The following is a 55,553-nucleotide window of genomic DNA, read 5'->3' as shown; positions in this document are numbered from 1 at the left end:
ATAAAAAGACCCCCCGCCCGACATCCGGGCGAGGGGCCAAAAGATCAAGGTAACCCGAGTTTAGAACGCTTCGGCGGCCAGCGCCATCACCGGATCGGCACCAGATTCGATGCGTTTCAACAGCGTGCCGGTCATCGGCAACGAACGGGCCATGTAATAGCGCGCGGTGATCAGTTTGTTCTTGTGGAACTCGGGATCATCGGTGCCATTCGCCAGCGCGGTGAGCGAGGTTTTCGCCATCCGACCCCACATCAGGCCAAGGCAGACATAGCCAAACAGATGCATGAAGTCATAAGAGCCAGACAGTGCCGCGTTCGGGTTTTTCATGCCGTTTTGCATGAAATACATGCCCGCGCTTTGCAGGTCTTTCGAGGCGGCTTTCAGCGGATCAACAAATTCCGCCATATCGCCGTCGCCGTTTTCCTTGCAAAAGGTTTTGACCATGTCAAAGAAGGCCATGACATGTTTGCCACCGTCCTGCGCCAATTTGCGGCCGACAAGATCAAGCGCCTGAACGCCGTTCGCACCCTCATAGATCATCGCAATCCGGGCATCGCGGGTGAATTGGGACATGCCCCATTCTTCGATATAGCCATGGCCGCCATAGACCTGTTGCGCGTTCACGGTCGCCTCATAGCCCTTGTCGGTGAGGAACCCTTTGAGCACCGGCGTCATCAGGGACACGAGGCCCTCAGCGGCTGTGTCGCCGCCCTTGTGGCCCGCATCAATCAATTGCGCGCCCCAAAGCATAAAGGCCCGCGCGCCCTCGATAAAGCTCTTTTGATCCATCAGGTTGCGGCGGATGTCGGGGTGCACGATCAGCGGATCGGCGGGGCCATCGGGGTTTTCAGCGCCAGTGACAGCACGCCCCTGAAGCCGGTCCTTGGCGTAGATCACGGCGTTTTGGTAGGCGGCTTCGGCTTGGGCGAGGCCCTGCATGCCGACGCCCAAACGCGCCTCGTTCATCATGGTGAACATCGCGCGCATGCCTTTGTGCATGTCGCCCAAAAGGTAGCCTGTCGCTTCGTCATAGTTCATCACACAGGTCGAGTTGCCGTGGATGCCCATTTTCTCTTCGATGGAGCCAACGGACACGCCATTGCGTGCGCCAACAGAGCCGTCTTCGTTGACCAGAAATTTTGGCACGATGAACAGGGACACGCCTTTGATCCCCTCAGGCCCGCCCACAATCTTGCCCAGCACGAGGTGGATGACGTTGTCGGACATGTCGTGATCGCCCGCCGAGATGAAAATCTTTTGGCCGCTGATCTTGTAGGAGCCGTCGTCTTGTGGCTCGGCCTTGGTGCGCATCAGGCCCAGATCGGTGCCACAATGCGGCTCCGTCAGGTTCATCGTCCCGGTCCATTCGCAAGACGTCATTTTCGGCAGGTAGGTGGCTTTTTGATCCTCGGTGCCATGCACCAAGATCGCCGAAGCCGCACCATGGGTCAGGCCCTGATACATGGTGAAGGCCTGGTTCGCACCGGAAAACAATTCGCCCACGGCAGTGCTGATCAGATAGGGCAATCCTTGGCCGCCGTATTCTTCGGGCAGATCAAGCCCCGGCCAGCCGCCTTCTTTGACTTGCTCAAAGGCTGCTTTGAACCCGGTCGGCGTGGTGATCACGCCATTCTCAAAGGTACAGCCTTCTGTGTCGCCAACCGTGTTCAATGGCGCAATCACTTCGGAGGCCAATTGGCCTGCGGCGTCCAAAATGGCTTCGGTAAATTCGCGGTCGAGGTCGGCATAGCCCGGCACCTCTGAGTTCGAGATGTTCAACACATCGTGCAGAACATATTGAATGTCTTTCGTCGGCGCCGTGTAACTCGGCATGGCTGATCTCCCTTTGCGTGTCTCGCGAGGTCAGCTTTTTGTGCCCTCGCGTGTCTGTTTCTCAAGTTCGGTTTCGGCGAACTCAATCTCATGCTCCAAATCGGCCATGACACTGAGGAGCAGTTGTTTTTGCTCCTCCATCTCCGCAAGCTTAACGCGATACGATTTTAACGTCTCGCGCAGCTGCGCCACCCCTCCGTCTTTCTCTGAGAACAGATCCAGCAATTGCCGGATCTCTTCTAAAGAAAAGCCAAATTTTTTGCCCCGCATGATCAGTTTCAAACGAGCCCGATCGCGTTTGGTGAACAGACGTTTCTGTCCCTCACGGATCGGAAAGATCAGTTCTTTGGCCTCATAGAAGCGCAACGTGCGCGGCGTTACCTCGAACGCTTCACACATTTCGCGGATGGTCATTACCTCTTTCGTCATCGGGCGGTTTACTCCGTTTCCCGTCGACTGTGGATATGATCCACACACCGACTGTGGGGCGTAAGCTCTGCCTTCGCCCCATCTTATTCGCTTCTTGCCCATCTCTTTAATCGAAACGTGGCGTCACTTCCGATCAGGCAAGTTTTGCGCGTCGGATCGTCTCAGTCAAAAGATATTCATTCGTTAGATTGATTGCAAACGGTTTGGGGAATTGATCTGAAGAACAAGGGAATGTCAGGAAAAACAGGATTAAAAGCGCTTTGGTTTTTATGTGTATTCTGCGCCGGGCGGCTTTGAGGGGACGCGGCCTAGGGCGCGGTTAAAGAGCAATCGACGAGCTTTGATCGTCAAAGACGTTGCGTCGTAGGCATTCGTGACATTGAGTGGGAGGTCAAACCTGAATGGAAGGCCAAACCACAGAAGCGGCCACGCCTTAGGGTCATTTTGGATGTGAGGCGGCGGCGGCCCTCAGGCGGGCTTGCCGCCCGCCAGAGTGTCTGCGCGCAGTTTCTTGAGTTCTTCAATCGCCTTGTCGAGGTCTTGGCGTTGTTCTGTGAGCGCTTGAAGTTGACGATCTGCCAAGTCGATAAAGGCCGCCGATTGTGCGTCGGTGCCTTGTTCTTCGTAGATCGACAGCCATTGGCGAATCTCTTCGAGCGAGAACCCATAGCGCCGCCCCCGCAGGATCAGTTTCATCCGCGCCAGTTCGCGCGGGGTGTAAAACCGTGACCGGCCTTCCTTTTCGGGGGCCAGCAATTCGATATACTCGTAATATCGCAGGGTACGCGGCGTCACATCGAACTGCGCGCACATTTCCTTAAACGTGAGACGTTGATCAGACATGGCTTCACTCTCCTCACGTCGCATCTAAACTGGTGGGTTTAGTTTCGCAACTTAATTCAGAACGTTTGGGAAACCATAGTAAACGATATAGCTCAGGATCAAGGCCGGGATTGCGGTATAAGCGGTGGCCAGCACGGCCGCACGCGGTTCCAACGCGATGGCGGGGAACAAAGCGTCGCCATCATTGGAAATCGCATTGCCCAAAAGGGCCGCAAAGGGGATCAGCCCGTTGATATAGAGCGTGGTGACCAACACTTGCGGGCCGCAACCGGGGATGAATCCGATCAGAATGGCGATCAGCGGCAACAGTGGCGCGATCGAGGAAAACAATGCGGCAAGGTCCAGACCCAAAAACTGCGCCGCATATTCATAGGTCAGATAGGCCCCGATCACCCAGACAGAGATAAACGAGGTTTCCTCCGCCATGCGCGTCACCGGTGCATCGTCCGGGTGGGTCATCGCCTGAACCGGCGAGAGGACCCAAATCACCAGACCCATGCCGGTGCCAATCAGCGCGAAGACAGTGATCGGGATGCCGAACAGGGTTGTAAGTTCGATCTGTGCCAGTTGTGCGACACCAACGGCAAGCGCCGGGAAGAGCGGCACGAGATAGGCGATGTCGCGCGGGCGGATGCGGCCAATCCGGGGTGCCAACTCACAGGCGGAGCCTGCGCTGCGCGTCACGCCGTTGGGGTGGACCACATCCACAAACCAGCCAAACAGAATGCCCGTGGCGAAAGACAATGGCAGAACCACAAGCGCCGCATCAGGCCGGGTGGCGATCAACAAAAACGCCGCGTCGCCCATGGTCGCCGTGAGTGTCGCCACCACCGCGCCAAAGCCGACATTGCCGCTGGAATAGGCCGCGATCACAATCACCGCGCCGCCACATCCGGGGGTGGCACCCAACAAGGAGGCCAGTGGCACTTGCATCCATCTCGCCCCCTTGAGCGTCTCGCCCATACTAAACCGAAACACCCGTTCTGCGCCGTAAAACAACAACAATGTGGCGGCGACAAAGGCGGAGACTTGGGTGAAGGCGTCGGTCATTTGTTCTCGGGTGAGCGCGCCAAGTGGAGCTGGGGCCAGCGCCAGAGCGACAAAAGCGAGGGCGATGATGGCACGTTTGAAACGCAGTGGCCGCTGGATCGCCAGTTTTGCCAGGGGCACTGTATCGGGCACCGCGACGCGGGCTTCGACGCGGGCTTCATTGGGGCGGGCAATGTTGGTCATGCGGGAAACTTCCGTGGGGTTAGTTGCAAGTCATTCTTAATTGCAGAAGATAAACCTTGCAGCCCGTGTTGCAAGCCACATTATGCAAAGCCATGCCCAAAGGGTCGAATTTTGCCCGCCACCGCCCAAAAGCACCGCTGTGCACAGCCATTAAGCCGTCTCCAATGAGCCTTTCATGACCGAAGAACGTACAAAAATTGCCCGCCAATTCATCGAAGCCCTGCCGCATTGCCGGGCGCTTGGCATGAAACTTGATTCGATCGGTCAGGGGGAGGCAGAGATTTTTATGCCCTACTCTGAAGCGCTGATCGGCGACCCGGACACGGGCGTGATCCACGGTGGCGCGGTCTCCGCCTTGATGGACACATGCGCCGGGGCCTCCGTTATGAGTCATCCGAAATCAGGGCCGGCGACTGCCACGATTGATCTGAGAATAGATTACATGCGCGCCGCAAAACCCGGCGCGACCATCACCGCCCATGCGATTTGTTACCATATGACCCGCTCTGTCGCTTTCGTGCGGGTGTCGGCCAATGATGGCACCTCCGATGTGCCCGTTGCCGCCGCCACAGGGGCCTTTACCGTGGAGCGCGCGTGATGGTGCGAGCCAAACCCGAACCCGTCCAGGTCGTCAAAGAACGGCGCGATGCGGCGCTCGCGGCCTTGGTGGCGCGTGTGCCCTATATCGCCTTTATGGGATTTGAATTTGAACGGCGCGGCGATGAATTGACCGCGATCATGCCATATCGTCCTGATTTGATTGGAAATCCAACCCTGCCTGCGCTGCATGGCGGGGCTTTGGCGGCGTTTTTGGAGGTCACGGCGATCATTTCGCTGGGCTGGTCTTTGATTTGGCCACGGATGGAGGCGGGGGAGAGCGTGGAGGTGATGCCCGCCTTACCGAAAACCATTGATATAACTGTGGATTATCTGCGCTCTGGCCTGCCGCGCGATGCCTATGCGCGCGCCGAGATCACCCGCGCGGGGCGGCGTTATGCCTCTGTGCGGGTGGAGGCGTGGCAGGACAACCGGGCGCGACCGACCGTACAAGCCATGGGGCATTTCTTGATGCCCGAGCTTGAGGTGCAGCCCTGAAATGACCGACGCATCGGTGGCATTGACCCACAAACGGGTCCTTAAAATCGCCATTCCCATCGTACTGTCCAACGCCACCGTGCCGATCCTTGGCGCGGTGGATACGGGCGTGGTGGGGCAAATGGGACTGGCCGCACCGATTGGGGCCGTGGGCGTTGGCGCGATCATTTTGGCGTCAATTTACTGGCTCTTCGGCTTTTTGCGCATGGGCACCACCGGGTTGGTGTCACAGGCGCGCGGGGCCGCGGATACGGGCGAAGTGGCCGCCCTTTTGACCCGCGCTTTGATGATCGGTGTGGTCGGCGGTGTCGCGTTGATTGCATTTCAAATGCCGATTCTTTGGGCCGCCTTTCGCCTGTCTCCGGCCTCGCCCGAGGTCGAAAGCCTTGCCCGCAGTTATATTTCCATCCGCATCTGGTCCGCGCCTTTTGCCATCGCGCTATACGGCATCACCGGCTGGTTGATCGCCCAGGAGCGCACCCGCGGCGTCTTGGTGCTGCAATTGTGGATGAACGGGTTGAACATCGGTTTGGACCTCTGGTTCGTGCTGGGGTTGGGCTGGGGTGTTCAGGGCGTGGCGACGGCAACGGTTTTGGCCGAGGTCAGCGGCGCGTTGATGGGGCTTTGGCTCTGTCGCGATGCGTTCAACGTGCCAAGTTGGCGCGATTGGGCACGGGTGTTTGACCGGGCGCGGCTGATCTATATGGCCAAGGTCAACACCGATATTATGATCCGCTCCGTGTTGCTGTTGGCCGTCATGGTCAGCTTTACCTTTCTCGGTGCCGGGTTTGGCGACCGCACTTTGGCGGCCAACCAAATCTTGATGCAGTTTATCGAGATCACCGCCTACGCGCTCGATGGCTTTGCCTTTTCTGCCGAAGCCATTGTCGGTCATGCGCTTGGCGCACGTTCGCGCGCGGCGTTGCGGCGCGGCGCTTTGCTGGCCTCGTTTTGGGGGCTGATCGCCTCTGGGCTTTTGGCGCTGGGTTTTGCCGTCTTTGGCGGTGCGATCATCGACACCATGACCACCGCTTCTGATGTGCGCATTGCGGCGCGGGCGTTTTTACCGTGGATGGTTTTGGCCCCGCTTTTGGGCTTGGCGGCCTGGATGTTGGACGGGATTTTCATCGGCGCAACCCGCACCCGCGATATGCGCAACATGATGATCCTGTCGCTTTTGGCCTATGTCATCGCCGTCGCGGTCATGATCCCGCTCTTTGGCAATCACGGGCTTTGGGCCGCGCTGATGGTCAGCTATATCGCGCGGGGTGCGACGCTTTTGTGGAAATATCCGGGGCTTGAGGCACAGGCCACGCGCGTGGGTTAAAGATGGGTTAAAGCCAATCACCGCGCTTGGTGCCGACCGCTTCCGCCACCGTGTCAAACCCGTCTTGTTTGAGCAGATCGTCCAAACCACGCGCGATGCGCGGGGCCAGAGAGAGACCCTGATAGACCATGGCTGAATAGAGCTGAACGACCGAGGCCCCGGCGCGGATTTTGGTGTAGGCATCTAAGGCGGAGGCGATGCCCCCGACCCCGATCAAAGGGAGATCATCGCCCAAGTTGCGGGACAATTGCGCCAGTACCCGCGTGGACTTTTCGAACAATGGACGACCTGACAGACCGCCCATCTCGCCTTTATGTGCAGATTTCAAACCTTCACGCGATAAAGTGGTGTTGGTGGCGATCACCGCGTCAATGCCGGATTTGCGCGCCACCTCGGCCAGTTCGGACAACTCGGAGGCCTCCAAATCCGGGGCGATTTTCAAAAACACCGGTACTTTATGATCCAAACCTGTGCGCGCCTCCAACACGCCACGCAACAGCGCCTCAAGCGCCTCAGGCCCCTGCAAATCGCGCAGGCGCTCGGTGTTGGGCGAGGAGACATTGACCGTGGCGAAATCAATCGCATTGCCGCAATGGGCCAGCACTTTGGCGAAATCACCGGCACGATCTTCGCTGTCTTTGTTGGCACCAAGGTTCAGGCCAACGGGGATTTTGGCGCGGTGGGTCGACTGGCGACAGCGCGCCAAACGATTTCCGATCGCCTCCATCCCGTCATTGTTAAACCCAAAACGGTTGATCACCGCATGATCTTCGCTCAGGCGAAACAGACGCGGTTTTGGGTTGCCCGGCTGGGGACGCGGAGTGGCAGCGCCCAATTCGATAAAGCCAAAGCCCGCGCGCGCCAGTTGCGGGATGGCTTCGGCATTTTTGTCAAACCCGGCGGCCAGACCCACGGGATTGGGCATCTCAAGGCCTGCGATTTTGGTTTTCAGCCGCGTCGATGTGATCGGACCGGGCAGGGGGGCCAAGCCCGCGCGCAGGGCGGACAGGGCGAAGTGATGGGATTTCTCCGGGTCGAGGCTGCGCAAAAGCGCCATGCCAACCTGTTCAAAGAGAGTCATTTATAGATCCTCTGGAAAGAGATGCCCATCGGGACCAAGCGGCAGGGATTTGACCCAAAGGATGTCATCCATGCGCAGGGCACGATAGAGATGTGGGAACAAGGCACCGCCACGCGACGGTTCCCATTTGATATGCGGGGCCATCGCGTCGCTGTCGCAGGCGAGAATATGCAGACCCTCTTCGCCCGCAAACCATTTGGTCACGGTCTCTTTGACCTGATCTTTGGTGGAGAAATGGACATAGCCATCGGCCAGATCAACAGGCGCACCAAGGGTCTCGCCGCCGGCCTGCATGGCCGCCCATTCGGGGGCCCGGAAGATTTTGTAAATATGCATGTCTCTCAGATGCCAGTGCTGCAGCACTTGGTCAATGGGACTTTGTGTCCCTGCGGGGGGCGCAGGGTCACAGCCAGCGACCAAAATGTCTGTGAATGCGTGGGATGATGAAAAACACCATGGACAGAACGATGATCGGCACCATGACGAGGTTGCGTTGCCAGATTGGCCAGTCGTTTGTGACAGGGGCGAGGGCATAGATTACGGCGGTTACCAAAGGGTAGACGCCAAGAAAAACAAAGGCGCTGAACCGCAGGCGATTGGGTTTGCGCGGGGTTGCGGGGCTGGTGGCGACTGTGGGGCTGGTGGCGACAGTGGGCATGTGATACTCCAAACGGAACGATGCGTTTCGTTTCATATGAACGGTGCGTTCTGATATGTAAAGGAGGTCGTCTGTGCCAGAGTCCACAGGGGAGTGTGCAAAGCCGCAAAGGCGGTCGATTGGCGCGCGGCGCAACCCGGCAACGGAGGCGGCGATTCTGGATGCTGCTGGTGATTTGTTGCGCGAAAAGGGCGTGCATGGCCTGACGATGGAGGCGGTAGCACGGCGCGCGCGGGCGGGCAAAGCAACGCTTTACAAATGGTGGCCGAGCTGCGGCGCGCTTTTGATCGCCGTTTATGAGCGTTCCAAAGGTGCGCATCAGCACCGCGACAAGGGCAATCTGGTTGATACCATCGCGGAGTTTTACCGCTTTGTGTTTGCATTCTGGCAAACACCCGAAGGGCAGGTGTTTCGCTTGATCATTGCTGAGGCGCAGTCGGATAAGGATGTGGCGGAGGCATTGGAGGGCTATCGTTTGGAGCGTTTGGCGGCATTGAGTGAGGCGGTCGGTTGGGCGCAGGCACGGGGTGAATTGCGCGAGGGTGTCGAACCGGACGCCTTGGCGGATACGATCATGGCGGCGGCTTGGCTGAGATTGCTCACAGATCGCCTTACGACAGATCCGCATCGGTTGGCCCGTGATGTGGTGTCTGGCTGGATTGTCGAAAAACAATGACCTGCCTGTCATTCGTGCGTTACAAAACTGTTACATGTGAAATGTAGCTGATGAAGAGGTTAGAGCTTTGACTCTTCGGTCAACTCTCGTCAGGGTTTATGGTATCAATTCAACAGGGGTGCAGAAATGCTCAAAAAAATCCTTCTGACTTCGGCGGCTATGATGGTCTCCGCTGGTGCGGCCTATGCTGATTATTCGCTCACCATCCTCCACACCAATGATTTCCACGCGCGCTTTGAGCCGATTTCGAAATACGATGCCGGCTGTTCTTCCGAGGACAACACCGAAGGCAAGTGTTTCGGGGGCTCGGCCCGTCTTGTGACCGCCGTGGAAGAGGCGCGCAAGCGGTCGAACAACGCCATCCTCGTCGATGGCGGTGACCAATTCCAAGGCACGCTGTTCTATACTTATTACAAAGGCAAACTGGCCGCCGAGATGATGAACAAACTCGGCTATGACGCGATGACGGTGGGCAACCACGAATTCGACGACGGCCCCGAAGTGCTGCGCGGCTTTATGGATGCGGTCACCTTTCCGGTCCTGATGTCGAACGCCGATTTCTCCGGCGAGCCTTTGTTGGCGGACAAGCTGCTCAAATCCACCATCATCGAACGCGGCGGCGAAAAGATCGGCCTGATCGGCCTGACGCCCCATGACACGGACGAATTGGCCTCTCCCGGCCCGAACGTGATTTTCACCGATCCCTCGGACGCGGTTCAGGGCGAAGTCGACAAACTCACCGCCGAGGGCGTGAACAAAATCATCGTTCTGTCCCATTCCGGCTATAACGTCGACAAAGCCGTTGCCGCCAACACCACCGGCGTGGATGTGATCGTCGGCGGTCACTCCAACACGCTTTTGGGCGACATGGAGGGGGCCGAAGGGCCGTATCCGACCATGGTTGGGAACACCGCTATCCTCTCCGCCTATGCATATGGCAAATTCTTGGGTGAATTGAACGTCACCTTTGACGACGATGGTGAGATCACCGAAGCCGTTGGCGCGCCGATCATCATGGATGCTGCCGTGTCCGAGGACGAGGTCACCGTCGCACGCATCGCCGAAGCGGCTGTTCCGCTTGAGGAAATCCGCAACAAGGTCGTCGCCGAAACCTCCGCAGCGATTGATGGCGACAAAAACGCCTGTCGCACGATGGAATGCGAGATGGGCACGCTTTTGGCAGATGCCATGTTGGCCCGCGTGAAAGATCAAGGCATCGAAATCGCGTTGCAAAACGGTGGCGGTGTGCGGTCCTCTATTGATGCGGGGCCGGTGACGATGGGCGAAGTGCTGACCGTTCTGCCGTTCCAAAACACCCTCTCCACCTTCTATGTGCCCGGCTCAACCATCGTCGAAGCGCTTGAAAATGGCGTGAGCCAGTTGACCGATGTGGCGGGTCGTTTCCTGCAAGTTGCGGGTCTGACCTATGCCTATGACGGCTCTGCCGAAGTCGGTTCGCGTGTGTCTGACGTGATGGTGGGCGGTGCGCCGATTGATCTGGATAAGGTCTACGGCGTTGTGTCCAACAACTACGTCCGCAACGGTGGCGATGGGTTCAAAATGTTCATTTCGGCAGAGAATGCCTATGATTTCGGTCCCGATGTGGCCGATGTTGTGGCCGAATATCTGATCCAGAATGGCCCCTACACGCCCTACACAGACGGTCGCATCACCGTCAAATAAGGGGGCGCAAACCCCTCTTTGACGCTGGAAAATTTGGAAAGCCCTCGCTACCGTTGCGGGGGCTTTTCTGATGACTGGGACCCTAAGACATGAGCGTGGAGAAAGAGATGCGCGGGCGCTGCACCTGTGGTGAGATCGAATATGCGCTGGGCGACAGCTTCATGTGCGTTCACTCCTGTCATTGCACATGGTGTCAGCGCGAAACCGGGTCGGCCTTTGCCCTGAACGGCATGATTGAGACCACCCATCTGAGCGTGACCAAAGGGATGCCGGAGATGGTGCTCACCCCTTCCAATTCCGGCAAAGGCCAAACCATCACCCGCTGCCCCTCCTGCCATGTGGCGCTGTGGTCGCATTATGCCGGCGCTGGGCGTGCCGTGGCTTTTGTGCGGGTCGGGACGCTGGATCAGGCCCGCGAAATCACCCCGGATGTGTTCATTTTCACCTCCACCGCCGTGCCTTGGATGCGCTTCCCTGAAGGGGCTAAAGTCTATCCCGACTACTATCCAACCAAAGAGGTCTGGACGGCCGATGCGATCGCGCGGCGCAATATGGCCTTGGGGCGGGCGTGATGGACCATCCGCTGCTTGATCTGATCAACGCCAAAATTGCCGAGGCCGAAGCGCGGGGCGAGTTCGACAACCTGCCGGGCGCGGGCAAGCCTTTGCCGGATTGCGATGACCCGGAGAACGCGCTTTTGAATCGTGTGGTTCAGGAAAACGGCGGCGTGCCGGAGTTTGTTTTGCTTGCGCGCGAGTTGGAAAAGCTGCGCGCCGAGTTGCGCGAAACGTCGGATCGCACAAGGCGCACCGAGATTATGAAAGACATGTCGATGATGGAGGTCAAAATCGACATCGCCCGCAAAACGCATCGTTAGAGAGTTGTGCGAAATATCGGAAAATCCATTTTGTTGGGGGTTTGTTAAGGCGTTTCGGGGTTTATGGGGGCAGTGTGTTTAACTGCGGGAATCCTCATGTTTCGGTCTGGCCTTTGCTCTTTTTTGCTGTTCATCGGAACGCTGTTTCCGCTCTACGCGCAAGCTCAGGCAAGCTATGTCGATCTGGGTCTGTCCACGCTACATTCCGATGGCGGAACCTCCGGTGTTGACTGGACCGAATATGAGGCCTCTGCCGTGGCCGAATGGGCGCAAGACGCGGTGTTCTTTGGTGGCTCCCTTCGGTATGTGCGGTCTGAATTTCCGGGGATCGCCACCTTTAACGTCCAGTCTCAAACGCTCTGGGCCGGGTATGGTTTGACCGAGTCCCTGCGACTGGTGGCGGAATATGACCACACAGATCGCGACTATGCCGGTCTCTATCTCGACCATGAGGCGGAGGATTTTGGTGCCGTTTTTGGCCTTCGGCATGAGCTTGCACAGAATGGCGATGATCTCCTGTCTCTTGAGGTGAGTTATCGCCCGTTGGATGAATTGGCGCTTTATAGCAGTCTGGATCACAGCCTCGACGCCGGGGTCTCGACTGCGCGAGTTTGGGGCGAATATGAGGCGGGCGATCTCTATCTTCTTGGCGGGGTCAAAGAGGCCAGTGATGCATCGCCTCAATTTGGCTTTGGCGGCGGTACGCTTTTGGGGGGCAAATGGGCTGCTTACGCTGGGGCAGAACTCAGCGATCAGTTTGATTTTTACAGCCTCTCCATGCTGTACAGTTTGAATGATCACTCGACTCTCCATATGCGCGCGATCCGATCAGACAGCCATGCCAGCTCCACGTCGCAGATGACCTATTCCATCGCTTATCGGTTTGAGACCGGACAGCGCGTGGGAACGCGCGGCACATTGCAGGCCCGGCGGCTTTGGATGGACGACCGATTGGGCTTTAGTTTCTAGGCGCTTAGTTTCCAGGCACGAACAGGCTTTCCGTTCGTAGGAGTGGCGCGTATATCCATCTCATGTGTGGACGCTTCGCCAATACTCTTGCCTCTGATGCGATGGTGCAGCTGTTTGAAGCGGCCCCCGCGAACACCCTGCCCTGTGTGCCCAATTACAATGTCTGTCCGACGACCGACATTCATGTGATCTATCGCGGGGATGATCACCGTCGCCTTGTGCCAATGCGTTGGGGGTTTATCCCCAAATGGTACAAAGCGCCCAATGATGGCCCGTTGTTGATCAATGCCCGTGCCGAAACCCTTGCCGAAAAGCCTGCCTTTCACGAGGCCTGCCGTCTGCGCCGTTGCCTCATCCCAGCAGATGGGTTTTATGAATGGCACCGCCCCGAAGGGGGCGACAAACAACCGTGGTTCATTCAGCCTGCGGGCGAAGGGCCGATGGTCTTTGCCGGGATTTGGCAGGACTGGGAGCGGGATGGCCGCCGCCTGTCGACCTGCGCCATGGTGACCACGGAGGCAGAGGGGCGCATGGCGGATATTCATCACCGCATTCCGGTGCTGTTGCGTCCCGAAGATTGGGCGAAATGGCTTGGCGAAGAGGGTCATGGGGCCGCAACATTGATGCGGGCCGCCCCCGACGATGCGCTGCGGTTTCACCGCGTCTCTCGCGCGATAAATTCCAATCGGGCCACGGGCCCTGAGCTGATTGAGGAGATCAATGAATGACTGAGCAAAAGTCCTTTCTGGAAGCCCCGTCTGCGGCTTTGGCGCATTTGGGCATCGCGATGACGGATTGGAACACTGATTTCGCTCGGTTTGAGGCCGAGATAGCGCCGTTTATGACCAATCGCTCCGGCATTCCACATGGTGGGATTTACGCCATGATACTCGATACGGCCATGGGGTATTCTGGTGCTTTTACCGGCGATATGCAGGATGTGAGGATGACATTGACGCTCTCGCTGACGGTCAATTACCTGTCGCGCCCCAAAGGCGCGCGCCTCATTGCCGAAGGACGGCGGGTTGGCGGCGGGGCCAAAACGTTTTTCACCGAAGGGCGTCTTTTGGATGAGACGGGCGAATTGATCGCGACGGCAGTCGGCACCTTTAAGGTGCGATCCTAGGACGCAGTTTCATTCAAAATATTGAATTTGTTTGCGGGGGATGTTACCTGAGTGTCAAAGACCTCATACATCATTGGAGTTATCCCTATGTCCATCGACCGTGCTATGTTTCGTTTCGCCGGAATTATGGTCCTGATCAGCGTGTTGCTGACCCAGTTCGTGCATCCCGGCTTTGTCTGGTTCACCGTCTTTATCGGCGCGAATCTGTTGCAATCTTCTTTCACCGGCTGGTGCCCGGCGGCAAAAATCTTTGCCAAAATGGGCCTCCCGGTTGGCTGCGCCTTCGAAAAATAAGGCAACCCAAATGTGATGCAGACGGGGTCCTTCGGGGCCCCGTTTTCGATTTTGGACCAAAGTCCCAAAGCCTCGGGGCGCGACATGGACAATTTGGGGGATTGGAGCGGGCGGCGGGAATCGAACCCGCGTCATTAGCTTGGAAGGCTAAGGTCTTACCACTACACAACGCCCGCGCAGTGCGCCCTTAGGTATGACATGACTGCGAGAGGGTCAAGCCGGAATGCGCGTGGCGGATTTGCCCCGTTTCATTGTCAATTCGGTTTCTGTACGCCGCAAAGGCTTTCCCTCACCCATATGACTGTGCATCTTTGCAACAAAGACAAACAGCGCCACGCACAATCCTCGGCTTTCGTCAGGTTGCGTGTGACAGAGCGGTTGAATGAGGTGAGATAGTATGAGCAATGCTCCAACAACGGGCACGGTGAAAGCCGATATGGTTTTGGCCGTGGATTTGGATGGAACGCTGTTAAAATCCGACATGCTCTATGAGAGCTTTTGGAGTGCGGCCTCCAAAGATTGGCGCTCGGCGCTTGCGGCAGTAAAGGCGCTCTCAAAGGGCAAGGCGGCGCTCAAACGCGCACTGGCCGGTGCCTCAGACGTTGTGGTCGAAACGTTGCCCTATGATGATGAGGTGATCGAGCACATCCGCGCGTGGCGCACAGCAGGCGGCAAAACCGCGCTTGTCACCGCCTCGGACCAAGGGCTGGCCAATCGGGTTGCCGCGCATCTTGGTCTGTTTGACGACGTGCATGGATCTGACGGCACCAACAACCTCAAGGGCAACACTAAAGCCGCGTTTTTGACCGATCATTATGGCGCAAAAGCCTATGCTTACATGGGCGATCACGAGGCGGACCTGTCGGTCTGGGCCGGGGCCGGGCGCGCGGTCACGGTCAATGCGTCGGCGGAGTTGCGGGCGAAAGCTGAGGCCTTGGGCGTCGAGGTCGAGCATTTGGGCACGGCTGAGACCGATTACAAACCCTATCTCAAGGCGCTGCGCCCGCATCAGTGGCTCAAAAACATCTTGGTGTTTTTGCCGATGCTCTTGGGTCACCAGTTGAATTTTGCCGCGCTTTTCACCAGCTTTCTGGCCTTTTGCGCCTTCTCTCTGGTCGCCTCCTCGGTCTATGTGCTCAACGACCTGTTGGATTTGGCCGCCGACCGGGCGCATCCACGCAAATGTAAACGGCCCTTTGCCTCGGGCACCTTGCCTATCGCACATGGAACCGGATTGGCCGCGGGATTGTTCGGCGCGGGCTTTGTCTTGTCAGTGTTGATCAGCCCTTTGTTCCTCTTCGTCATGCTTTGTTATTACGCCATGACCACGGGCTATTCGCTTTATTTCAAACGCCGCATGGTGATTGATATCTGCGTTTTGGCCGGGCTTTACACGATGCGGATCATCGCCGGCGGTGTGGCCTCATCGGTGCCTTTGTCGGTCTGGCTCTTGGCCTTTTCGGTGTTTTTGTTCTTTTCCCTCGCGGCCGTCAAACGCCAGGCCGAACTGGTCGATATGGCCAAAGCGGGCAAGCTTTCGACCTCTGGGCGGGGCTATCATGTCGATGATTTGAGCATCATTTCACAAATGGCGCTGGCGTCAGGCTATGTTTCCGTGCTGGTTTTGGCGCTCTATATGACCTCACCGCAAGTCAGCCTGTTGTACTCAAACCCTTCGGTGCTTTGGGGGATTTGTCTTGTGTTGTTGTTCTGGGTGAGTTGGATCGTGATGACGACCCATCGCGGCGAAATGCATGACGATCCGATCGTCTTTGCCGTCAAAGACCGTATTTCACGTATCTGCGGCTTGTTGGCGGTGGGCTTTGCCATGGGTGGGGCGTTGAGTTGATGTTTCTGCCGGGGGTGATCACATTTTTACGCGGCTCTTGACCTCGATCAAATTTCCGAGTGAAAAGGTCAACTAATAGAGGTGTCATATCTGCCCCTCGTTGAGCCATTGGAAAGCCGTTCGCATGACACATGTCCCCCCTCTCTGCGCCGCCCTTGTTTCGCTGTCGCTGTTGACGGCGGCTCCCGCCGCGTCCGAAACACTGGAGAGTTTGGGTGAATCTTTGTTTTTCGATGTGAACCTGTCGCAAAATCGCAGCGAATCCTGCGCCTCTTGTCACGATCCCGAACATGGCTTTGCCGATCCGCGCGGCATGGCGTCTCCGGGCGATGACGGTGTGTCCATCGGTGACCGCAACGCACCCACCGCCGCCTACGCCCATTTCGCCCCGGTGTTTTTCGAGAAGGCCGAAGGCGTTTGGGCCGGGGGGCAATTTTTGGACGGTCGGGCCGCAACTTTGGAGGACCAAGCGGGCGGTCCGCCGTTGAACCCAATCGAGATGGGGATGACCGATGCAAGCGCCGTGGTAGACCGGCTCACTGAGAACCCGGCCTATGTCGCGGCGTTCAAAACTCTGTTTGGTGATGAGATTTTCAGTGACCCAGATGAGGCCTATGCGGCGATGACCAAAGCCATTGCCGCCTTTGAGCGCACCGATCTGTTTTCGCCATTTGACAGCAAATATGACCGTTACATCCGGGGTGAGGCGGAGTTGACGCGCGAGGAGCTTTTGGGTGAAACCCTGTTTTTTTCCCAGCAATTCACCAATTGCAACGTCTGTCATCAGCTCAAACCGCAGCCGGGGACCGAGGGCGAGACCTTCACCAATTACGAGTATCATAACATCGGCGTGCCCGAAAATCTTGAGCTGCGCGCGCTTAATGGTGTGGCCCCGGGCACATTGGATCAGGGCTTGGCCTCAAACCCGCAAGTGGGCGACGCGCCACAGACCGTGGGCCGCTACAAAGTCCCGACCCTGCGCAATGTCGCCGTGACCGGACCCTATATGCACAACGGCGTGTTTGCTGACCTGCGTACGGTTGTTTTGTTTTACAACACCTACAACACCAAATCCGAGGCGCGTAAAATCAACCCGGAAACGGGCGACCCTTTCCGTGCGCCGGAGGTGTCAGAGACGGTGTCGATGGAGGAACTGACCACAGGTCCGGCCTTGGAAGATCGCGAAATTGACGCGTTGGTTGCGTTCATGAAAACCCTCACCGACAAACGCTATGAACCGTTGTTAGAGGCCGCCAACTGAGCGCCCAAACAAAAACGCCCCCGCAGATCGCGGGGGCGTTTCTTTCGTCAAAATGTAAGAGATCAGACGATTTTGATCCCGGCGTCTTTGGCGTCTTTGACGAATTGCTCAAGGCCCTTGTCGGTCAAAACATGGTTGGCCATGGCTTTGATCACATTCGCGGGGGCGGTGATCACGTCGGCACCGATTTTGGCGCAATCGGAGATATGGTTCACCGTGCGGATCGACGCCGCAAGGATTTCGGTCTCAAAGCCATAGTTGTCATAGATCGTGCGGATGTCTTCGATCAGCTCCAAACCGTCGATGTTGATGTCATCGAGACGCCCGATGAAGGGCGAAATATAGGTCGCACCCGCTTTGGCGGCGAGCAAGGCCTGGTTGGCGGAGAAACACAGGGTCACGTTGATTTTGTGGCCCTCACCAGAGAGCAATTTACAGGCTTTCAGCCCGTCGAGCGTCAACGGCAGTTTGATCACGACATTGTCGGCAATCGTCGCCAGTTTGCGGCCTTCGGCGACCATGCTGTCGAAATCAAGCGCCACCACTTCGGCGGACACCGGACCATCGACCAAGTCGCAAATCTCTTTGGTCACTTCCAAAATGTCACGACCGGATTTCTTGATCAGCGACGGGTTGGTGGTGACTCCGTCCACAAAGCCAAGGTCGTTGAGTTCGCGGATTGCATCCACATCTGCAGTATCGACAAAGAATTTCATGGGGCGGCTCCTCTTCATGCGCCTGAATTTACGGGGGAGTCATAGTGCATGTTAGCGCTCTAAGAAAGGGGGTCTGGCGAGGATCGGTCAAAAGCCGTATCACTCTCTCATGGATGAGGCAGAGCAGTATCTTGGCGGCGCGTTGGTCGCGGTGTTGACGACCGAACCGATTGACCGGCTCCTTGATTACAAGGCGCCCGAGGGCGGCGTGGAGCGCGGTGCCTTTGTCGAAGTGCCGCTTGGCCCGCGCAAAGTGTTGGGCTGTGTCTGGGGGCCTGGGGCCGGTGGGTTTGACCTGAAAAAGGCCCGTTCCGTGTCGCATGTGTTGGATGTTGCGCCGATGCGCGATGAGATGCGGCAGTTTTTGGAAAAGACCGCCGCCTATACGCTCACACCAATGACCGCGATGCTGCGGCTTGCGACCCGCGCGCCGGGACTGATGAACCCGCCGTCGATGCGCAAGGTTTACCTGCGTGGGACGGGCCGCCCGCCGCGCGAAACCGAAGCCCGCACCCGGGTGATTGAGACATTAGAAGAATACGGCGGGCTGTCTTTCACCTTGAAAGAATTGGCAGAAACGGCGGGGGTCACGCCTTCGGTGATCAAAGGCATGGTGCCCTCAGGGGCGGTACGCGAAGAGGATTGCCCGCGCGATCTGCCCTATCCGCGATTGGATGCGAGTGCCCCCGGCAAAGACTTGACCGACGCCCAAACCTCGGCCGCCATGGCACTGCGCAAAGCCGTGTCCGCCGAGGCCTATTCCACCACGCTTTTGAAGGGCGTCACCGGGTCGGGCAAGACCGAGGTCTATTTGGAAGCCGTCGCCGCCTGTCTCGCCAAGGGCCGTCAGGCTTTGGTGCTTTTGCCCGAGATCGCCCTGACGGCGGAATTTCTCACCCGCTTCGAGGACCGTTTTGGCGCGCGCCCCGCCGAATGGCATTCCGGTGTGACCATGACCGAACGCCGCCGGGTGTGGAAAATGGTCGGGATTGGCGGCGCACAAGTGGTGATCGGCGCACGGTCTGCGTTGTTTTTGCCGTTCCAAAACCTCGGTTTGATCGTGGTCGATGAGGAACATGACGGGTCGTATAAACAAGAGGACGGCGTGCTTTACAACGCCCGCGACATGGCGGTGCTGCGCGCGTCCTTGTGTTCCGCTGCCGTGGTTTTGGCCTCGGCCACACCCTCGCTTGAAACCTGGGCCAATGTTGAGGCGGGGAAATACCAACGCCTTGATCTTGAAAGCCGATTTGGCCCGGCGGTGATGCCCGATATGCACGCTTTGGACATGCGGGGCGAGAAACTTCCATCGACACAATTCATCTCCGAAGCTTTGGCGCGCTCTGTGCGCAAACGGATGGACTTGGGCGAGCAAAGCCTGTTGTTCCTCAATCGGCGTGGCTTTGCCCCGGTGACGATCTGCCGGGCCTGTGGCCACCAAATTGCCTGTGATCACTGCGATGCGCGGATGGTTGAACATCGGTTTTTGGGCCGCCTGATGTGCCACCAATGCGGCGAAACCAAACCGATGCCCACGGCCTGTCCGTCCTGCAAGGTCGAGGGGCGATTGGCCCCGGTTGGCCCCGGCGTCGAACGGTTGGCCGAAGAGGTGGCGGAGCGGTTCCCGGAGGCCAAATGCGCGGTGCTGTCCTCCGATCTCTTCGCCTCGGCGCGCGCGCTCAAGGATCAGATCCGCCAAATCGCGCAGGGCGACACCGACATCATCATTGGCACGCAACTCGTTGCCAAAGGTCATAACTTTCCGAACCTCACCTTGGTCGGTGTGATTGATGCCGATCTGGGGCTGCAAGGGTCGGACCTGCGCGCTGCCGAACATACGTTTCAATTGATGCGGCAAGTGGCGGGCCGCGCCGGGCGGGCGGCGAAAAAAGGCGTGGCTTTGTTGCAAACCTATCAGCCTGAACACCCGGTGATCCGGGCGATCATTGCCGGCGATGAGGAAGGGTTTTGGCGGGCCGAGGCGGCCGAGCGCAAAATGGCCGGGGTGCCGCCCTATGGTCGGATGGCGGGTATTATCCTGTCGGGGCCGGATGTGGCGCAGGTGATGGATGTGGCCAATCATCTTGCGCGGATGGCCGCGCCGCTGAGTCGCGCGGGCGCGCAACTCTATGGCCCCGCGCCCGCACCGATTGCGCGGGTGCGCGGCAAACATCGGGTGCGGTTGTTGATCAAGGCGGAGAAAACCGTGCCGTTGCAAGCGGCGATCAGCGCGTGGGTCGGGCAGGTGAAATGGCCAAGCACGATCCGGCTTCAGATCGACATTGACCCGCAGTCGTTTTGGTGAGGCGGGCTTTGCCCCCCATGTTGATCACGCAAGGGGGCTTTGCCCCTCTTGTGCCTGCGGCACAATTCACCCCAGGATATTGACGGACAAAAGAAGGGGCGGCGTTTAGCAGGCCAGCGCCGGATTCGCTTGGCGGTCAAACACGAGCGTCGTGGCGATCGCGCCAGCCCACATGCTCACGAGCGCCAGCCATGCCGTTGCGGCAAAGACCGATCCGCCCGTGACGCCATTGCCGATGGCGCAGCCGCCGGCAAGCATGGCGCCAAAGCCCATCAGCGCCGCGCCCATCATCGACTTGCGCATGACGGGGACGGACTCAAAGCTCTGCCAACGGAATTCGCCCGAGATCATCGAGGCCAAAAACGCCCCAAGCACCACGCCAGGGACGAGGCCGACGTCAAATTCCAACACCGCGCCTCGGTCCAGGAAAAACATCAGCGTGTTGGCGGAGGGCCCGGAAAATGTGGCCGAGGTGACGGGCACCGGATCAAAGGCGATTTGTGCCAGGGACCATGTGAGCACCCAGCCGACCGCGACAGAAAAGCCGACACCGGAGGCGAAAATCCACGTCTTTGGCCCGATCTGATGGCGGGCGGCGAGGTATAACGCGAGGGCGGCGAAGGCCAGGCCAAGCACCAGTCCTGTGCCTGAAGGCAGGTGCAATGCGTTCAAAAGGTTGATGTTTTCTCCGCCGGGCGTGATCGACAGGCTGGCCAATCTGTCACGGTATGGCGCGAGGATGCCGTGGAGGCTCATTTGGGCGGTGACGGCAAAGATCAGGCCGGAGACGACAGAGCGCAGGTTGCCGGTGGAGGCCAGGACCAAAAGCCTGCCCGAACAGCCGCGCGACAACACCATGCCTGCGCCAAACATCAACCCGCCGATGACGGCCCCGGACCATGATCCGGGCACGGCCATGATGCGCGCATCAGAGGCGCGAAACAGGCCCAGCATTTGCGCGCCCTGCACCCAAACGATGGCGGTCGAGAGGGTCAAAAGCCAAACGGCCACCTTTGACCCAAGCTTGCCGTCGATGCCTTTGCCATGGGCGAATTCGACCGTCGCGGCACGCAGGCAAAACTGCGATCTCTGCGCTGAGACGCCAAAAATGAGGCCAGTGATCAGGCCAAATAGTGCTGCGGTTGGGCTTTCGCCGATCCGTTCGACAAGGGCCAGAATGTCCATGGTGTTGCTCTCCTCGCGCGCGAAATTTGACTGAGTTTAGAGGCAGGGCAGGGGCGTGCCTTGATCTAAATCACATGGTTTCGCATGTTTGAATGCATCTGAACCTCTTTGGCTTTGCTAAGGGAGCCTGTGGGCGCGTAGGGGGGTGTGCAAGAATTCTAGCTATCCAAAACCCAAACCGCGCCGTAAGAGAATGGGATGAAAAAAATGCCGATCCCCCTCTCTGAAACCGGGTCGCTGCCGCTCTGGCGCAGGCCCGAATCGCTGTTGTTCCTTATGGCTTTCGCCATGCCGGTGGCTTTTGCCACATGGAATGCGCTGCTCAATAACTTTGTCATCGAGGCGGCCGGGTTCACCGGGGTGGAAATCGGATGGTTGCATTCGGTGCGCGAAATTCCCGGATTTTTGGCCATCGGCGTGATCGCCTTGATCATGTTCATCCGCGAACAGGTGTTGGGGATTGCGGCACTTTTGCTTTTGGGCGTGGCCACGGCTGTGACGGCGTTTTTCCCCTCCTTGGGCGGGATTTTGACCATCACCATGTTGTCATCCATCGGCTTTCACTATTTTGAGACCGTGAACCAATCGTTGCAACTGCAATGGCTCTCGAAAGAGCGCGCGCCGATCGTGATCGGGCGGCTTGTGGCGGCGGGGTCTGCGGCCTCATTGGTGGCCTACGGGCTTTTGGTGGTGACATGGAAGAGCTTCGATCTGTCCTATGGCTTTGTCTACATGGTGTCGGGCGGGTTCACGGCGGTGGTCGCAGTGTTCGCCTTTCTTGCCTATCCGCAATTTCAAGCACCGCATCCGCAAACCAAAAGTTTCGTGCTCAAACGCCGTTACGGCCTCTATTACGCGCTGCAATTCATGGCGGGCGCGCGGCGGCAGATTTTTGTCGTCTTCGCCGCTTTCATGATGGTCGAGAAATTCGGCTTTGAAGTCCATCAGGTCACGGCGCTGTTTTTGATCAACTTTGTTGCCAATATGCTGGTCGCGCCGTTCATGGGCCAAATCGTTGCTCGCAAAGGCGAACGCTTCGTGTTGATGTTTGAATATATCGGCCTGACTTTGGTGTTTCTGGCCTATGGCGGCATCTATTGGCTGGGCTGGGGCGTGGTGGTCGCGGCGACGCTTTATGTCATTGATCATATGCTGTTTGGCTTGGCCTTCGCGCTCAAAACCTATTTCCAAAAAATCGCAGACCCGCAAGATATCGCGCCCACTGCCGCCGTGGCCTTTACGATCAACCACATTGCCGCGGTGTTTTTGCCTGCGCTTTTGGGCTATCTTTGGGTGGTTTCGCCGGACGCGGTGTTCATCTTGGCGGCTGCGATGGCGATGGTGTCTTTGGGCTTGGCATCGCTCATTCCGCGCCATCCCGAAAAGGGCAATGAATGGCGGTTTTTGCCAGTGGTGCGCGCAACAACACCGGCTGAGTGATCTGGCAGAGTGATCGGCCAAATGATTGGGCAGAGTGACTCTCGCTCTGGTTTGATCCGTGGTTTGGCCTATATTCCGGGATGAAACGGTAAAAATGGAGATGTGCGATGTTCGGTGCCCTGACCAAGAAATTGTCCATGCCTAGGCCTGATGAGGCGCTCGCCGGGCGTTCGACGCCGATCCCGACAGCGACAGAGCATTTCGTTTTTCACCGTCCTTTGATCGAACCTCTCGCTGCGGGGCAGGAAGAGGCGGTGTTTGGCATGGGCTGTTTTTGGGGCGTTGAGCGCATTTTTTGGCAGGTGCCGGGGGTGATCAACACCGCCGTGGGCTACAGTGCGGGCTATACGCCCAACCCGACATATGAAGAGGTCTGTTCCGGCAAAACCGGTCATAACGAGGTGGTGCGTGTGGTCTATGATCCCACCAAGATCAGCTTTGAGGCGCTGCTTTCGGTGTTTTGGGAAAATCACGATCCGACTCAGGGGATGCGCCAAGGCAATGATCGGGGTACGCAATATCGGTCTGGCATTTATTACACCACGCCTGACCAATATCACGCCGCCGAGACGAGCCTTGCGGGCTACAATGTGTTGTTGCAGGACAAGGGGTTTGGCGCGATCACGACGGAAGTGTCGCCTGCGGGGGCGTTTTATTATGCCGAAGCCTATCATCAACAGTATCTCGCCAAAAATCCGCAAGGCTATTGCGGGATCGGCGGAACAGGCGTGAGCTGTCCTATCGGTGTCGGGGTGGATGCGGGTCTGTCGTAACCCACGGCCTCCTGCGTTTATGGCCCCCTGCGCCTACCGCCCGCCGCTTACAGATCCAGACGGTGCAGCGGGATATACAGGGCGTCCAAAGGCGGGGTGTCTGTCAGGTTCATGACAATCCCGAAAACGGAAAGGCAAATCCCGCCGATGAAAAAAACCAAGCTGAGTTTCATCTGTTGTTTTTTGCGCTGCAGGCTGAAATCAAGCCGGGTGGAGAGTGTCCAAACCACAGCGCTCAACAGCGCCGTTGCCGCGAGCGCATAGACCAGACATCCCCAGATCAACGTTTGGGCGAAAAGTCTTAAAAGCACGATCGGATCATCTCTAAGCGAGAGGCCAAGTTTGACGCAAATTTGCCAAGCAAGGAAGCCGATCAAAAATGCGAACGTGAAATAGGGAACGGCGACGTAGCGCCGGGAATATGGAACATGGGAGAGCATGGCTTTAGCCTGATTTAAATGTGGACAGCCGAAACACGTGTCTTGAATACAGGTACGCGAGGATCACTATGAAACAGGTAGGAAGCTGTGATGACGATCTGCTTCCCTTTGGTCTTGGTCAAGGCAGAGCTGCAATTTTGGCGACGAAAACTGTAAATAAGGGGCTGTTTTGTTGTGGAAATGCCAAAGAATAAGGTGGGTGCGTAAAGCTATAGCAAAGGTGTGTCTTTTGTTGCGCGCAGTTATCGCTCTCCCAACCCTTGAGTCGTCAGAAACTTCGACCTAAAGCGGTCAGAACGCCGGGCACGGCGCTCACTTTTGCCGTCCCCTGCCACGGGAACGGATGTTCAGAAAAACAATCAACACGGGCTGTCCCAAACGCGTTACACCGGGATCAAGCCAACCGGAGAGCCATGATGACCACTTACACCGCCTTTACCAAAACCGACGCCAAAGCCAAAGCCGATGCCTTGGGCGAGGCGCTTGAGACCATTATGCCGGAGCCGACCGGCGTGGGCGTGTTTGAAATGGAAGACGGCTCAGGGCTTTGGGAGGTCGCGGCCTATTTCACCGACGCCCCCGATGACATCGAACTGGCGCTTTTGGCCAAAATGCACGGCGCACGGGATTTTATCATCTCTGAGGTGCCGGACACAGATTGGGTCGCGAAAGTGCGCCGGGATCTGTCGCCGGTCGAGGCGGGACGGTTTTTCGTCTATGGCGGCCATGACGCCGATAAATTGCCCGAGGGCAAGATCGGCCTTTTGATCGAGGCGGCGATGGCCTTTGGCACTGGACATCACGGCACCACTCTGGGCTGTCTGCGTGCACTCGATGCCTTGCTGGACGCGGGTAAGCGTTTTGACAACGTCGCCGACATTGGCTGTGGCACCGCCGTGTTGGGGATGGCTGCGGCCAAAGTGTCGGACAAGGTGGTCTTGGCCTCTGACATTGACGAAGTGGCCGTCGATGTGGCGCAAAGTAATGTCGATGCCAATGATCTGACGGGGCGTGTTCTGTGTCTTGAGGCGGCGGGCTTTAACCATAAAGACCTGGCCGAGGCCGCGCCCTTTGATTTGGTCTTTGCCAATATCCTCAAAGGTCCGCTTGTGGCCCTCGCGCCCGATATGGCGGCCCATGTTCAGCCCGGTGGCTATGTGATTCTCTCGGGGATTCTCAATCCGCAGGCCGATGACGTGATTTCGGTTTATACACGCTCTGGATTTAATCTTGTGGATCGCACAGAGATTGTTGACTGGACGACACTGACTATGGCGCGCGTTTCCTAAAAATAGCGGGAAAAGCCATGGTTTTGCCTGTTTTGGGACATCCTGCCCCATTTTCGCCACATTTCGCCGCAATCTTGTCATTGTCGGTGGGGGCCGATGTATGAGGAGGCTGCCATGGCTTACGCCGGTTCGCAGCAATTAGAGAAAAGAGTCACCAAAATCGAGGCGCGCCGTCGTGCCCTCAGCCATGGTGTCGTGTATTCCGTTAACCAAGATGGCCTGATCATCGCACGTCCGCGTCGCCGCGGCATGCGCCGTCCTTTGCACCTTGCTTTTTTTGCCCTTGGCGGTGTGATCGCTTTCAAGGCGGTGCTTTATGCAACGCTTGGCGGGGCCACCTACACCAACCGCGTCAACGATCTTGCCTCTGGCACGGTGATCGAACAAGCGGGCGCATGGGTCATGGCCGCAGATCCGATCACGGTCTGGCTCGCGCTGCAGGGCAAGATGTTGCTGCGCTAAAGCAAAGATATTCCGGGGCCTAAATGCGGCTGTTTCCCCAATGCGCCGCCTTATGTCCCATCCACGTCAAAACCCGCACCCCCCTCCGGTGCGGGTTTTCACATGTTTGATCTCACGCTTTGATCCCACACAGAGCGGTTGTGCCATCTCCCCAACGCGCGGACCAATCAGCCCTCACAGACAGCTTTGCCTTGGCAAATGTTCTTGTTTCGTGCTAACCCTCCTTTAACCAAAAACAAAAGAGCAGGATGAAGCAATGCGAGTGATGGGCATCGACCCGGGGCTGCGCAATATGGGCTGGGGCATCATTGATGTTCAAGGCTCGCGCATCAGCCATGTGGCCAATGGCATTTGTCATTCCTTGGCCACCGACGATCTCGCGACCCGGCTTTTGTCGCTGTTTGATCAACTCACCGATGTGGTCGCTACCTACGCGCCCGATTGCGCCGCTGTGGAGCAGACATTCGTGAACAAAGACGCTGTTGCCACGCTCAAACTCGGCCAAGCCCGCGCCGTGGCGCTTTTGGCCCCGGCGCGCGCAGGTCTTCCGATCGGGGAATATGCCCCGAATGCGGTGAAAAAGGCGGTGGTTGGCGTCGGCCACGCCGCCAAGCAACAGGTCGAGCATATGATCAAGCTGCAATTGCCCGGTGCAAAGCTGGCGGGGGCCGATGCGGTGGATGCGCTGGCTATTGCAATCTGTCATTCTTTCCATGCACGTTCAAATTCCCGCCTTGCGGATGCGGTCAAAAGGGCCTCAGCATGATTGGTAAATTAACAGGCGTCATCGACTATATCGGCACGGATCACGTGATGATCGACGTGCGCGGTGTCGGTTATATCGTCCATATCAACGAACGCACCCGGATGAGCCTGCCGGGGCGGGGCGCGCCCGTGTCGCTCTATACCGACATGTTGGTGCGCGAAGATCTGATGCAACTGTTCGGCTTTTCCTCACTGTTGGAAAAGGAATGGTATCGGTTGTTGATCTCGGTTCAGGGCATCGGGTCAAAGGCCGCGATGGCGGTGTTGGGCACGCTTGGTCCCGAGGCGACGGGGCGCGCGATTGCCTTGGGCGATTGGAACGCGGTCAAGGCCGCGCCCGGCGTCGGGCCGAAGATCGCGCAGCGTGTGGTCAATGAATTGAAAGACAAAGCCCCCGCCGTCATGGCGATGGGCGGTACATTGGCCAAGAGTTTGGCCGAGGCGCCCCAAGTGGACGAGGTGATCGAGACCGACGCACCCGCGCCGAAACCCCGCGTTGCCAACGCCCCAGTGCCAAAACCCAATGCCTCCTCTGAGGCCGAGGCGATGTCGGCGCTGCAAAACCTCGGGTATTCGCCCTCAGATGCGGTTCAAGCCGTGGCGCAATCCGCCCAAGATGCGCCGGACGCCGACACCTCCACGCTGATCCGTGCGGCGCTCAAATTGCTTGCGCCGAAAGGGTAACCGATGGACCAGCCCGACCCAACTCTGCGTCCAGATCGCCGCCCCGAAGACAAGCTTGGGGACGCCGATCGCGCCCTGCGCCCTCAGGTGTTGAGCGAATTCATCGGCCAACAAGAGGCGCGCGCCAACTTGGCAGTGTTTATCGAGAGCGCGCGGATGCGCGAAGAGGCGATGGACCATGTGTTGTTCCACGGCCCGCCGGGATTGGGCAAAACCACGCTGGCACAAATCATGGCGCGCGAGTTGGGCGTGAATTTCAAAATGACCTCCGGGCCGGTTTTGGCGCGCGCCGGCGATTTGGCGGCGATCCTGACCAATCTGGATGCGCGCGACGTGTTGTTCATCGACGAAATTCACCGGATGAACCCGGTGGTCGAGGAGATTCTCTATCCGGCGATGGAGGATTTCGAACTTGATCTGGTGATCGGCGAAGGCCCCGCCGCACGCACGGTGCGCATCGAATTGCAGCCCTTCACACTGGTTGGCGCGACCACGCGGCTTGGGCTTTTGACCACGCCGTTGCGCGACCGTTTTGGCATTCCAACGCGGCTGCAATTTTACACCACGCAGGAGCTGCATGAAATCGTCACCCGTGGCGCGCGCCTGTTGGATATTCCGACCGAAGATTCCGGCGCGCTTGAAATCGCCAAACGCGCCCGTGGCACGCCGCGCATCGCCGGGCGGTTGTTGCGCCGGGTGGTGGATTTTGCCGTGGTCGAAGGCGGCGGGCGGATTTCAAAAGAGCTGGCCGACAGCTCGCTGACGCGGCTGGGGGTGGACCTTTTGGGCCTTGATGGCGCGGATCGGCGGTATCTCAGGCTGATCGCGGAGAATTACCAAGGTGGGCCGGTGGGCGTCGAAACCCTTGCCGCCGCCTTGTCGGAGAGCCGTGACGCGATTGAGGATGTGATCGAACCCTATTTGTTGCAGCAAGGTCTGATCCAACGCACGCCGCGTGGCCGGATGTTGACGCAAAAATCATGGCATCATCTGGGGATGCAGGCCCCCAAAGGCCCGGATCAGTCGGAGCTGTTTGGCGGGTGACAGGCGGATGAGGGGCGAATGACGGGCGAATGAGGGGCGTTACCCCAAAATCTTGCCCATATGGGCCACGGCCAAGACATAGCCATGGACGCCAAACCCGGCCATCACCGCATCGGCGCGCATCGAGACATAGGAATGGTGGCGGAAGGCTTCGCGTTTGTGGACCTGCGAGATATGCACCTCGATGACAGGCCCCTCGAAGGTGTTCAAAGCGTCCAGAATGGCCACTGAGGTGTGGGTATAGGCCGCGGGGTTGATCACAATGCCAAGGGCCGCGTCGCGTGCCTCATGGATCAGATCAATGATCTCGCCCTCATGGTTCGACTGCGCAAACACGATGTCGAGTCCCTGTGTGACCGCCTCGCGCGCGCAGAGCGTTTCGACATCGGCCAAAGTGTCCGCGCCGTAAATTTCGGGCTGGCGTTTGCCCAAAAGATTGAGGTTGGGCCCATTCAGGATATAGATTTTCTTGCTCATGGGGCCCTCGCTGATGCCGAAATGCGGTGTTGAGCTTGAGTTATGCAGAGCCCCGCGCCCAGTGCAAGGGCTGAGGCGGTTTTGGTCTGTGGTGCTTGTCAAAATATGAGGATTGGACAAAGCCGCAAGGCATGTTACCGCATGCATAATCAGGGGAGCGAGATCAATGAGCAAACTGAACAAAGAGTGGCATGCAGCCCACCCGATGGACAAAAATCCAACCACCGAAGAGCGCCTGACGTGGCATTTGGAACATACGGCCGAATGCGGTTGTCGGCCCATTCCGGCGTCGCTTTTGAGCATCATGGCGCAACGTGGTATTGCTATGCCGGAACGCGGCAGGGCAGAGCAGGCTGTGGACCAGACGGCGGAGTAAATATGAGTACGGACAGCACGGAACCGACCACACCAGAACAGGTTGAAGCGTTTTTCACGCGCGCAAGTGGGGACTATGTTTTTGCCCGTTGGGGGCGGCCAATTTCGCCGGTGGTGTTTGGCGTCGAGGATGAGACGCTGACCGTGATCAAAAGCGCGATCGAGGCCTGTATCGCCATCGCGGGGCACCGGATCGAGGACGTGGACCCGGAGTTGGGCACAAACCTGATGATGTTTTTCCTGTCCGATTGGGCAGAGCTTTTGGATGTGCCACATATGGGGGATTTGATCCCTGACTTGGCGACGCGGGTGGAGGCACTTCAGGCCAAGAACGCCCATCAATATCGGGCGTTTCGGTTTGATGATGCGGGGGCGATCAAGGCCTGTTTTACCTTTGTGCGCATGAGCGACGCGATGGCGGAGGTCCCCGCCGAAGTGATCGCATTGTCGCAGGCGGTGCAGGCGATGCTGCTCTGGTCCGACATGGCCTTTACCCAGGACAGCCCGCTGGGCCTGTCACCCGCAGGCACGGTGATCCGCCCGGATGTGGCGAACCTGTTGCGCGCGGCCTATGATCCGATTTTGCCACCGTCTGCCCGCGAGGCGTCTCATGCGCTCAGGCTTTATGCGCGGGTGATGGCGGGCTGATGCGGGCCTTTGTGGCGCTGCCTTTGCCGGATGATCTGACGGATCGGTTGCAAGATATTGCCTTTGGGTTGCGATTTGGTCGCGCGGTGCCCGCCGAGGACATGCATGTCACTTTGGCGTTCTTGGATGATCAACCAGAGGCGGTTTTGGCCGAGTTGCATGAGGAGCTTGCGGCGATTTACGCGCCATCCCCTCAGTTGACTGTGACCGGGCTGGATCTGTTTGGTGGGGGCAAGCCGCGGCTTTTGTTTGCAGCGATTGCCCAGGATGCGGCGTTGAGCGATCTGCGCCAAAGGATACGCAAAGCGGCGCGAGCGGTGGGCATCGCACTGTCGCATGAGCGGTTTCGCCCGCATATCTCATTGCGTCGGTTTCATCGAATTGCGCCATCGGAGCGGGCGGATTTAGACCTGCTTTTGGCCGCCAAAGGTGCGTTTACGTGGCCCAGATTCCGGCCCACGCAGTTTGAGATGATCCAATCGACGCTCAGCGCGGATGGTCCGATCTATGACGGGCTTGCGAGCTATCCCTTGAGCCTTTAAACCAAGGGCACTCCCCAAAACCAAGGGCACTCCCCAAAGCCCCGAGATAAGGCGATGCGATGACCCATATTTTTCCTGTCCATGTCTATTATGAGGACACCGATCTGGCGGGCATCGTCTATTACGCCAATTACCTCAAATATATCGAACGCGCCCGGACCGAATGGGTGCGCGAGTTGGGTGTCGATCAGGTGGCTTTGAAGGCCGATGAGGGCTTGGTGTTTGCGGTGCGCCGGGTTGAGGCGGATTACCTGTCGCCTGCCAAATTCGATGATGATTTGACCGTCGAAACCCGGCTGAAGGCCCTCACCGGCGCGCGGATTGTGGTCGAACAGGGGGTCAAACGAGGCCAAGAGGTGCTGTTTGAGGCGGTTGTGACCCTCGTCACATTATCCGCCACAGGGCATCCGGCGCGTCTTCCGGCGATTCTTCGCCGAAATCTGCACTAAACTGCGAAAATTCTCCGATTTTACGCCCTGCCTCACAGGTTAGTGTTGGCGTGTGCCCTGACGATCAGGTAAATCTTGGGTTAAGATGAGAGCTGTACAAAGACGGCCCACCAAAATGATCTGGCGACCAATCGTCAGGCACTCAGGCAACGTTTTAAGCGGAACAAAAGAGCAGGTTCATGGACCAAAATACCCTTGCTATGGCGCAGGAGATCGATTTCTCCCTGCTGGCGCTTTTCATGCGCGCGACCTTCATTGTGAAAATCGTGATGATCCTATTGATCGTGGCCTCGTTTTGGTCATGGTCAATCATCGTGCAAAAATTCATCGCCTTTCGCAAAGCGCGCGCCGAAGCCGACGCGTTCGATCATTCGTTCTGGTCGGGCGAGCCTTTGGATGAGCTCTATGACCAGCTTCAGGGCAATCCTATCTCTGCACCCGAACGGGTGTTTGCCGCCGGGATGACCGAATGGCGGCGCTCGCACAAGGCCGACGGCGGGCTGATCGCGGGCGCGCAATCGCGCATTGATCGTTCCATGGATGTGGCGATTTCGAAAGAGGCCGAAAACATGAACGCGGGCCTGTCCTTCTTGGCCACGGTCGGCTCGACCGGGCCTTTTATTGGCCTGTTCGGCACGGTTTGGGGCATCAAAACCGCCTTTGAAGACATCGCCATGGCGCAATCGACCAACTTGGCCGTTGTGGCACCGGGGATTGCGGAGGCCTTGCTCGCCACCGCTTTGGGTCTTTTGGCCGCTATTCCGGCGGTGATTTTCTACAACAAACTCAACGCCGACAGCGACCGCATTTTGGGTGGGTATGAGGCCTTTGCCGACGAGTTCGCCACCATTCTCTCACGCGAATTGGACAGCTGAGATGGGCGCAGGTGTGGTTCAAAAGCAGGGCAAGGGAGGCCGTCGCGGCCGCCGTCGTCCGGCAGCGATGAGCGAGATCAACGTCACGCCCTTCGTCGACGTCATGTTGGTGCTGTTGATCATCTTCATGGTCGCGGCACCGATGATGACCGTGGGCGTGCCGATCGAGTTGCCAGAAACCGCCGCCACCGCCTTGCCGCAAGAGGAAGAGGAACCGTTGAGCATCACACTGACCGCCGATGGTCGGGTGTTGTTGATGTCCAATGAGGAAGATGAGGCCGATCTGGTGACGAAGTTGCGCGCGATTGCCGCAGAGCGTCAGGATGACAAGATTTTCCTGCGCGCCGACGGGTCGGTGACCTATGAGCGCGTGGCGCAGATCATGGGCGCGCTCAATGCTGCGGGCTTTCGCAAGATCGGTTTGGTGACGGAGCAGGGCGGTCCGCGCCTTGATGGGGCCGGAAACTAAAGGGCATATGGCGTGAACACAGGCCAATATATCTCCGGCGCGGGCCATTTGGGCCTCATTGCCTATATGATTTTCGGTGGGATGTTCCTCTCGCCGAAGCAAACGGAGTCCGTTGATGTTCAGGAAGTTGCGCTGATTTCGGAGGCGGAATTTGCCGCACTGAGCGCCACAAGCACTGCGCCCGACACGTTTGCCGAGGCCGAGGCATTGAAGGCCCCTGTGGCCGAAGCGGCGCCCGCGCCGACCCCCGTCGAGGACAGCACGCCCGAGGTTCAGCCCTCGGATGCGCCGCCGCCAGACGTGCCTGAGCCGCGCCCGGAGGTCAACGAGAGCTTGCCCGCACCGGTCAATGTCGATCCAACCCCGCCCAGCCCACAGGCCGAACCGGAACTCTCTCTGGAGGACCCCGGTGCGGGGCTGCCGGATAGTCCCGACCGCAAACCGACGCCGCGTCCGGTGCCGCGTATTTCCGATCAGGTCGTGTCCACGCCCGAGCCGCAGCCGGAGATTTCGGATGCCCCGGTTGAGGCCCCCTCTGACACGGCTGAGTCTGAGAAGGTCGTGGAGCAGACCCAGGAAAAAGCCGCGCCGCAAGAGACGACGACAGAGATTGTGACCGAGGCGGAAAAGCCGTCGGGCATGTCAACCTCGCCGCGGCCAAAATCCCGCCCGGCCAATTTGGCGGCGCAAGCTGCGGCGGCGCAAAAGCCGGCAGAGACGCCAAAGCCTGAGACGCCCAAACCTGCAACTCCCAAGCCTGAGACGCCGAAAACAGATCCGGCGGATGCTGTGGCCAATGCTGCCGCCGAGGCCGCCGCCGCTTTGGCCGCCGAAGCCGCCGAAACACCTGCCGCGCCGAAACGTCCGGTGGGGCCGCCCCTGACCGGCGGCGAGCGCGAAGGCATGCGCGTTGCGGTGTCGCAATGTTGGAACGTCGGCGCGATGTCGACGGATGCGATGCGCACCAAGATCACCGTCGGTGTCGCGATGAACGAAGATGGCACGCCGCAAGCCGGTTCCATCACCCTGTTGGGCCATGAGGGCGGCACCGATGCTGGCGCTCAAAGTGCCTTTGAAGTGGCGCGCCGCGCAATTATCCGCTGTGGCGCGCGTGGTTTTCCATTGCCGGTCGACAAGTATGACCATTGGCGCAATATCGAAATGACGTTCGATCCCGAACAGATGAGGTTTAAATGATACGCCCGCTTCCCTTTCGCCTGACGACACTGGCCGGTTCTTTGGTTTGCGCTCTGGCGCTGTCTTTCGGCACGGCCTCGCCCATGTTGGCGCAGGACCCCGGGCCGCTGCAACTCGACATCACGCGCGGGGTGATCGAGCCCTTGCCATTGGCGATCCCGGATTTCATTGCCGAGACACCACAGGCGGCGGAATACGCACAGCAGATTTCCGATGTGATTGCCGCCGATTTGGTGGGCACCGGGTTGTTCCGTGAAATCCCGCCGTCGGCGCATATTTCCAAGGTCACCAATTTCGCCTCCCCGGTACAATATGCCGATTGGAAAGCGATCAATGCGCAGGGGCTTGTGACCGGGGCCGTGGGCACGGACGCCGCGGGCAATCTTGTGGTGAAATTCCGGGTGTTCGATATTTACGCCGAAGCGCCTCTGGGCGGCGGTTTGCAGCTTGGCGGGTCCACCGCAAGTTGGCGTCGGATCGCCCATAAGGTCTCCGATGTGGTCTATTCCCGGATCACCGGCGAGGGCGGGTATTTCGACAGCAGGGTGGTGTTTGTCTCTGAGACCGGGCCAAAGAATGACCGCAAAAAACGCCTTGGGGTGATGGATTACGATGGCGCGGGTTTGCAATATCTGACGGATGACAGCTATATCGTCTTTGCGCCGCGCTTCTCGCCCACGGGCGACCGCGTGCTTTACACCTCTTATGAAACAGGCCGGCCGCAGATCACCATGCTGGATGTCGGCACCGTGACGCGCACGCGCTTGCCCGTGCCCGCCGAGGCCGTGACCTTTGCACCGCGTTTTGCCCCCGATGGTCAATCTATCGTCTATTCGATGTCCACGGGCACCAACACGGATCTTTACCGCATGGATATTGCCAGCGGCCAAACGACCCGGCTGACCAACACGCCCGCGATTGAAACCGCGCCGTCGTTTTCGCCGGACGGAGCGCAGATCGTGTTTGAATCGGATCGCTCTGGTACGCAGCAGCTTTACATCATGCCCGCAGGCGGCGGTGAGGCGCGGCGGATTTCCAATGGCAAGGGCCGGTATGGCACGCCCATCTGGTCGCCGCGCGGCGATTTGATTGCCTTCACCAAGCAAAACGAAGGTCGGTTCCACATCGGCGTGATGCGCACGGATGGCTCCGAAGAACGGCTTTTGACCGCATCTTTCCTGGACGAGGGGCCAAGCTGGGCCCCCAATGGCCGGGTGATCATGTTCACCCGCGAAAGTCAGGGCGCGGGCGGGGCCAGTGCGCTCTATTCGGTTGATATTTCGGGCCGCAACCTGAAACGCGTGCCGACCAATACCGGGGCGTCTGATCCCGCTTGGTCGCCGCTTTTGAAATAAACCCCGGACCTCTCCCCAAGGCCGGGTGAGAGTGCTATAGTCAGAAAAACAACAGTTTGAGCTTCCTCAAAGGATGATCCCAATGTCCACCATGTCTACGACACAGACCTCTAAATTCATGACCCGTTCCGTGCCTCGCGCCCTGTTTTTGGTCGCGGCTCTGGGCCTGACCGCCTGTACCAATCCGGGCCGTTTTGGGGATGGCGGCGCCGGTGCGGGCGCCAATGGTTATGGCGCGGATGGCGCGATGGCCGGCTCTGCCTCTGATCCGAAATCGGTTGCCTATTTCAACCAAACCGTGGGTGACCGCGTTTTGTTTGCCATCGACCAATCGACCCTCTCACCCGAGGCGCGCACGATTTTGGCAGGCCAAGCGACATGGCTTTTGGACAACCAAGCGTATAGTGCCATTATCGAAGGCCACGCCGACGAGCAGGGCACGCGCGATTATAACTTTGCACTCTCTGCCCGCCGCGCTGCCTCGGTTCAGGAATTCCTGATCAGCCAAGGCATCAACCCCTCGCGCCTCAAAACCATCCCCTATGGCAAAGAGCGCCCGCTTGCGGTCTGTTCGGATGAAAGCTGCTATTCGCAGAACCGTCGTGCTGTGACCGTCCTGGCGGCGGGCGCTGGCGTCAGCTGAACACGACAATAGAGAGAGGGCGAGAGCGATGAAACGCGTGATCTTTGGGGCGGCACTTGCCCTTTCTATGCTGGGCGGGGCGGGTTTTGCGCAAGAGGCCCAGACCTTGGCCGATATTCGCCAAGAAGCGGCGGTGCTGTCGGTCGAAATCGCCAAACTCAAACGCGAATTGTCCACCACAGGCGCGCCCAATACGCAATTTGCGGGCGCGTCCACGCTGGAACGTGTGGACCTGATGGAGGCGGCTTTGGCCAATCTCACGGCCAAGGTCGAAGGGTTGGAATTTCGCGTCGATCAGGTGGTGAAAGATGGCACCAATCAGTTGGACGATCTGAACTTTCGGCTCTGTGAATTGGAAAGCGGCTGTGACGTCGGATCTTTGCCGCCGCTCACGCCTCTCGGCGGAGCCACGGGGGCAAGCGATGTGGTTGTCACCGGACCGGGGTCTGAACCCGCGATGGAGGGCGGCGGCGATTTGGCGATGGCCGAACAATCCGATTATGATGCGGCCATGGCGCTTTACACCAATGGTGAATACGCGCAGGCCGCCACGGCATTTGCCAATTTTGCCCAAAGCTACACCGGCGGATACCTGACCGGAGAGGCGCATTTTATGCGCGGTGAATCCTATGCGGCCTTGGGCCAAACGGCGGATGCGGCCCGCGCCTATCTCGATAGTTTTTCCGGCAGCCCCGAAGGCGAGCGCGCGCCAGAGGCGCTTTTGCGTTTGGCCGGGTCTTTGGGCACGCTCGGGCAGGTTGACAAAGGCTGTGTGATGTACGGCGAGGTGCAATCACGCTTTGCGGGGTCGGACGCAGCCGCTGCTGCCGTGAGCGAGGCTCAGGCGCTTGGCTGTCAGTAAGGCCAATGTAAGAAACCCGTCAAAAGGGGCAGGGCTCCGATGAGTGAGGTCACCGCAAAGCAGGCGATGCTCAAGCATTTCGTGGCCACCGCCTTCGCCTATGACAAGCCCGACCAGCTTGCCGTGGCGGTGTCGGGTGGCGGTGACAGCATGGCTTTGCTGCATCTGATGGCGGAATGGGCCGAGGAAGAGAAAATCCGCCTTTGGGCCGTGACGGTCAATCATGGGCTGCGGCCCGAGGCCGCTGAGGAAGCGCGGTTTGTCTCTGAGGTGGCGCAAAAGCTTCAGGTCAAACACACCACGCTCACCTGGTCCGGCTGGAGCGGGCAGGGCAATCTGCAAGACGCCGCCCGTCGTGCGCGCTACCGTTTGATGGCGGATTGGGCCAAGGCAGAGGGTATCAATACCATTGCTCTGGCGCACACCGCCGACGATCAGGCGGAGACGTTTTTTATGCGCCTTGCGCGCGCTTCGGGGATCGACGGGTTGACCGGGATGCAGCGCCGAAGGGTCTCGGACGGGATCACATGGGTGCGGCCTTTGTTGATGCAGGAGCGGTTTGAACTGCGGCAATATCTGCGCGATCTGCGTCAGCCGTGGATTGATGATCCAAGCAATGACAACGAAGCCTTTGACCGGATCAAGGCCCGCCGCGCCATGGAAGAACTCAGCAAACTCGGCATCGACATCCACGTTGTTGGCCGGGTGATGGACCATTTGGGACAGGTGCGATCGGCGCTTGATTTCGCCACGCATGACCATGCGCTCGACTGTGTGAGCGAAGATCAGGGCGATTTGATCCTCAATCGACGCCGTTTTGCCGAGGGTGCGCCGGAAATAAACCGGCGTCTTGTCGCCCATGCCCTGCGGTGGATTGCCTCGGCTGACTACGGTCCAAGGGGCATGAAACTACAAGAATTCCTGTCTGCGATGATGCGCGGGCGCGATGCGACCCTGCATGGCGTGCGGCTTTTGGGCGGCAAAGAGAGCTTTCGATTGACCCGCGAACATGCCGCCGTGGCGCATACTGTGGCGGTTCCGGGGGCGGTTTGGGATGGGCGCTGGATCGTTGAAGGTATTGAGGATAAAGGACTAATCGTGCGTGCCCTGGGTCAGGACGGGTTGTTGCAACTGGGGGAGTTGCCTGACGGTGCGCCGCCGCGCGAAACGCTTTCGGCTTCGCCTGCGGTGTTTGACGGCAATACGTTGATTTCAGCCCCGCTTGTGCGTTACGGCCCCGCCACCTTGCGGTTGGCCCAGCCAAAAGGCGACTTTTTTACAACGCTTTTATCGCATTGAACTTAGCCGCCCGATGCCTATTTTAGAGGAAAGGCTTTCGCGCAAGCGGGGGCGTCCAAAATTTCGAGGAGATCCCCCTTGGGTAACGCACGCAATCTTGCCTTCTGGCTCGTGCTTCTGATGCTCGTTCTGGCGCTGTTTCAGGTGCTGGGCGGCAATCAATCGTCAATGTCATCTGACGTTGTGTCCTATTCCGAGTTCATGTCGAAGGTTGATGATGGCTCTGTCTCTGCGGTCGATATTGACGGCGAGCGGGTCTATTTCACCGGCGAAGACAACCGTCGCAAATATGCGATCAACCCGGGTGACAACACCTTGGTCAAAGAATTGGTCGACAAAGGCGTGACGGTGAAAGGCGAGCCGCAGGAAGAAAGCGGGTTGATGCCGATCCTGATTTCCTTCCTGCCGTTCATCTTGATCATCGGTGTTTGGATTTTCTTCATGAACCGGATGCAGGGCGGCGGCAAAGGCGGCGCGATGGGGTTTGGCAAATCGAAAGCCAAACTTTTGACCGAAAAGCATGGCCGCGTGACCTTTGATGATGTCGCGGGCATTGATGAGGCGAAAGAGGAACTCGAAGAGATCGTCGAATTCCTGCGCAACCCGCAAAAATTCTCGGCCCTTGGTGGTAAAATCCCGAAAGGCGCTTTGCTTGTTGGTCCTCCGGGCACGGGTAAAACCCTTTTGGCGCGGGCCATTGCCGGCGAAGCGGGTGTGCCGTTCTTTACCATCTCCGGCTCTGACTTTGTTGAGATGTTCGTCGGTGTCGGTGCAAGCCGGGTGCGCGACATGTTTGAACAGGGTAAGAAAAACGCCCCCTGTATCGTGTTTATTGACGAGATCGACGCCGTCGGTCGCTCGCGTGGCGCAGGCTACGGTGGCGGCAATGATGAGCGCGAACAGACGCTGAACCAGTTGCTTGTGGAAATGGACGGGTTTGAGGCCAACGAAGGCATCATCATCGTTGCCGCAACCAACCGCCCTGACGTGTTGGACCCGGCGCTGTTGCGTCCCGGTCGTTTTGACCGTCAGGTGCAAGTGCCGAACCCGGACATCAAAGGCCGCGAGAAAATCCTCGCCGTGCATGCGCGCAAAGTGCCGCTGGGTGCCAATGTCGACCTGCGCATCATCGCGCGCGGCACGCCGGGCTTTTCCGGTGCTGATCTGGCCAACCTTGTGAACGAGGCGGCTTTGACCGCCGCGCGCATTGGTCGTCGTCAGGTGATGATGGAAGATTTCGAGAACGCCAAGGACAAGGTCATGATGGGGGCGGAGCGTCGCTCCATGGTGATGACCGAGGACGAGAAAAAACTGACCGCCTATCACGAAGCGGGCCACGCCATTGTCGGCCTCAACGTGCCGCAGCATGATCCGATCCACAAAGCGACGATCATCCCGCGCGGTCGGGCCTTGGGTCTGGTTCTGTCTTTGCCAGAACGCGATCAGCTTTCGGTCAGCTACACCAAATACACCTCTAAAATCGCCATGGCGATGGGGGGTCGTGTGGCCGAAGAACTGATCTTTGGCAAAGAAAACGTCACCTCCGGCGCGTCTTCTGACATCCAACAGGCCTCGCGGATTGCCCGCGCCATGGTCACGCAATTCGGCTTTTCCGAAGAGCTGGGCTATGTCGATTACGCCAATGAACAAGACAGTTATCTTGGCAATTACGGCGGTGGCACCAACCATTCTGGTGCGACGCAAAAGCTGATCGACGATAAAGTCAAAGAGATCGTCGACACCGGCTATGCCACGGCAAAACGCATCCTGACCGAGAAGGCACATGAGCTTGAAAATCTCGCGCAGGGGCTTTTGGAATACGAGACCCTCACGGGCGTTGAGATCCAGAAAGTGATCGCAGGCGAGCCGCTCAATCGCGGTGACGATGACGACAGCTCAACCGGGCTTGGCAATACACCCTCTGTGATGGCGATTCCGAAGACGACGAAAAAGCCAAAAGACGACAGCGGGATGGAACCTGAACCCACCGCATGAACCTTAAAAAACCAAAGAAACCGCGCCCGTGAGAGGCGCGGTTTTTCTTTGGGCGACAAGTGGGCGTGCGGGGCTTTCGCCTTTTGGCCTCGCATGCTAAAGCGCGTTTGAAAGGACCCTCATGACTCTCAAGCCCCCCAAAGACATTGCGACCATGGCCGAGTTGCGCCAGCAGATCGACCAGATTGATCGCAAGCTGATTGCGCTTTTGGCGACCCGTCAGTCCCATGTCGACCGCGCCGCAGAATTGAAGCCCGGCGAGGGGATGGTTGCGCGGATTGAGACGCGGGTGTCGGAGGTTTTGGACCGAGTGGCCCAGAGCGCGCAGGAGGCCGGGTTTGACCCCGATCTGGCGCGCGGGATGTGGTCCCAGATGATCGAAGCCATGATCGCACGCGAAGAGCGCGTGATCGGAACCGGAGAAGAGTAGATGAGTGCAACCTTGATCGACGGAAAAGTCTTTGCCGCCTCCGTGCGTGACAAAGTCGCGACCCATGTGGCCCGCCTCAAAGAGGCGATGGGGGTGACGCCGGGACTGGCCGTTGTGCTGGTGGGCGATGACCCCGCCTCCGAGGTCTATGTGCGCTCCAAGGGCAAAATGACCGTCGAAGTGGGGATGAACTCCTATGAGCACAAACTCCCCGCCGAGACCTCTGAAGTCGATCTTTTGGCGCTGATCGAGGCGCTCAATGCCGATAAAGATGTGCATGGCATCCTCGTGCAATTGCCGCTGCCTGACCATCTCAACGAGGCTTTGGTGATCAACGCGATTGACCCGGCCAAGGATGTCGATGGGTTTCATATTTCCAACGTCGGCCTGTTGAGCACCGGACAAAAGGCCATGGTGCCCTGTACGCCGCTTGGGTGTTTGATGATGCTGCGTGATCATCATGGATCGCTGTCGGGGCTCAATGCCGTGGTGATTGGCCGTTCGAATATCGTCGGCAAACCGATGGCGCAACTTTTGCTTGGCGATAGCTGCACCGTCACCATCGCCCATTCGCGGACCAAGGATTTGCCTGAGGTCGTGCGCCGCGCCGACATCGTGGTGGCCGCCGTGGGGCGGGCAAATTTTGTCCAAGGCGATTGGATCAAACCGGGTGCCACGGTGATTGATGTGGGCATCAACCGCATTCCTGCGCCCGAAAAAGGCGCGGGCAAATCGCGGCTTGTCGGTGATGTCGATTTCACCTCTGCCTCTACGGTTGCAGGTGCGATCACCCCGGTTCCGGGCGGCGTCGGCCCGATGACCATCGCCTGCCTTCTGGCCAACACCTTGACCGCCTGCTGCCGCAGTCACGGCTTTGCCGAACCCGAAGGCCTCACCGCCTGAGCCGGCGTTTTAGAGGCCCCGAGGGGCCTCTTTTCCCTCATTCAATGGGTGTAAGACTGCGCATTGTCGCGCGGACCACCTCGGGCAGCGACGTATCCGCGCCCTCCGGTGCGGCGTCCAGCGCGCAGGTGACATCCTTGACCAAAATGCCCAGCGTATTGTCCGGCTCAAACCCGTGTTTGGCAAATTCGATCTGATCGAAGCGCGAGGTAAACCAATTTTGCCCTGTTGCAGTTTCGATCAGGCCCAAAAGTTTGTCGCGATCGACGCCGGTCTGATCAGCCCAGTCCAACACCAGCCGCGACATGGCGGTGTGCGAGGCACAGAGCAGGTTGTTCAACACTTTTGTTTGCATCCCGTCGCCAAAATCGCCCATGTGGTGAATGTTTTGCCCCATCGCCTCAAGCAGTGGCATCAACGCGGCCACCTCCGCCTCTTCCCCGCCGATCATAAAGGCCAACGTGCCCTCGCGTGCACCCACTTCGGCCCCCGACATCGGCGCATCGACAAGTGCGATATGGGCGGGGACGCGGGTGCGTAGGCCGCGCACATAGTTGGGGGAGAGCGTGGAGCAAATCACCACGGTTTTCAAATGCGGCGCGCGGCTGACAAACCCTTGCGTGCCAAACAGAACCTCGTCGGTCTGATCCGCATCGCGCACCACGGTGAGCAAGGTCTCAAGCTCGGCGGCAAAGGCGGCCACATCTGAGGTGACGGGCAGGGTGGGAAAGTTGCTTTCGGGGCGGATGTCAAAGCCGCCCACGTCAATTCCCGCTGCGCGCATATTGGCCAGCATCCCGCTGCCCATCCGGCCCACACCGGCAATGCCGATTTTCGTCATACAATATCCTCCCTAAGTTGCGGAAAGGATGACCGCGCCGCGTTGCTTTGAAAAGCGAAACCTGCGCTTCTTTTGTCCGAAAATATCCCGGGGGTCTGCGGGGGCTGGCCCCCGCATCCTGCCTCAATGCGCGAAGTCGCTTTCTTCCACGAACATGTTCGCCCATGCACGGTCGATCAGCTCTGGCGTCATCTGGTAGGGGATGCCCTCGAATTCGCAGATCGAAATGATCTGATCAATCAAAAATGTCGGCTGATAATTGGCGTAGACATTGTCGATGGTCGGGTATTTGGTTTTCAACAGGTAAAGCAAAGAGGCTTCATCCAGCGGCATCTTTTTCCTGCGGGCAACCATGGCAAAGATTTTGAGAAAGCCCGCCTGATCCGGCCCGTCGATTTTGATTTTATAGAAAATCCGGCGCAAAGCGGCGGTATCAAAGATTTTGTTCGGGTGGAAGTTGGTGGAAAAAATCACCAAAGTGTCAAACGGCACTTCGAATTTTTCCCCCGATTGCAGCGCCAGAATATCTTTGTTCTCCTCAAGCGGCACGATCCAACGGTTGACCAGTTTTTGCGGCGCTTCCTCTTGGCGACCAAGGTCATCGACGATGAAAATCCCGCCGGTGGATTTGAGCTGAAGCGGTGCCTGGTAGGTGCGCGCAGTCGGGTTGTAGACGAGATCCAACATGTCGAGCGACAGCTCGCCGCCCGTGATCACCGAAGGCCGTTCACAGCGCACATAGCGACGATCAAATCGGTTGGCGGTACGACGCAGAGCGGTGGCCTCATCCTCGGCCTCCTCGCGTTTCACATGCATCAACGGGTCATAGACCGTGATGACCGAACCGTTATATTCAATCGCGCGCGGCACATAGATCAGATCGCCAAGGGCGTCACGAATGCCGTTTGAGATCGACGATTTCCCGTTGCCCGGAGGTCCGTACATCAGGATCGAACGGCCCGCACCGACCGCAGGCCCCAGTTGGTCCAACAGCATTGGCGGCAAGATCAGATGCCCCATCGCCCCCAAAAGCGCATCTCGCGTGACCTTCATATTGCGAACCGATTGGCGTTTGACCTGTTCGGCATAGACCTCAAGCGGGATCGGCATCGCGCCGTAATATTCGGACTGTGACAGCGCGTCCAAAGCGCGCGCCTTGCCGGTGTCCGAAAGGCGAAACCCCATTTCAGACCCCGCGCCCGCGTGCAATGTGCCGGTGGCTTCGATCAAACCCTGTTCGCGCGCGGTGTCGACCAAAATCTGGGTCACAGAGACCGGCAGGGCCAGAGCGGAGGCCAGGCGAGAGACCTGTTCGAGATGGGTGCGAAACATGGTTTTCAACACGATGTCCCGCATCATCACCGGGGACAGGCCGGTGTCACTGACCTGACGCGGGGCGGGTGGGGCGATCACATTGGGCGTGGTTTCCATGTTCATCTGATGCTCTGATCCCTCGGTCGCACTGGCAGACCCCTTTGGTGGGGGTTCGGATGTTTCTTGGCGCAACTGTACGAATCCCCGCGTCCAAATGCCAACATTTTCACGCGCGCGACCCGAGTGGCCTTTGCATTTCGAGTGTTTGATCATAACCTTTCGCAAAAATGAATGAGGCAGGTCCGATGACGAAGATTTCCCCGCTAAAATACGCGGCATTTCTCGCGATTTTGATCCTTATCTTTGGCGGTGTGGGGCTTGCCAAGGGTGGGCTGTACATCGGGCGGCATGAGGGCGACACGGCGCATATGATCGAGATCGTGTTGCGGATGCTCACAGGCCAGGTGCCGCATCTCGATTTTTCAACGCCGATCGGAATTTTCGCGTTTTTGCCGGCTGTGGGCTTTGCCAAGGCGGGTCTCGGGCTTGGCCAGGCGTTTATTGCAGGGCAGGTTTTGGTCGCTGTGCTTTTGGCACCACTGATCGGGCGCGTGGCTGTCTCGCGGCTCTCTGGTCTGACCGCTTGGGGCTTTGGCTTTGTGACGGTGAGCATGGTCCTGTCCTTGGTGCATGGCGAAAACATCACCGCGCTTTCGGTCTCGATGTATTACAATCGCTGGGCTTGGGCTGCGGCGTTTATTGCCATTCTTTTGGCCGCGTTGCCGCCGCATGACGACGCAAAGGCTCCGAGGATGGACGGGGTGCTGGACGGGATGATCGTGGGCGCGATGCTGGCCGCTTTGGCGCTTTTGAAACCCACATATTTTGTTGCTTTCGTTGCGCCGATTGCATTCGCTTTTGTGCTGCGCGGCGCATGGCGCAGCCTTTGGGTCGGGGTGCTCACCGGGGGGGTGATTGCGGGCGTGATGGTGGCGATTTATGGCGTCGATTTCTTTCCGGCCTATGTAAGTGATCTGTTGTCCGTGACCCGCTCAGACACCCGCGCCGCCCCCGGTGCGCCACTGATGGAGGTGATCAATGGGCCACGCTTTATGATCGGCTCTTTGGCGCTGATCCTGTCGGTGATCGTGCTCAGGCAAGCCGGGCAGGACCGGGCGGGTTTGGTGCTGTTTCTGTTGGCACCGGGCTTTGTCTATGTCACCTATCAGAACTTTGGAAATGATCCCAAATGGTTGATGTTGCTGGCCATTTACCTCTTGGCGCTGCGCCCTGAGAAAGGTCGGCGGGTGGTGTTCAATGCCGATGCGCGCAATGCCGTGGCGGGGCTGGCTTTGGTCTCTTTCGCGCTGATCACTCCGTCGTTTCAAAACATCGTCACCAGCCCGTTTCGCCACCTCGCCACCAAGGCCCTGGACTATGCGCCACAGTTTAAAACCCGCGCCGAGCTGCGCGACGTCTTTGTCAAAACGCAACGCACGGCGACGGTTTTGGGCCGAGTGGTGATGGTTGATGATTTGCCGCAACTTGCGCCTTATGTGGTCGAAGATGACCTGTTCAAACCGGTGACGTTTTTGGGCGAGACCCTGCCGCGCTGCACCCTGCAATCGGGCGATGTGGCGATGCACAGCTATATGGCGGATCGGCTGAAACAGCCGCCGTTCAACTTTCCCCAGGACAGCCAGTTTTTTGTCGCCGATATTGCCTCTGGCATTTGGATTTTGGGCGGGTTTGAGCCGCTCAAAGGCGGCGCACCGTGGTATTATTCGGGCACGCCGGGGATTGAGAATGCCGATGCCATCATCATACCGACTTGCCCGTTGGATGCCGAAATCGAACGCAATGCTTTGGCGGCGCTTGAGACCGCGGGGCTGGTGCTGCGTCCGCCGCTGCGCGACGATACGATGTTGGTCTATCCGATTGTGAAGTGAGGATCAGAGAAAGGCCGCAAGCGCCAGATAGCAGATCACCGTGCCCGCAAGCGCCAATCCCATCGGGAATTTCTTGTGTTCCCACGACACCCAATCCGGGGTGGCACGGCGCACAACGGGCATTGCGCGCAAGGCCCGGTGCGCCAAAAACGCGCCCAGTAGAAACGCCGCAAACAGCGACAGGACCAGCGTGGCATCGGCAAGCGGGATGAACATCGACATGGCGGCGGCAAATTTACCGTCACCCGCGCCAACGCCCAGATAGGCAAAGGCCAACATGCCGACGAAATACATCACAAAGCCATGGGCAAAGCCCCAAAGATAGGTCTCAAACGGCACAACAAAGGGACCGAGGATCACATAAATCAGCCCCAAAGCCACAACCACAGGGTTTGGCAATTTCATCCGTTTCAAATCATTGAAGGCGGCGATGAAAGACACGAAAGCGACCGGCAGCAAAAACCAAAGCGCAGCCGAGGCGGGCAGGGTGATCATCATCTGCGGTTTAGAGGTTTGAGACGTTGGATTCGAGCGCGCGCAGGCTGCGCACAGCGGCTTCGAAATGCTGCGGATGGGTGTCGATGGCCTCTTTGATCAACCCTTTGCCGATGGTCACATCGCCCGCTTTCACCGCCGCAAGGCCGAGGGTGTAAAGCAACTGCGCCCGCTCCACTTGCGTGGCTTCCATCACCGGCAAATCGTATTTGCCCTGCGCGCCACGGGCGAGGATCAGGTTGTTTTTGGCGGTGAACAGCGAGGGATCATAGGTGATCGCCTGAGCAAAGAGTTTTTCGGCCTCTTTGTAATCGCCACGGGTCAGTTTCGAATAGCCCCAGTTGTTCAGAACACCGGAGGGTTTCGTGGTCAGGCCAACGGCGGTCTGATAGAAACTATCGGCGTTTTTCCATTCCTGGTTGCTGTCGGCCACCATCGCTTCTAGGCGGTAACGTTTGTAGGTTTCATGGGTCGGCGGCACGCTGTCAAGCTGTGCTTCGGCGCCTTTCCAGTCCCCGGTGCGGATCAAGGCATCGGCATAATCCACGCGGTCGTTCAAGGTGGACTCTTTATGGGTGATCAGGGTTCCCCAGGTTTTCACCGCAGCCTCATTTTGACCAGCCCGGACAAAGGACATGGCCAAGCCGCGCTGAAGATCAATCCGGTCCGGGTTTTCACTTGAGGCGCGCATGAAATAGGACACGGCCTCGTTCGGGTCGGCCGCATTCAGCATGATGTCGGACAGGCCTGTGCCATCAATCGCGTTGACCGAAGTGTCCGCGCGCCGCACATCGCCCCCAAAGGGCTTTTGACAGGCCGAAAGGGCGAGACTGCCGACAACCGCGAGGGAAATCACGCAAATATTGCGATTGAAAATCGTGTTCATGGTGCCTGCCACCTCTTTTTAACTGCTCTGCTTACGTCTTGTCGGTTTTTGTCAGGCCGGTCCGTTTTCGGATCTCAGGCCCACCGTTTAACGCGCAAGGATAAGATACTCTCCTGTCCCGCGTCGCACCAAGACGAAATCGCTCTCATCCTCGGGAATATACGCAGGATTTTCCAATTTTGCGAGCGCCAAGCGTAAATTATCGCGAATTTCGGCAGATTGGCCACTGTCGAGCGCATAGGCGGTGCGAAACACCCGCTCGGCTTCGCCATATTGGCCGGTCTCCATCAACACGACACCGAGGTTGTTCCAGGCGGGCACAAAGTCATCTTCGATTTTGATGGCTTTGCGCAGATCGCTTTCGGCTTGCCCCAAACGCCCCAGCCGCAGTTTGGCGGAGCCAATGGCGGAGAGCGTGTCGACGGTCATGCCTTGGTGGGCGGCGGCGCGGTAATAGGCCTTGAGCGCCAACTCATATTCGCCCGCCGCCATCAGGCGATGACCAACCAAAAGCCCGTCAACCGAGGCCTCAGAGGTTTTGACGCCGACCGGGGCATAGGGACCCGCGTCTTTCAAAGGTTTCAGGCCGTCGGTGCCACAGGCGGACAGCACGGCGATCAGCGAGACGGCCAGAAGGGGCATGGCGAGCGCGCCGCCCGGTGTCCGAAAGGGGCGACGCGAAAAGCGGTGAGACATGGTGTCCCTTATTGGTTGCGGCGGCTTTATGGCGAGATCAGAATTCGGTCTCGTTGAGCAGCGTGTAGATGTCATAGACCGACGGGCCGATCAAAATGATCAACAGTGGCGGCACGGTCAACATCATTGTGGCAAGGGTCATCTTGGTAGGCAACTTGTTTGCGGTCTCTTCGGCGCGCATCACACGTTTATCCCGCATTTCTCCCGCATAAATTCGAAGCGCATCGGCGATCGAGGTGCCGAATTGTTGCGACTGGATCAGGACGGTGACGAAAGAGGCCACATCGGCCACACCGCAGCGTTCGGCCATGTCTTTGAGCACGACGGATTTGTCTTTACCGGCTTTGATCTCATAGGACACAATTTCAAATTCATCTGCAAGCGCAGGAAAGCCGGAGCGGATTTCACGGGCCACCCGGATGATGGATTGGTCAAGCGATTGCCCGGCTTCGACACAGACCAGCATCAAATCGAGCGCATCAGGAAAGCCGTTGATGATTTCCTCTTTGCGCGCTTCGATCCGGCGGGTGACCCAATATTTTGGCGCCATATAGCCGATACAGGCGGGCAAAAGCACGGTCAGGATCAGGGATTTCGGCGTCATGTCCTGTTGGGTGGATTTGAGCATGGCGTAGAGCACGCCAAAGGCCAAAGCGCCGAGGCCAAGGGCAAATTGCGAGAAGTGAAAGATCCGCACAGCGTTTTTGGAACGATAGCCGGCTTGGATCATCTTGAGCTGAGCGGCAGAATATTCTTCTTCGTTTTGTGGTTCAAGAAAGGCGGAATATTTGGCCAGAGACGCGCCCTTGCTGTTGTCCGTGCGCAGTCTGGCAGCCTTTTTGCCGCCATTGGGTTTGGCCGCCTCCGATTGCGCGCGCAGGCGATCCATCGGGTCGTTCTTTTTCTTCAAAAGTGACGGCAGGGCGACCAAAATCAGCACGGCCCCCAAGGTGCCGATCAGGATCAGCGGACCAAAAGGGCCAAGTTGATCGCCGAGGATGGATGTGAAAATCTGTTGCATGATCTGTGTCCTGTCCGTGTCAAACCTTGATGTTCACAAGGGAACGCATGACGAAAAGATTGGCGATGAGAAAGCCCGCGACGACCAGACAGGCGGGGATAAAGACCGCAGTGTCTTTGACGGTGTCAAAGTAGGTGGGTTTGGTCACCGAGATCAGGATGAGCGCGCCGACCGGGAAGGCCGACAAGAAATTGCCCGACCATTTCGCCTCGGCGGTGATGGCTTTTACCCGGCGGAACAGTTTGAAGCGCGAGCGGATCACTTTCGAGAGACCTTCGAGCACCTCGGCCAAGTTGCCGCCCGATTGCTGTTGGATCGCCACGGCGACGGCCAAAAAACGCAAATCCTGCATATCGAGCCGCTCGGCCATGTCCTTGAGCGCTTCCCCAACGTCACGCCCATAGGCGGACTCATCCGCGATGACGCCCATTTCGGTGCCCAAAGGATCGGGCACTTCTTTGGCGACAATCGTCAAGGCGTTGGAAAACGGGTGGCCCACACGCAAGGAGCGCACCATCAATTCGACCGCATCGGGCAGTTGCTCTTCGATCATGGCAAGGCGCTTTTTGGCCTTGCCTTGAATCCAAACGAACACGCCGCCGACCCCCATGGCGACCGACACGGCGACGCGGATCGGTGCGGAGGTCGCGGTCCCGATCGAGAGACCGACAAAGGCGACCATGCCCAAAAAGCCCATCAGCATGATCAGTTGCGGCGGCGAAAAGGCGATATTTGCCTTTTGGGCCTTTTCGGCCAGGATCGAATAAAGCGGGATTTGCCGCGATTGCAGGTGTTGACCCATCTCTTTGCGCAGTTGATTGAGCACAGCTTCGCGGTCGCCCGTGCCTTTTTCCAAAAGCTCAAAACGGCGGTTCACCTTGGAGTTCAGCGAAATGGATTTGCCGAACACCGTCAGATAAATCCCCTCAACCAAAAGGAGCACGGCGATGAAAATGACGCCGTAGATGAGCGGTTCTATGGACAGGACCATGGTGTCAAACTCCTATATCAGCGGGGGGTTGTGGGTTCAAAAATGGAATGCGGCAGATCATAGCCCCACATGCGGAAGCGCTCGGAAAAGTGGCTGCGCACGCCGGTTGCGGTGAAGTGGCCGATGATTTTATTGTCTGGCGTCAGCCCGGTGCGTTGAAAGCGGAACACTTCCTGCATGGAAATCACATCGCCTTCCATCCCGGTGATCTCGGTGATCGAAACCATGCGGCGTGAGCCGTCTTGTAGGCGCGAGGCCTGCACGATCAGGTTCACAGCCGAAGAGATTTGCGAACGCACCGCCTTGAGCGGCATTTCGATCCCGGCCATGGCGATCATGTTTTCCAGACGCGACACACCATCGCGCGCCGAGTTGGCGTGGATCGTGGTCATCGACCCATCGTGGCCGGTGTTCATCGCCTGCAACATGTCGATCACCTCTTCGCCACGGGTTTCCCCGACGATGATCCGGTCCGGGCGCATCCGCAAAGCGTTGCGCAGACAGTCGCGCTGGGTCACGGCACCTTTGCCCTCGACGTTGGCCGGACGGCTTTCCATCCGACCGACATGGGTCTGTTGCAATTGAAGTTCGGCGGTGTCCTCGATGGTCAGGATGCGTTCGTCATTGTCGATGAACGAGGAGAGCGCGTTGAGCGTGGTGGTTTTCCCCGACCCCGTCCCGCCTGACACGATGACATTGAGGCGGGTCGAGACGGCGGCCTGAAGATAGGCGGCCATTTCTTCGGTGAACGCGCCAAAGCGGACCAGATCGTCAATCGCCAGTTTTTCTTTTTTGAACTTACGAATGGAGACGAGCGACCCGTCCACGGCCACGGGCGGCACCATGGCGTTGAAACGCGACCCATCTGCGAGACGGGCGTCAACATAGGGGTTGGATTCATCGACCCGGCGCCCCACGGCGGAGACGATTTTGTCGATGATCCGCAACAGGTGCTTTTCGTCTTTGAACGTGACGTCCGACAGCATCAGCTTGCCGTTGCGTTCGACGAAAATCTGTTGCGGGCCGTTGACCAGAATATCGTTGACCGTGTCGTCTTTCAAAAGCGTTTCAAGCGGGCCGAGGCCGCGCACCTCGTCATAGAGGTCCTGATTGAGTGACAGGCGCTCTTCGCGGTTCAGAACCAAACCCTGATCGGCCAAAAATTCCGCAGTGATTTCAGTGATTTCCGCCCGAAGTTCCTTTTCACCCGCGGTTTCCAAGGCACCCAGGTTGAGGTCTTCCAACAGGCGCTTGTGCATCTCGACCTTGATGTCGCTCAGGCGTTCCTTGCGGCGGCGTTCCTTGTCCTGCGGCACGACCTGTGCGGCTTGGGTGGATTCGCGACGCAGGGACTTGGAAACTGTGGCCTCTTTCGGCGCAGGTGCGGCAGGGGCAGGATCGGACGGTTTGGCGGCGCGCGTTTGGGCCACCGATTTTGCAACCAGTTCGGCCTTTTGGGTCTCGGACTTTTTGTATCTCGAAAACATCTGATCGTTCCTCAAGGCCCCGGCGGGGGCGTTTTTTATTCCGCAGCTTCAAGCTGTTCGGTTTGATGCGCGTGAATGGACGCGGCAAGTTTTTGGATCTCTTTGCGCAGCGGGTTCTTGGTGGCTTCAATGCCCAAAGGCAGACCCTGATCACAGGAATCGCGCACCGGGCGACCGCCGTCGGGGAATTGCACATCCACCGAAATCTCAAGGTTCTCGGCCATGCGTTTGGTGCGCGCTTTGGCCGAAAGATCCATGCTTTTGGGCGCACGGTTGAGCAGGAAGCGCAGTTTCTCAAACGGCAATTCTTCGGCGCGCAAAGCGGTGCGTAGGCGCAAAATATTTTGGGCCGAGCGCAGGTCCAACTCAAAGGGGGCAAAGTAAAAATCGGCGGCGTTGAGCACGGTTTCGGTCCAGCTCACCAGCACTGTTGGCATGTCGATCACGACATAATCAAACAGCGCACGCGCCTTGGCCAAAAGCCGTTCCACATCCTGCGCCTCAATGAAATCGAGCGGCAGGATTTCCGGTGGTGCGGTGAGAACCGACAATTTATCGTTGAAATTCATCAACGCGCCCTTAAAGGCATCGTCATCCATGATGTCGGTGGAGGACAAAAGCTCATACACGGCCTCGCGGCGTGGCAGGTCGAGGTAGGTCGAGACCGAACCGTATTGCAGGTTGAAATCCATCAACAGCACGCGCGGTTGCGGGCCTTTCTTTTCGATATTCGCCAATTCCCACGCCAGGTTTACGGCGATGGTCGAGGCCCCGGCACCCCCGGCTACGGATTGCACCGGCAAGACAATGCCATTGGCGCCTTTTGGCGCGGCGGGGGCGGGGCGTGTGGCGTCGATAAAATCGACGGCTGCGACCTTGCGCGGGGCATCAAGGCGCAGGATAGCGTCGTGGAGCGCGTTTTCGGGAAGCGGGTAGGGGATGAAATCTTCGGCCCCCAATTGCAACAATTGGTGCAGCGCCATCGGCGAGACTTCGTCGGCGATCAGGATGACCTTAACGCCTTGAATTTTCGCTGATTTGATCAAGTCGGCGATCATGGCCAAAAGGCCTTCGTCCTCTTGATCAAGGGCGATGGCGACAAATTTCAACCCGCCGCTTTCTGGCTGGCGGAAAAACTGTCTGGCATCCTCAAAGGAAAGATCGCCCCAGGATTCCCCCAGTTCGCTTTCCATGTCTTCGATCAAAAGATCGAAGTTTTGCACGTCCCGGCTGACGGTACAGGCCACAAGTGGGGCCGGGTCGTTGTGCAATGCAGTTTCACTCGTCATTGCTTTTATGCGTCCTTTTATAGAACGCCAGCGTCACATGAGACGAGATCTTTCAAGTGAAAAGCCCGGCTCTGATCCTCTGGCGCGTATGCCCGACTCGATTGTCGGACAGACTGCTCCCATTGAGGATAAGATGCCGGGCAACTGGGGCAACAATAGGGCCGAAATCGCGTAATAATTCGCTAATTCGGGACGATGTTGCCGATTGCTTACTGACCTGGGTCGATTTCACGCGCGCCGAAATCGACCAGTTCGGACGGTGCCGTGGCGCTTTCGATATATTCGCGGTGAATGATCTCGGCGTAACGGCTGTCCATGACCAGTTTGGCAGTTTCTACAAAACCAGAAACTTCGGTCACAGTGCGGCGGTTCTTGCGCTCTGGGTCCTGCGTCACGATCAGCGGTTGGGTTTCGCCATAAGACACCATCGCCTCAAGTCGCGCGCGCGAAATGCCGTTGCGGGCGAGTTCCGCGACCACGGCTTTGGCGCGTCTGAGGCCGAGTGACTTGTTGTAGGCGTCAGAGCCGACAAGGTCGGTGTGACCATAGACGCGGAATCGCACTTCGGGGAATTGCGCCATATAACGCGCCTGTTTGCGGATTGCATCGCGCGCCGCGCCATCCAAGATCGCCGAGTTGAATTCGAAATTCACGGTTGTCGGCACTTCGGCGGCAAAGCGTTCATTCAAATCAATCACATAGCTGAGTTGCCCGGTTTGCACGAGCGTGTTGTTCATGGTCGAATTGCCAAAGGTGCCATCGTCGACATAGCCGCCGGCCTCTTGATACCAAGAGGAAAAGGCTTTTTGATCGGTACAGGCAGCAAAGGCGAGAAGGGCAGAACCCGCGAGTGTCAGTTTTACAGTCAAGCGCATGTTCTTACTCCATCACATAGCCGTAGGACCCGGAGAAATCCTGTTTTGCCACTTCAGCGGCGGCGCCGGATTTGGGGGCCGAGGTGCCGCCAAAGGTTTTGCCAAACAGGAACAAATCGCTTTCGGTCGGGATTTTGACCCGGTCTGTCGGAAGCGCGAGGGCCATGCTGTTGACGGGGGTGACAAGATGGGCGGTGACGATGATCACCAGTTCAGACTGACGACGCGAATAATCGGTGGAGCGGAACAGCGCCCCCAAAACCGGGATGTCACCCAACCATGGCACCTGACCGACGAGATCTTCGAAATCGTCTTGCAACAGGCCAGCGATGGCAAAGCTCTGCCCATCGCGCAATTCGACCGTTGTTGAGGTTTCGCGGCGTTTGAAGGAGTTGAGGGTAAAGCCATCGACCGAATAGTTGACGGTGGAGTCCACACCCGACACGGCGGCGCGCATTTCAAGGTTGATCTGGTCGCCATTGACCACCCGCGGGATGAATTCAAGTTCAACACCAAAGGGTTTGTAGTCGATGTAGATGCCGTCATTGTCCGACACCGGGATCGGATATTCGCCACCGGCCAGAAATTTGGCCTGTTGACCTGAAAGCGCGGTCAGGTTGGGCTCGGCCAGGGTGCGCACGACGCCTTTTTCTTCCATGGCTTCCAGCAGGATCGACAATTCCGTGCCACCAATAGAGCCGCCGATGGTCATCGCGCCAAGCGTGCCTTCTTTGACCATAACCGCGCCGTTCTCTGTGATCTTGGTCGGCGTGTTGTCCGCACTTAGCCAGGTGCCCGTGCTGCTGCCGATGTTCGGGCCGATGGAATTGATCGAGGCGGACAGATTTTTCGACACGGAGCGCGACATTTCGGCAAAGCGCACCTTCAACATCACCTGTTGGGTGCCGCCGATGTTCAACAGATTGGACACGCGACCCGGCGCATAGCGTTCGGCCAGCTCAACCGCGCGCTCCATCATCGTCACCGAGGTGATCACGCCCGACAAAACGATGCCGTCATTGGCCGTGCGCACTTCGATCTTTTCGTTCGGCATGATCTGACGCAGACGCTCTTTGAATTCGGTGACATCGGGGGTCACCTGAATTTGCACGTTGGTGATCAGCGATCCGTCCGGGCCCAAAAGCGTCATGGTCGTCAACCCCGGAGACCGGCCCAACACATAGATCGAGCGATCCGAGAGGGTCGAGATATCCGCGATTTCGGCATTGGCCACAGAAATTTCCGCGAAAGGTTCGTCACTTTCGACCACGACCGCGCGGTTCATGGGCACGTTTAGAACGCCCGAGGGAGAGCCGGTCATGACACGAAGTTTGTCTGCAAAAGCCCCTTGGGTCATTGCACCGATAACAGCACACCCCAAAAGGGCTGCCTTAAACATATTCAACATTTTCATGTGATCCTGCCTCTGTCGACCACGCCTCAAAATCGGACTCTTTCGGTCCACTTGCGGGAACCATGTGTTAATTTGCGTTTTTTTGCAAGAATCAATCTGTTGAACGCTGTTTGTGATGTGGATAAGTCACAAGGTTTGTGTGAAATAGTGAGTGTTATCGAGCAAGTGCCGAAAAAAGGCGGCTGGGTATCCCGCCGCCTTTGGTCTTTTGAGCTGCCTGATCAGTTTGAACAGGGGATCGGCATTTCGATGATCTCTGCGCCTTTGCGGGTCCGTACCGTGCACACCTGATCTTTCGGCTTTTCGGCAATGATCTGTTCTTCAGCAATGCCCAAAAGCGTGCGCTGATCCACTTCGACGCCGCCGACGACCGTATCGTCATTGCGTCCGACCAGCGAGAGGGACAAACGGCCGGAGCTTTGAGCGGTGGCCAGCCCTGCGACTTGGGTGGGGGTGGCTTCGACGGTGACGGTGCGGGCGATGGTGGAGGATTGGCGTTCGCCATTTGCGGTCTGATCAACGGCCACCAACGGGATCGAGGTCAGGATCAATTTGGTCGAGTCTGAGTTGGACCCCGGCAATTGACCGGTCCAATAGATGTCAACACGGTCGCCTGGGCGCAGCAGACCAGAGACGCCTGTCGACACGTCCACCTTGATCGCAAAAGCCCGCATCCCTTTCGACAGGCGCGTGGCCACGCCGGCATCTTCGCCAGGGGCGCTCAACTTGACCGCCATCAGCGGTTCCATCGGCTCAATGGCACGCAAAGCGACGCGGGGCGTATCCGGGCCTTCGGGGAAAAGGTCTTCTTCGGTGCGATACACACCCTCGGGCATGGCTTCGACCGGCCATCTGACCTTTTTGACCATCTCTGGCGTGATCGGGTCGCCAAAGTTGATCAAGGCAGAGGTGACAAAAATCTCCTCCGTTTGGATCATCTGGGCCCGCATCTCTTTTTCGCGGTTCAACTCGGCCTGATAGGTGGACATATATCCTCGGGTCATATGGACGGCGAACCCGGCCAATCCGATCCCAATCACGAGAACCAATCCGAAAATAATACGCATCATGTCTTTCCTTTGCTTCCGGGGTTTGAGGTCGCTTTCAGCGGCCACCCCTTATGCTCCATCCAGCCACCGTGCCGATCAAATGCGGCATTTTGGTGATCGCGGGGCGGCGAGGATGTGAATTTTTTCGTGTTTCGGGACAAAGCGGGTAAAAGGGCCGGGTTGTCTTTTTACCAAGGCGCAGGTTCAAAGCGCAGATCCATGCCGCGACTTTGCGCAATAGGAAAGCCGCGCCCTGTCCCAGAGCGCGGCTTTTGATTTTGTCGCCATGGCCCGAGGGCCAGAGTGTTTAGTAAGCCACAACAGAGCGTGTTGCGAGATCGCCGGAAATGGTGTTGCCGAGCGCTTTGGTGCCGCCGGACACGGAGGTCA

At 58.2% G+C, this 55,553-nt stretch carries 59 protein-coding genes and 1 tRNA gene; 36 read left to right on the top strand and 24 right to left on the bottom strand.

The window, feature by feature from the left end; translation table 11 throughout:
- Positions 1–60: 60 nt before the first annotated feature.
- The 4 genes from BLT54_RS12685 to BLT54_RS12670 all read right to left on the bottom strand — a co-directional run bounded on the left by BLT54_RS12685 (position 61) and on the right by BLT54_RS12670 (position 4,338).
- Positions 61–1,833, bottom strand: a complete 1,773-nt coding sequence (locus BLT54_RS12685; RefSeq protein WP_074645583.1) for an acyl-CoA dehydrogenase C-terminal domain-containing protein — start codon at positions 1,831–1,833, stop codon at positions 61–63.
- Between the two features lie 30 nt (positions 1,834–1,863).
- Positions 1,864–2,262, bottom strand: coding sequence for a MerR family transcriptional regulator (locus BLT54_RS12680; RefSeq protein WP_074645581.1), 399 nt, complete (start codon positions 2,260–2,262; stop codon positions 1,864–1,866).
- Between the two features lie 468 nt (positions 2,263–2,730).
- Positions 2,731–3,105 carry a MerR family transcriptional regulator gene (locus BLT54_RS12675; protein WP_074645579.1) on the bottom strand — a complete coding sequence of 125 codons (375 nt, stop codon included), beginning with the start codon at positions 3,103–3,105 and terminating at the stop codon, positions 2,731–2,733.
- Between the two features lie 51 nt (positions 3,106–3,156).
- The gene (locus BLT54_RS12670; protein ID WP_083351807.1) at positions 3,157–4,338 is read right to left on the bottom strand and encodes a putative manganese transporter; all 1,182 of its coding nucleotides are present in this window, start codon (positions 4,336–4,338) and stop codon (positions 3,157–3,159) included.
- 175 nt (positions 4,339–4,513) lie between these two features.
- Between BLT54_RS12670 and BLT54_RS12665 the strand changes: the two genes are divergently transcribed.
- The 3 genes from BLT54_RS12665 to BLT54_RS12655 are packed head-to-tail and all read left to right on the top strand — an operon-like array spanning position 4,514 to position 6,760.
- On the top strand, positions 4,514–4,936 hold the full coding sequence (locus BLT54_RS12665; RefSeq protein ID WP_074645576.1) for a PaaI family thioesterase: 423 nt from the start codon (positions 4,514–4,516) through the stop codon (positions 4,934–4,936).
- Positions 4,936–5,433 (top strand): PaaI family thioesterase, encoded by a 498-nt coding sequence (locus BLT54_RS12660; RefSeq protein WP_074645573.1) that lies wholly within the window; start codon positions 4,936–4,938, stop codon positions 5,431–5,433. Before BLT54_RS12665 ends, BLT54_RS12660 begins: the two co-directional genes overlap by 1 nt.
- A 1-nt stretch (position 5,434) precedes the next feature.
- Complete coding sequence (locus tag BLT54_RS12655) at positions 5,435–6,760, top strand: MATE family efflux transporter (protein ID WP_074645571.1); 1,326 nt, start codon at positions 5,435–5,437, stop codon at positions 6,758–6,760.
- A gap of 7 nt (positions 6,761–6,767) precedes the next feature.
- On the opposite strand, the gene BLT54_RS12650 is transcribed toward BLT54_RS12655, so the two are convergent.
- From BLT54_RS12650 to BLT54_RS12640, 3 genes are all read right to left on the bottom strand, one after another.
- The gene (locus BLT54_RS12650) at positions 6,768–7,841 is read right to left on the bottom strand and encodes a quinone-dependent dihydroorotate dehydrogenase (protein WP_074645569.1); all 1,074 of its coding nucleotides are present in this window, start codon (positions 7,839–7,841) and stop codon (positions 6,768–6,770) included.
- Positions 7,842–8,177 (bottom strand): DUF952 domain-containing protein, encoded by a 336-nt coding sequence (locus BLT54_RS12645; protein WP_074645567.1) that lies wholly within the window; start codon positions 8,175–8,177, stop codon positions 7,842–7,844.
- A 67-nt stretch (positions 8,178–8,244) separates the two neighbouring features.
- Positions 8,245–8,499, bottom strand: coding sequence for a putative antibiotic biosynthesis monooxygenase (locus BLT54_RS12640; RefSeq protein WP_074645827.1), 255 nt, complete (start codon positions 8,497–8,499; stop codon positions 8,245–8,247).
- Positions 8,500–8,572: 73 nt separating this feature from the next.
- Between BLT54_RS12640 and BLT54_RS12635 the strand changes: the two genes are divergently transcribed.
- From BLT54_RS12635 to BLT54_RS12600, 8 genes are all read left to right on the top strand, one after another.
- The gene (locus BLT54_RS12635; protein ID WP_074645564.1) at positions 8,573–9,175 is read left to right on the top strand and encodes a TetR/AcrR family transcriptional regulator; all 603 of its coding nucleotides are present in this window, start codon (positions 8,573–8,575) and stop codon (positions 9,173–9,175) included.
- A gap of 126 nt (positions 9,176–9,301) precedes the next feature.
- On the top strand, positions 9,302–10,858 hold the full coding sequence (locus tag BLT54_RS12630; protein WP_074645562.1) for a bifunctional metallophosphatase/5'-nucleotidase: 1,557 nt from the start codon (positions 9,302–9,304) through the stop codon (positions 10,856–10,858).
- 89 nt (positions 10,859–10,947) lie between these two features.
- Positions 10,948–11,430 (top strand): GFA family protein, encoded by a 483-nt coding sequence (locus tag BLT54_RS12625; protein ID WP_074645560.1) that lies wholly within the window; start codon positions 10,948–10,950, stop codon positions 11,428–11,430.
- The gene (locus BLT54_RS12620) at positions 11,430–11,735 is read left to right on the top strand and encodes a DnaJ family domain-containing protein (RefSeq protein WP_074645558.1); all 306 of its coding nucleotides are present in this window, start codon (positions 11,430–11,432) and stop codon (positions 11,733–11,735) included. The genes BLT54_RS12625 and BLT54_RS12620 overlap by 1 nt, the downstream gene beginning before the upstream one ends.
- Before the next feature lie 96 nt (positions 11,736–11,831).
- Entirely contained in the window at positions 11,832–12,704 is an 873-nt protein-coding gene (locus BLT54_RS12615; protein ID WP_074645557.1) for a hypothetical protein, read from the top strand.
- 62 nt (positions 12,705–12,766) lie between these two features.
- Positions 12,767–13,432: an SOS response-associated peptidase gene (locus BLT54_RS12610; protein ID WP_074645555.1), complete on the top strand. Its 666-nt coding sequence runs from the start codon at positions 12,767–12,769 to the stop codon at positions 13,430–13,432.
- Positions 13,429–13,830 carry a PaaI family thioesterase gene (locus tag BLT54_RS12605; RefSeq protein ID WP_074645553.1) on the top strand — a complete coding sequence of 134 codons (402 nt, stop codon included), beginning with the start codon at positions 13,429–13,431 and terminating at the stop codon, positions 13,828–13,830. The genes BLT54_RS12610 and BLT54_RS12605 overlap by 4 nt, the downstream gene beginning before the upstream one ends.
- Positions 13,831–13,917: 87 nt before the next feature.
- Positions 13,918–14,124, top strand: a complete 207-nt coding sequence (locus BLT54_RS12600) for a YgaP family membrane protein (protein ID WP_009573105.1) — start codon at positions 13,918–13,920, stop codon at positions 14,122–14,124.
- A 102-nt stretch (positions 14,125–14,226) separates the two neighbouring features.
- Here BLT54_RS12600 and BLT54_RS12595 read toward each other — a convergent pair.
- A tRNA-Gly gene (locus tag BLT54_RS12595) sits at positions 14,227–14,300 on the bottom strand.
- A 221-nt stretch (positions 14,301–14,521) separates the two neighbouring features.
- On the opposite strand from BLT54_RS12595, the gene BLT54_RS12590 reads away from it, so the two are divergent.
- Positions 14,522–15,973 carry a UbiA family prenyltransferase gene (locus BLT54_RS12590; RefSeq protein ID WP_074645550.1) on the top strand — a complete coding sequence of 484 codons (1,452 nt, stop codon included), beginning with the start codon at positions 14,522–14,524 and terminating at the stop codon, positions 15,971–15,973.
- Between the two features lie 124 nt (positions 15,974–16,097).
- Positions 16,098–17,234, top strand: a complete 1,137-nt coding sequence (locus BLT54_RS12585) for a cytochrome-c peroxidase (protein WP_074645547.1) — start codon at positions 16,098–16,100, stop codon at positions 17,232–17,234.
- Between the two features lie 62 nt (positions 17,235–17,296).
- On the opposite strand, the gene fsa is transcribed toward BLT54_RS12585, so the two are convergent.
- On the bottom strand, positions 17,297–17,950 hold the full coding sequence (gene fsa / locus BLT54_RS12580; protein ID WP_074645545.1) for a fructose-6-phosphate aldolase: 654 nt from the start codon (positions 17,948–17,950) through the stop codon (positions 17,297–17,299).
- A 109-nt stretch (positions 17,951–18,059) separates the two neighbouring features.
- Between fsa and BLT54_RS12575 the strand changes: the two genes are divergently transcribed.
- A complete protein-coding gene (locus BLT54_RS12575) occupies positions 18,060–20,255 on the top strand; it encodes a primosomal protein N' (RefSeq protein WP_074645542.1) in 2,196 nt (731 codons plus the stop codon).
- Positions 20,256–20,360: 105 nt separating this feature from the next.
- Here BLT54_RS12575 and BLT54_RS12570 read toward each other — a convergent pair whose 3' ends face one another.
- Entirely contained in the window at positions 20,361–21,440 is a 1,080-nt protein-coding gene (locus BLT54_RS12570; protein ID WP_074645539.1) for a YeeE/YedE family protein, read from the bottom strand.
- A 198-nt stretch (positions 21,441–21,638) separates the two neighbouring features.
- Between BLT54_RS12570 and BLT54_RS12565 the strand changes: the two genes are divergently transcribed.
- Together BLT54_RS12565 and msrA are read left to right on the top strand one after the other, a co-directional pair.
- Complete coding sequence (locus BLT54_RS12565) at positions 21,639–22,880, top strand: MFS transporter (protein ID WP_074645537.1); 1,242 nt, start codon at positions 21,639–21,641, stop codon at positions 22,878–22,880.
- A 107-nt stretch (positions 22,881–22,987) separates the two neighbouring features.
- The gene (gene msrA / locus BLT54_RS12560; protein WP_074645535.1) at positions 22,988–23,653 is read left to right on the top strand and encodes a peptide-methionine (S)-S-oxide reductase MsrA; all 666 of its coding nucleotides are present in this window, start codon (positions 22,988–22,990) and stop codon (positions 23,651–23,653) included.
- 47 nt (positions 23,654–23,700) lie between these two features.
- On the opposite strand, the gene BLT54_RS12555 is transcribed toward msrA, so the two are convergent.
- Positions 23,701–24,093 (bottom strand): hypothetical protein, encoded by a 393-nt coding sequence (locus BLT54_RS12555; RefSeq protein WP_074645533.1) that lies wholly within the window; start codon positions 24,091–24,093, stop codon positions 23,701–23,703.
- Between the two features lie 416 nt (positions 24,094–24,509).
- Here BLT54_RS12555 and BLT54_RS12550 point away from each other — a divergent pair, with 416 nt between their 5' ends.
- The 5 genes from BLT54_RS12550 to ruvB all read left to right on the top strand — a co-directional run bounded on the left by BLT54_RS12550 (position 24,510) and on the right by ruvB (position 28,337).
- Entirely contained in the window at positions 24,510–25,382 is an 873-nt protein-coding gene (locus BLT54_RS12550; RefSeq protein WP_074645826.1) for a 50S ribosomal protein L11 methyltransferase, read from the top strand.
- Positions 25,383–25,496: 114 nt separating this feature from the next.
- Positions 25,497–25,844, top strand: a complete 348-nt coding sequence (locus BLT54_RS12545) for a hypothetical protein (protein WP_074645530.1) — start codon at positions 25,497–25,499, stop codon at positions 25,842–25,844.
- 256 nt (positions 25,845–26,100) lie between these two features.
- On the top strand, positions 26,101–26,610 hold the full coding sequence (gene ruvC, locus BLT54_RS12540) for a crossover junction endodeoxyribonuclease RuvC (protein ID WP_074645528.1): 510 nt from the start codon (positions 26,101–26,103) through the stop codon (positions 26,608–26,610).
- A complete protein-coding gene (gene ruvA, locus BLT54_RS12535; RefSeq protein ID WP_074645526.1) occupies positions 26,607–27,293 on the top strand; it encodes a Holliday junction branch migration protein RuvA in 687 nt (228 codons plus the stop codon). Before ruvC ends, ruvA begins: the two co-directional genes overlap by 4 nt.
- A 3-nt stretch (positions 27,294–27,296) precedes the next feature.
- A complete protein-coding gene (gene ruvB / locus BLT54_RS12530) occupies positions 27,297–28,337 on the top strand; it encodes a Holliday junction branch migration DNA helicase RuvB (protein WP_074645523.1) in 1,041 nt (346 codons plus the stop codon).
- Between the two features lie 39 nt (positions 28,338–28,376).
- Here ruvB and aroQ read toward each other — a convergent pair whose 3' ends face one another.
- A complete protein-coding gene (gene aroQ, locus BLT54_RS12525; protein ID WP_074645521.1) occupies positions 28,377–28,814 on the bottom strand; it encodes a type II 3-dehydroquinate dehydratase in 438 nt (145 codons plus the stop codon).
- 166 nt (positions 28,815–28,980) lie between these two features.
- On the opposite strand from aroQ, the gene BLT54_RS12520 reads away from it, so the two are divergent.
- The 14 genes from BLT54_RS12520 (at position 28,981) to folD (ending at position 40,856) form a co-directional block, all read left to right on the top strand.
- Positions 28,981–29,190 (top strand): hypothetical protein, encoded by a 210-nt coding sequence (locus BLT54_RS12520; protein ID WP_074645518.1) that lies wholly within the window; start codon positions 28,981–28,983, stop codon positions 29,188–29,190.
- A gap of 2 nt (positions 29,191–29,192) precedes the next feature.
- Positions 29,193–29,837: a hypothetical protein gene (locus BLT54_RS12515; RefSeq protein ID WP_074645516.1), complete on the top strand. Its 645-nt coding sequence runs from the start codon at positions 29,193–29,195 to the stop codon at positions 29,835–29,837.
- Positions 29,837–30,379: an RNA 2',3'-cyclic phosphodiesterase gene (gene thpR, locus BLT54_RS12510; protein WP_083351806.1), complete on the top strand. Its 543-nt coding sequence runs from the start codon at positions 29,837–29,839 to the stop codon at positions 30,377–30,379. Before BLT54_RS12515 ends, thpR begins: the two co-directional genes overlap by 1 nt.
- 59 nt (positions 30,380–30,438) lie before the next feature.
- Positions 30,439–30,828 carry a tol-pal system-associated acyl-CoA thioesterase gene (gene ybgC, locus BLT54_RS12505; protein ID WP_074645512.1) on the top strand — a complete coding sequence of 130 codons (390 nt, stop codon included), beginning with the start codon at positions 30,439–30,441 and terminating at the stop codon, positions 30,826–30,828.
- 179 nt (positions 30,829–31,007) lie between these two features.
- Positions 31,008–31,703 carry a protein TolQ gene (gene tolQ, locus BLT54_RS12500; RefSeq protein ID WP_074645509.1) on the top strand — a complete coding sequence of 232 codons (696 nt, stop codon included), beginning with the start codon at positions 31,008–31,010 and terminating at the stop codon, positions 31,701–31,703.
- Position 31,704: 1 nt separating this feature from the next.
- Positions 31,705–32,172, top strand: coding sequence for a protein TolR (gene tolR / locus BLT54_RS12495; protein ID WP_074645506.1), 468 nt, complete (start codon positions 31,705–31,707; stop codon positions 32,170–32,172).
- A gap of 12 nt (positions 32,173–32,184) precedes the next feature.
- Positions 32,185–33,369, top strand: a complete 1,185-nt coding sequence (locus BLT54_RS12490) for a hypothetical protein (RefSeq protein ID WP_074645504.1) — start codon at positions 32,185–32,187, stop codon at positions 33,367–33,369.
- A complete protein-coding gene (gene tolB, locus BLT54_RS12485; RefSeq protein ID WP_074645502.1) occupies positions 33,366–34,724 on the top strand; it encodes a Tol-Pal system beta propeller repeat protein TolB in 1,359 nt (452 codons plus the stop codon). Before BLT54_RS12490 ends, tolB begins: the two co-directional genes overlap by 4 nt.
- A 118-nt stretch (positions 34,725–34,842) precedes the next feature.
- Entirely contained in the window at positions 34,843–35,367 is a 525-nt protein-coding gene (locus tag BLT54_RS12480) for an OmpA family protein (protein WP_074645825.1), read from the top strand.
- Between the two features lie 28 nt (positions 35,368–35,395).
- A complete protein-coding gene (gene ybgF / locus BLT54_RS12475; protein ID WP_074645499.1) occupies positions 35,396–36,229 on the top strand; it encodes a tol-pal system protein YbgF in 834 nt (277 codons plus the stop codon).
- Positions 36,230–36,268: 39 nt separating this feature from the next.
- Positions 36,269–37,528 carry a tRNA lysidine(34) synthetase TilS gene (gene tilS, locus BLT54_RS12470; RefSeq protein ID WP_083351805.1) on the top strand — a complete coding sequence of 420 codons (1,260 nt, stop codon included), beginning with the start codon at positions 36,269–36,271 and terminating at the stop codon, positions 37,526–37,528.
- Positions 37,529–37,606: 78 nt separating this feature from the next.
- Positions 37,607–39,523, top strand: a complete 1,917-nt coding sequence (ftsH, locus tag BLT54_RS12465) for an ATP-dependent zinc metalloprotease FtsH (protein WP_074645497.1) — start codon at positions 37,607–37,609, stop codon at positions 39,521–39,523.
- Positions 39,524–39,644: 121 nt separating this feature from the next.
- On the top strand, positions 39,645–39,953 hold the full coding sequence (locus BLT54_RS12460) for a chorismate mutase (RefSeq protein ID WP_074645494.1): 309 nt from the start codon (positions 39,645–39,647) through the stop codon (positions 39,951–39,953).
- Positions 39,954–40,856, top strand: coding sequence for a bifunctional methylenetetrahydrofolate dehydrogenase/methenyltetrahydrofolate cyclohydrolase FolD (folD, locus tag BLT54_RS12455; RefSeq protein WP_074645492.1), 903 nt, complete (start codon positions 39,954–39,956; stop codon positions 40,854–40,856). It begins immediately after the preceding gene.
- Positions 40,857–40,893: 37 nt separating this feature from the next.
- Here the strand turns inward: folD and BLT54_RS12450 are convergent, their stop codons facing one another.
- Both BLT54_RS12450 and BLT54_RS12445 read right to left on the bottom strand, forming a co-directional pair.
- A complete protein-coding gene (locus BLT54_RS12450; protein WP_074645490.1) occupies positions 40,894–41,697 on the bottom strand; it encodes an NAD(P)-dependent oxidoreductase in 804 nt (267 codons plus the stop codon).
- A 123-nt stretch (positions 41,698–41,820) separates the two neighbouring features.
- Positions 41,821–43,134, bottom strand: coding sequence for an ATPase (locus BLT54_RS12445; protein WP_074645823.1), 1,314 nt, complete (start codon positions 43,132–43,134; stop codon positions 41,821–41,823).
- A gap of 182 nt (positions 43,135–43,316) precedes the next feature.
- Between BLT54_RS12445 and BLT54_RS12440 the strand changes: the two genes are divergently transcribed.
- Complete coding sequence (locus tag BLT54_RS12440; protein ID WP_074645487.1) at positions 43,317–44,960, top strand: hypothetical protein; 1,644 nt, start codon at positions 43,317–43,319, stop codon at positions 44,958–44,960.
- 3 nt (positions 44,961–44,963) lie between these two features.
- Here BLT54_RS12440 and BLT54_RS12435 read toward each other — a convergent pair whose 3' ends face one another.
- The 10 genes from BLT54_RS12435 to cpaB form a co-directional block, all read right to left on the bottom strand.
- Positions 44,964–45,458, bottom strand: coding sequence for an A24 family peptidase (locus BLT54_RS12435; RefSeq protein ID WP_245708004.1), 495 nt, complete (start codon positions 45,456–45,458; stop codon positions 44,964–44,966).
- Positions 45,459–45,465: 7 nt separating this feature from the next.
- Entirely contained in the window at positions 45,466–46,341 is an 876-nt protein-coding gene (locus tag BLT54_RS12430; RefSeq protein WP_074645483.1) for a tetratricopeptide repeat protein, read from the bottom strand.
- An 87-nt stretch (positions 46,342–46,428) separates the two neighbouring features.
- Positions 46,429–47,037, bottom strand: coding sequence for a tetratricopeptide repeat protein (locus tag BLT54_RS12425; RefSeq protein WP_083351804.1), 609 nt, complete (start codon positions 47,035–47,037; stop codon positions 46,429–46,431).
- 37 nt (positions 47,038–47,074) lie between these two features.
- Complete coding sequence (locus BLT54_RS12420; protein WP_074645481.1) at positions 47,075–48,058, bottom strand: type II secretion system F family protein; 984 nt, start codon at positions 48,056–48,058, stop codon at positions 47,075–47,077.
- A 19-nt stretch (positions 48,059–48,077) separates the two neighbouring features.
- On the bottom strand, positions 48,078–49,049 hold the full coding sequence (locus tag BLT54_RS12415; protein WP_176832883.1) for a type II secretion system F family protein: 972 nt from the start codon (positions 49,047–49,049) through the stop codon (positions 48,078–48,080).
- Positions 49,050–49,066: 17 nt separating this feature from the next.
- Positions 49,067–50,536 carry a TadA family conjugal transfer-associated ATPase gene (locus BLT54_RS12410; RefSeq protein WP_074645478.1) on the bottom strand — a complete coding sequence of 490 codons (1,470 nt, stop codon included), beginning with the start codon at positions 50,534–50,536 and terminating at the stop codon, positions 49,067–49,069.
- A 35-nt stretch (positions 50,537–50,571) separates the two neighbouring features.
- On the bottom strand, positions 50,572–51,825 hold the full coding sequence (locus BLT54_RS12405) for a CpaE/TadZ family protein (protein ID WP_074645476.1): 1,254 nt from the start codon (positions 51,823–51,825) through the stop codon (positions 50,572–50,574).
- Positions 51,826–52,034: 209 nt separating this feature from the next.
- On the bottom strand, positions 52,035–52,700 hold the full coding sequence (locus tag BLT54_RS12400; protein WP_074645472.1) for an OmpA family protein: 666 nt from the start codon (positions 52,698–52,700) through the stop codon (positions 52,035–52,037).
- 4 nt (positions 52,701–52,704) lie between these two features.
- Positions 52,705–54,114, bottom strand: a complete 1,410-nt coding sequence (locus BLT54_RS12395) for a type II and III secretion system protein family protein (protein ID WP_074645470.1) — start codon at positions 54,112–54,114, stop codon at positions 52,705–52,707.
- A 221-nt stretch (positions 54,115–54,335) separates the two neighbouring features.
- On the bottom strand, positions 54,336–55,181 hold the full coding sequence (gene cpaB, locus BLT54_RS12390; protein ID WP_074645820.1) for a Flp pilus assembly protein CpaB: 846 nt from the start codon (positions 55,179–55,181) through the stop codon (positions 54,336–54,338).
- Positions 55,182–55,553: the final 372 nt, after the last annotated feature.

The organism is Celeribacter baekdonensis (assembly GCF_900102315.1).
Lineage (GTDB): Bacteria > Pseudomonadota > Alphaproteobacteria > Rhodobacterales > Rhodobacteraceae > Celeribacter > Celeribacter baekdonensis.
This window is presented reverse-complemented; position numbering and strand designations above follow the sequence as displayed.

Excerpts from the sequence above, each read along its gene's own strand:
- BLT54_RS12615 (WP_074645557.1), top strand. The coding sequence starts at position 11,832 with ATGTTTCGGTCTGGCCTTTGCTCTTTTTTGCTGTTCATCGGAACGCTG.
- BLT54_RS12520 (WP_074645518.1), top strand. The coding sequence starts at position 28,981 with ATGAGCAAACTGAACAAAGAGTGGCATGCAGCCCACCCGATGGACAAA.
- BLT54_RS12445 (WP_074645823.1), bottom strand. The coding sequence starts at position 43,134 with ATGAACATGGAAACCACGCCCAATGTGATCGCCCCACCCGCCCCGCGT.
- BLT54_RS12670 (WP_083351807.1), bottom strand. The coding sequence starts at position 4,338 with ATGACCAACATTGCCCGCCCCAATGAAGCCCGCGTCGAAGCCCGCGTC.
- tilS (WP_083351805.1), top strand. The coding sequence starts at position 36,269 with ATGAGTGAGGTCACCGCAAAGCAGGCGATGCTCAAGCATTTCGTGGCC.
- BLT54_RS12450 (WP_074645490.1), bottom strand. The coding sequence starts at position 41,697 with ATGACGAAAATCGGCATTGCCGGTGTGGGCCGGATGGGCAGCGGGATG.
- BLT54_RS12545 (WP_074645530.1), top strand. The coding sequence starts at position 25,497 with ATGGCTTACGCCGGTTCGCAGCAATTAGAGAAAAGAGTCACCAAAATC.
- tolB (WP_074645502.1), top strand. The coding sequence starts at position 33,366 with ATGATACGCCCGCTTCCCTTTCGCCTGACGACACTGGCCGGTTCTTTG.
- BLT54_RS12430 (WP_074645483.1), bottom strand. The coding sequence starts at position 46,341 with ATGAACACGATTTTCAATCGCAATATTTGCGTGATTTCCCTCGCGGTT.
- BLT54_RS12650 (WP_074645569.1), bottom strand. The coding sequence starts at position 7,841 with ATGACTCTCTTTGAACAGGTTGGCATGGCGCTTTTGCGCAGCCTCGAC.
- tolQ (WP_074645509.1), top strand. The coding sequence starts at position 31,008 with ATGGACCAAAATACCCTTGCTATGGCGCAGGAGATCGATTTCTCCCTG.
- BLT54_RS12405 (WP_074645476.1), bottom strand. The coding sequence starts at position 51,825 with ATGACGAGTGAAACTGCATTGCACAACGACCCGGCCCCACTTGTGGCC.
- BLT54_RS12600 (WP_009573105.1), top strand. The coding sequence starts at position 13,918 with ATGTCCATCGACCGTGCTATGTTTCGTTTCGCCGGAATTATGGTCCTG.
- BLT54_RS12610 (WP_074645555.1), top strand. The coding sequence starts at position 12,767 with ATGTGTGGACGCTTCGCCAATACTCTTGCCTCTGATGCGATGGTGCAG.
- BLT54_RS12575 (WP_074645542.1), top strand. The coding sequence starts at position 18,060 with ATGGATGAGGCAGAGCAGTATCTTGGCGGCGCGTTGGTCGCGGTGTTG.
- BLT54_RS12660 (WP_074645573.1), top strand. The coding sequence starts at position 4,936 with ATGGTGCGAGCCAAACCCGAACCCGTCCAGGTCGTCAAAGAACGGCGC.
- BLT54_RS12640 (WP_074645827.1), bottom strand. The coding sequence starts at position 8,499 with ATGCCCACTGTCGCCACCAGCCCCACAGTCGCCACCAGCCCCGCAACC.
- BLT54_RS12515 (WP_074645516.1), top strand. The coding sequence starts at position 29,193 with ATGAGTACGGACAGCACGGAACCGACCACACCAGAACAGGTTGAAGCG.
- tolR (WP_074645506.1), top strand. The coding sequence starts at position 31,705 with ATGGGCGCAGGTGTGGTTCAAAAGCAGGGCAAGGGAGGCCGTCGCGGC.
- BLT54_RS12555 (WP_074645533.1), bottom strand. The coding sequence starts at position 24,093 with ATGCTCTCCCATGTTCCATATTCCCGGCGCTACGTCGCCGTTCCCTAT.
- BLT54_RS12655 (WP_074645571.1), top strand. The coding sequence starts at position 5,435 with ATGACCGACGCATCGGTGGCATTGACCCACAAACGGGTCCTTAAAATC.
- BLT54_RS12675 (WP_074645579.1), bottom strand. The coding sequence starts at position 3,105 with ATGTCTGATCAACGTCTCACGTTTAAGGAAATGTGCGCGCAGTTCGAT.
- BLT54_RS12550 (WP_074645826.1), top strand. The coding sequence starts at position 24,510 with ATGACCACTTACACCGCCTTTACCAAAACCGACGCCAAAGCCAAAGCC.
- BLT54_RS12480 (WP_074645825.1), top strand. The coding sequence starts at position 34,843 with ATGACCCGTTCCGTGCCTCGCGCCCTGTTTTTGGTCGCGGCTCTGGGC.
- aroQ (WP_074645521.1), bottom strand. The coding sequence starts at position 28,814 with ATGAGCAAGAAAATCTATATCCTGAATGGGCCCAACCTCAATCTTTTG.
- BLT54_RS12645 (WP_074645567.1), bottom strand. The coding sequence starts at position 8,177 with ATGCATATTTACAAAATCTTCCGGGCCCCCGAATGGGCGGCCATGCAG.
- BLT54_RS12585 (WP_074645547.1), top strand. The coding sequence starts at position 16,098 with ATGACACATGTCCCCCCTCTCTGCGCCGCCCTTGTTTCGCTGTCGCTG.
- BLT54_RS12435 (WP_245708004.1), bottom strand. The coding sequence starts at position 45,458 with ATGATGATCACCCTGCCCGCCTCGGCTGCGCTTTGGTTTTTGCTGCCG.
- BLT54_RS12420 (WP_074645481.1), bottom strand. The coding sequence starts at position 48,058 with ATGCAACAGATTTTCACATCCATCCTCGGCGATCAACTTGGCCCTTTT.
- fsa (WP_074645545.1), bottom strand. The coding sequence starts at position 17,950 with ATGAAATTCTTTGTCGATACTGCAGATGTGGATGCAATCCGCGAACTC.
- BLT54_RS12630 (WP_074645562.1), top strand. The coding sequence starts at position 9,302 with ATGCTCAAAAAAATCCTTCTGACTTCGGCGGCTATGATGGTCTCCGCT.
- BLT54_RS12625 (WP_074645560.1), top strand. The coding sequence starts at position 10,948 with ATGAGCGTGGAGAAAGAGATGCGCGGGCGCTGCACCTGTGGTGAGATC.
- BLT54_RS12590 (WP_074645550.1), top strand. The coding sequence starts at position 14,522 with ATGAGCAATGCTCCAACAACGGGCACGGTGAAAGCCGATATGGTTTTG.
- ruvA (WP_074645526.1), top strand. The coding sequence starts at position 26,607 with ATGATTGGTAAATTAACAGGCGTCATCGACTATATCGGCACGGATCAC.
- BLT54_RS12685 (WP_074645583.1), bottom strand. The coding sequence starts at position 1,833 with ATGCCGAGTTACACGGCGCCGACGAAAGACATTCAATATGTTCTGCAC.
- BLT54_RS12605 (WP_074645553.1), top strand. The coding sequence starts at position 13,429 with ATGACTGAGCAAAAGTCCTTTCTGGAAGCCCCGTCTGCGGCTTTGGCG.
- thpR (WP_083351806.1), top strand. The coding sequence starts at position 29,837 with ATGCGGGCCTTTGTGGCGCTGCCTTTGCCGGATGATCTGACGGATCGG.
- folD (WP_074645492.1), top strand. The coding sequence starts at position 39,954 with ATGAGTGCAACCTTGATCGACGGAAAAGTCTTTGCCGCCTCCGTGCGT.
- ruvC (WP_074645528.1), top strand. The coding sequence starts at position 26,101 with ATGCGAGTGATGGGCATCGACCCGGGGCTGCGCAATATGGGCTGGGGC.
- ybgF (WP_074645499.1), top strand. The coding sequence starts at position 35,396 with ATGAAACGCGTGATCTTTGGGGCGGCACTTGCCCTTTCTATGCTGGGC.
- BLT54_RS12425 (WP_083351804.1), bottom strand. The coding sequence starts at position 47,037 with ATGTCTCACCGCTTTTCGCGTCGCCCCTTTCGGACACCGGGCGGCGCG.
- BLT54_RS12410 (WP_074645478.1), bottom strand. The coding sequence starts at position 50,536 with ATGTTTTCGAGATACAAAAAGTCCGAGACCCAAAAGGCCGAACTGGTT.
- BLT54_RS12400 (WP_074645472.1), bottom strand. The coding sequence starts at position 52,700 with ATGCGCTTGACTGTAAAACTGACACTCGCGGGTTCTGCCCTTCTCGCC.
- BLT54_RS12395 (WP_074645470.1), bottom strand. The coding sequence starts at position 54,114 with ATGAAAATGTTGAATATGTTTAAGGCAGCCCTTTTGGGGTGTGCTGTT.
- BLT54_RS12570 (WP_074645539.1), bottom strand. The coding sequence starts at position 21,440 with ATGGACATTCTGGCCCTTGTCGAACGGATCGGCGAAAGCCCAACCGCA.
- BLT54_RS12565 (WP_074645537.1), top strand. The coding sequence starts at position 21,639 with ATGAAAAAAATGCCGATCCCCCTCTCTGAAACCGGGTCGCTGCCGCTC.
- msrA (WP_074645535.1), top strand. The coding sequence starts at position 22,988 with ATGTTCGGTGCCCTGACCAAGAAATTGTCCATGCCTAGGCCTGATGAG.
- BLT54_RS12680 (WP_074645581.1), bottom strand. The coding sequence starts at position 2,262 with ATGACGAAAGAGGTAATGACCATCCGCGAAATGTGTGAAGCGTTCGAG.
- BLT54_RS12460 (WP_074645494.1), top strand. The coding sequence starts at position 39,645 with ATGACTCTCAAGCCCCCCAAAGACATTGCGACCATGGCCGAGTTGCGC.
- ybgC (WP_074645512.1), top strand. The coding sequence starts at position 30,439 with ATGACCCATATTTTTCCTGTCCATGTCTATTATGAGGACACCGATCTG.
- BLT54_RS12665 (WP_074645576.1), top strand. The coding sequence starts at position 4,514 with ATGACCGAAGAACGTACAAAAATTGCCCGCCAATTCATCGAAGCCCTG.
- ruvB (WP_074645523.1), top strand. The coding sequence starts at position 27,297 with ATGGACCAGCCCGACCCAACTCTGCGTCCAGATCGCCGCCCCGAAGAC.
- BLT54_RS12620 (WP_074645558.1), top strand. The coding sequence starts at position 11,430 with ATGGACCATCCGCTGCTTGATCTGATCAACGCCAAAATTGCCGAGGCC.
- BLT54_RS12440 (WP_074645487.1), top strand. The coding sequence starts at position 43,317 with ATGACGAAGATTTCCCCGCTAAAATACGCGGCATTTCTCGCGATTTTG.
- cpaB (WP_074645820.1), bottom strand. The coding sequence starts at position 55,181 with ATGCGTATTATTTTCGGATTGGTTCTCGTGATTGGGATCGGATTGGCC.
- BLT54_RS12415 (WP_176832883.1), bottom strand. The coding sequence starts at position 49,049 with ATGGTCCTGTCCATAGAACCGCTCATCTACGGCGTCATTTTCATCGCC.